Raw genomic sequence first — 47,451 nt, forward strand, 5'->3', positions numbered from 1 at the left:
TTCGATTTGAGTTTGCGTAAAAACATAGAAACCAAAGATATTCAATAAAATTAACACCCAAAATACCAAATCAAAAACACCTTAACCTCTGTATATCACTAACTTATGAAATTATTCAAAAATGAGTGCGGAAGTCAGGAGTGGTTAAACTTTTATAGCCTTTGACTGTCCTTTTGTTTTCTTTTTAATCTATTGTGGTTAATTTATATTGTGGTTATATTTTTTTAGAAAATAGACATCTCAGTATGGGTGGTAAATAATTCCAGAGCGTGCATACCTTTAGCCGAGTTTCCTTTTTCATTCAATTTAGGACTCCATACCGCTATACTGAATTCACCTGGCAAGACAGCTGCAATTCCTCCGCCAACGCCACTTTTCCCAGGTAAGCCCACGCGAAAAGCAAACTCACCTGACTCATCATAGAATCCGCAAGTCAACATAAGGGAATTAATTCTTTTGATTTGATTGGGTTCTAAGAATAAAGTACCATCTGGAGCGCACTTTCCATGTTGAGCAAATAACTGGAAAGACCAAGCCAATTCTACACAGCTCATATCTATAGAACAAGTGTAAAAGTAAAAATCAAGCACATCTTCTGGATTATTGTGGATGTTCCTAAAGCTTTTGATAAAGTTTGCCATGGCCACATTTCTATAGCCCATGCTTTTCTCTGATTTAAAGATCTCTTCATTGTATTGAATCTTGTCATTTCCTTGCAGGTCATGCATGAATTGTAAATATTCTTCCTTAGGGTTATCTAATTCGGAAAGTAAAATATCGCAAATTACGATCGCTCCTGAGTTGATAAATGGGTTTCTGGGAATACCTGCTTCATGCTCTAATTGCACTAATGAATTGAAAGGATCGCCTGAAGGCTCTACGTCTACTCGATCCCAAACTTTATCACCTATGCATTGAATAGCCATACTTAAAGTAAAGACTTTAGAAATACTTTGAATGGAAAAACGCTCATCATAATCCCCTGCATTGTATGTTTCACCATTTGCAAACTGTAATGATACTCCGAATTTATAAGGATCAATTTTTGCCAATTCAGGAATATAGGTGGCTACTTTTCCTGGAGTGTCAACCGAATTAACGGTATGTAAAATATCATCGAGTATTCTGTTATAGTCTTCCAAATTGTAGTTTTTGTTTCTACTCTATTACGGTAGGAATGAAAATGGGATACGAATATTAATTTTTCGCTTGAAAAGTTATTGTATGGCTACTGGAGAAAAAAGTAGTGAGTTATACATAGCATTATCTTGTTATTAATATGCGCTAACATCCTAAAGAGATATGATTTTAATTCAAAAATGAATCACTCCCTTGCTTATTTTTTTTATAAGTAGAAGGGGAAATACCTGCTTCTTTTTTAAAGGCACTAGTAAAATGCGAGAGATTTTCAAATCCTGAATTGAAACAAGCTTCAGAAATACTGCAGTTTGGTTTTTTTAACCACTTTTTAGCTAGCTTAATTCTTTCCGATAGTACATATTGCCCAGGTGTGTAGCCAAAAGCCTCTTTGAATTTTTTGAAGAAAGTAGCCCTGCTCATACAAGCGGCATTTGCTAATCTATCAAAATCAATTTTCTCGCCTATTTTATTTTGAATAATATGAATGGCATAAGCCAACGGATGGTGGGAAGCTAAAGCTTTAGGTGAGGAGGTGAAAACATGTCTGGCTTGTGTCTGCATTAATCGGATAATCATTTCCTTCATTGCTAAATCCACATATAAATCCTTAGTGGTGTTATCCTCGGTTCTGGAAATTTTGATGATCCGATCTACCGTATTAATCAACTCCTGATTATTAATGATATGATGAATGCTAGGATCAATTTTCCATTGCTCTTGTTCCATTACTTTCGGATGCTTTTCATTTAGCATCTCCAATGTGAAATCAATCAGTTGTTGTGAAATTGCTAATGCAATACATTGAGTAGGCTGTCCTTTTTTTGCTTCTGGGAAATCTATTTCCATCACTTCATTTGGGCCAACTATTACTGATTCCCCTGGTAGATAGTCAAATGCTTCTTTATTTTCCAGATGCATGACTTTTTTACCCCTCAACATAGAAGTGAATACAAAGTCGTTAAAAACCAATTTTACATCTTTTGCCTGTTGATGCGTTTCAAAAACATTCAATTCGCAACTGTCATAAGTATAAGCAGTTCGGTTCTCCACTAATGTGAAAAGCGAATTCTCATTTCCTACGGGTACTTGGTATGGTCGGATGGCATTGTTCATAGCTATTTATTTTCCTACTTTCTATTACCTATTTGTTAGGTTTCTAAATCCTGATAGAACTCCTTGCATAAAATGAAGAAAGCAGTCTTACAATTTAGTAATTTTTATGATATTCTAAAAATTAGATGGAAAGCAAAATGATTCATACGCTTAACAAAATAATTAAGAATTATAAGTATGAAATTACAACATATTAAAAATTAAAAAATCACTATGGAAACGTTAGAAAAAACTCACAAAACAGTAGATCGCCCTACTTTTAAGGCGCAATATGACCACTTTATCGGTGGGGAATGGGTTAAGCCCGCAAAAGGAGAATATTTTGATAATATCAGTCCTGTGGATGGAAAAGCTTTTACCAAAGCAGCCAGAGGAACAAAAGAGGATGTTGATAGAGCAATTGATGCAGCACACAAAGCTTTTGAAACCTGGTCAAAAACTTCTGCGGCAGCACGAGCAAATGTACTATTGAAGATTGCCGATATTATTGAGGAAAACTTAGAAATGCTTGCAAGAGTAGAAACCATTGACAATGGTAAAGCATTAAGAGAATGCAGAGCAGCAGATTTACCGCTATGCGTGGATCACTTCCGTTATTTTGCAGGAGCCATCAGAGCAGATGAAAGTAGTATTTCAGAGCATGATGAACATACTGTTAGTATTAACTTGCAAGAGCCTTTAGGAGTTGTAGGGCAAATTATTCCATGGAACTTCCCACTATTGATGGCAACTTGGAAAATTGCTCCTGCTTTGGCAGCTGGGTGCTGCACCGTAGTTAAGCCAGCTGAGCAAACCCCAACTTCTCTAATGGTTTTGATGGAATTGATTCAAGATGTAGTGCCGGCTGGTGTATTGAATGTAGTAACTGGTTTCGGTCCTGAAGCAGGTAAGCCATTGGCACAATCTGATAGAATTTCAAAAGTGGCTTTCACTGGTGAAACTACTACGGGGCGCCTTATCATGCAATATGCTTCCGAAAACCTTATACCAGTGACCATGGAATTAGGTGGTAAGTCACCAAACATCTTTATGAAATCTGTAATGGATAAGGATGATGAATTCCTAGATAAATGTATTGAAGGAGCTGTGATGTTTGCCTTAAATCAAGGAGAGGTTTGTACATGTCCTTCTAGAATTTTGGTACATGAAGACATCGCTGATGAATTTATGAAAAGAGTAGTAGAACGAACCAAAGCCATTAAAATGGGACATCCATTAGCGGAAGATACCATGATGGGAGCTCAGGCATCAAATGATCAATTTGAGAAAATTCTTTCTTATCTGGAAATAGGTAAGCAAGAAGGAGCAGAGGTGCTTTGCGGTGGTGTAAAAGCGGATCTAAATTCTGGTTTAGAAAATGGATACTATATTGAGCCTACAATTTTCAAAGGCCATAATAAAATGAGGGTATTCCAGGAAGAGATTTTCGGTCCTGTTACCTCGGTTTGTACATTTAAAACCACAGAAGAAGCTATAGAAATCGCCAATGATACCATGTATGGTTTAGGAGCCGGCTTCTGGAGTAGAGATGCACATGAATTGTATCAAGTGCCAAGAGCTGTGAAAGCAGGTCGTGTTTGGGTGAATAACTACCATGCATATCCTGCACATGCTCCATTTGGTGGCTATAAGAAATCAGGTTTCGGTAGAGAAAACCACAAAATGATGTTGGATCACTACAGACAAACCAAAAACATGTTGATTTCTTATGATAAGAATAAATTAGGTTTCTTTTAGTAGATTGTTTTAGGTAGTAAGTTATAGGTTGTAAGTAAGGAAACTCATTTACAACTTATAACTTTTTTTATTTATGACTTAGAACCTTAAACTTAAAACTGTAAAAAATGGAACGAGTAACAATAAGCGATCGAGCAATAGAAGTAATTGATGAATTAAGAGATAGATTTGGTGAATTGATGTTTCATCAAAGTGGAGGCTGTTGCGATGGTTCTTCGCCTATGTGTTTTGAAAAAGGAGATTTCAAAGTTGGGGGAGGAGACGTATGGTTAGGACAAGTTTACGGCTGTGATTTCTTTATGAGCAAAGACCAATTTGAATATTGGAAACACACCCATCTCACTCTAGATGTTACAGAAGGCCGAGGCTCAAGCTTCTCATTGGAAATTCCTATGGGCATACGTTTCATCATCCGCTCTAGAATTTTCACCATGGAAGAAATGGAGAATTTAGAACCAGTCATGACAGGAGAGGAATATTTAGAAGAAGATTCAACAAACTGAATTAGTAACATTTCCATTTTATATCGGTTATATTAAGTAAAATCGACAAAGAAATGGCTAAAAAGAATGACATACCAACCGTAAAAAATGAAGAGCAGTACGAAGCTTTAAGGGACAAAGGCGTGAGTAAGGAAAAAGCTGCTCGCATTGCCAATACACCAGATGCAGGTAAAAAAGGCGGACAAGCGCCACCTTACGAGGAATGGACTGTAGACGAACTACAAGATCAAGCTCAAAAAGTAGGGATAGATGGCCGTTCTAAAATGAAGAAAGCTGAACTGATTGAAGCACTACGGAGCAATTGAAAGTTGAAAATAGACTGTGGACAAAAATCTTCACAGAATAGATATTTACGATGATGTCGATTTCCGGTCTGAGCTGCGGTAATGGCCTAATTAGACTAAAGTATCTAGTAGCAAGTATCTAGAAAAAAGCGGCCACACTTCTTGGTACTGCTAACAGTCTTCTACCACTAACTTGCCAACCGGAAAACCCGTCAACGTGTCAACTTATAATAAACCAAAGGCACAAAATACAAAGCCGTAAAAGTTCCTATAGTCAAGCCGCCCATTACCGCTAGCACTAAAGGTTTTTGCAATTCAGCTCCCAAGCCGCCTGAAAGCAATACCGGACTTAAGGCCAAAAGGGTGGTGATAGAGGTCATCAGAATAGGTTTCAACCTGATTTTTCCAGCTGAAAAAATGGCTTCATAAACGCTATCTTTATCTCTTATCTCTAAGGCTTTTAAATTTCGGTTCATGGTATCTACTTTCAAAATAGCATCATTGACCATGATTCCAAGCATTACTACCATTCCTATTGCCGACATGATATTGATACTGCTTCCGCCTAGCCATAGCACAATCATAGCGCCCATAATTCCGAAAGGCAAAGTGAAAATCACGATTAGTGGTTGCCAGAAACTTTCAAACTGAGCCGAAAGGATAAAATATAATAGCACTACAGAAATCAACAATATAAAAGCCAGTTCTTTTAGATTCTCCTGATCTGAAAAATACCTACCTGATACCTTTTGAATCAAGCTGTTGTCACTCGCCCATTGATTAATTTCATTTGTTAGTTCTTCAGGATTATTTTCTAGAACTGCATCTTGATTTAAGTTTACCGAAAAATAAGTTCCCGATACATCAGCGGTAATTTTCTTTAATCTGTTACCCCATTCATAATCTACAAAATTTTCCAAAGCATAACTTTTGCCTTCACTGTTTTTTACCTTGGCGATTTTTAACAATTCAGCAAACGCTTTTTCATCCGTTTCTAAAACCACAGGCGTTATGATGGCAAATTGCTTTAATTCCGTAATTTTGTAATTACCCAAAATCCGTTGCAGTTGATTGATGATTTGCTCTGGAGCAATGCCATATTGCAGCAATTTTTTCTGCTTTATGGACATAATCATGCTGCTTTCTTCCTGTAATGAAGGTCCTGCAAGAAAATTATTGGTAGGGAAGCTTTCCAGTACAGACTTTACACTTTCTGGATTAGAATTTTTCAAATTGGGGTCCTGCCACTGCACCCTGAAATAAGGGTCCTCGCTGGCAAATAGCATATCAAAGGCATTTTTAGCATTTTCTTTTTCAAATGAAGCTTTTGGATAGGATTGCCTTACTCGATTTTCCAGCAAGTTCAATTGCTCATTTTTAGCTTCCTCATTTTCAAATTGCAAATATATCAAGCTTTCCTGCAACTCTGCATTTTCCAAGCTCAACAAATATTGAGGAATGCCAGCATCGGTTTCGCTAAATTCAAGTTGCTGATTTAAATTATTCAGTAATGCCTGACTACGGTTTGCATTTTCAATAACATCAATCGGTTCATTCCAATTGATTTTGACCACCGCATCGATTCTGGTGATTTTGGGTAAACCTTCCTGCTCCATATTCCAGAATGCCAAAATCCCAAGAGGGATTATCAAGAGAATAATAATAATACTTAAGCTTTTATTTCGGAATGACCAATGATGAGATTTTTCAAAACCTTTTAGAATATGTTTGAAAAAGCGACTATCTTCTTTCTTAAAATCCTTTTTGTTTTCAAAGAACAGGCGATATAGCAGAGGAAGCAAAACAAAGGAAACCAGTAAAGAAACCGTCAAAATAATTCCCACAGAAACGGCCTGGTCGAAGAATAACACTCCACTTACACCACTTAAGAAAATCAAAGGGATAAATACTGCTAAAGTAGTCAAAACCGAACTGATTAATGCTCCCTGAACTTCAGTCACTCCAGCTACGCAAGCATCTAGCAAATTAAGACCTTCCATGCGCTTTCGACTGATGTTTTCCAGTACGATAATGGCATTGTCAATTAGCATTCCTAATCCAAGTGCAAGACCACTAAGCGAAATAATATTGATGCTCAAACCAAATATTTCAAAGAATAGAAAGGATAAAATCAGAGATAGTGGCAAACTAAGCCCCATGATGACGGGCAAGCGAAACGAGCCCATAAAAAGAAATAGTACTCCAAAAGCAAATAACCCACCAAACAATAAACTGCCTTGCAGGTTGTTTATTCCTGCTTTCAGGAAAACGGATTGGTCTTGTGTGATGGCGATATCTAAAGTGGGATAATCCTTTTTAAATTGTGCTATGGATTTTTCAATTTCAGGCATTAATTCCGTCATCACCGCTTGCGGTTGCTTGTGAATATTCATCACTATGCCTCTGTTCTGATTGAAAAAATGAAAACCGCTGACTTTCTCTTCTGCAGTTTCTACTTTTGCTAACTGATGAATCGGGATATACTTCTCTTCATTAATTTTAACAGGTATTTCAGCAATGTCTGCTGCATCATTCAACCTACCTGCCATACGCATATAATATTGGTATTGCCCATCCTTCACTTCCACTCCGCCCAGTTCCTGATTAGCAGATTGAATGGCTTGAGAAATGGCTTCTATTTCCAATCCGGCTCTTTCTAAGGATTTTAAGTTGGGAATGATTTTGATTTGCTCATCTACCGTTCCGTTTAAATCGACCAATGAAATGCCTTCTATTTGCTCGATGCGCTTTTTAATTACATTTTCGGCCAGCTGGGAGCTTTCTACCATATTGGATGCATCCTTGGGAATCAACTGAATTTTTGCAATTGGTATATCGGTGTAGTTTACTCGAATCACCCTTGGGCGTGTCATATCAGCAGGAAATTGGTCTGTCAGCCGGTCAATTTTCTCATTGACTTCAACAAAAGCCAAATCCATTCTTTGTCCATAGTCAAACCGTAAGCGCAACAAACCATTTTCATTGGAAGCAGTGGACTGCAAATCGGACAATCCCTGCATGGTAGCCAAAGATTCCCTCATGGGTTTCAGGATGTTATTTTCAATGGCCTCGGGTGAGGCATTGGCATAATTCACTCGAATGGCCATTTCAGGCACATCAATATCGGGTAGGAGGGAAACAGGTCTATTTAACCATGCCAATACGCTCAAACCAATGAGCGCAACAAAAGTCATAATGACGGCTATGGGTCTCTGGATGAAATAGCGGGTCATTAGTTATCCGAATTTTGAATGCTGATAGGGGCATCATGTGCTAATTGCAAATTGTTGTTGGTAATCACCACCATTCCGGCTTCCAAACCATCGGTGATTTCCACCATTTTGCCATTATCATATCCTAATTCCACATAATTCCATTTTGCCAATTCTTTTTCTATAGAGAAAACCACAGGCTTGCCAGAACGCAAAACCAAACTACTTTTGGGCACTTGCAATCTTTCTCCTTTTGGAATTTTGATTTCCACATACACATTCATTCCGGGCCAAAGAGTATGTTCTCCTTTGATCAGAATATTCGTTTGCACCAATCCATTTTCATCCACTTTTGGGTTGATGCTGAAAACTTCCCCTGAAAAATTAGCATCCATAGCTGGGTTGCGAATTTCTGCTGGCATGCCTTCTTTTAAGTTTAAAGCTTCCGATTCCAATAAATTGACTTCCACCAAAAGACGATGGTTAAATTCAGAAAATAGTTCATCACCAGCTTTTACATTTTTGCCCATGAAAGCTTTTACATCATATAAAGTACCCGAAAATGGTGCTCTTATCACGGTTTTAGCAAGTGCTATTTTGGCTTCCTGCATTTGAATACTACTCTCTTGCAAACCACTTCCTATTTTTAACTTTTGATAAAGACTGTCCTGCTCTGGATTTTGCTGAGCAATCAATTTAGGGAATCCAATCAGACTGTTTTCAAATTCCAGTTTTGCTTTTTCATAATTGATTTCTGCAGACTGCAACTTCAATTGTGCTTCCTGAGGGTTTAATCGAACTAAAACCTCTCCCTCGGAAACTTTCTGTCCTGATTTAATATTGGCTTGCTGAACAGTGCCTGTAGTTTCTGCTAAAACCTGCACATCTTTATGCGCTTTCACCTTTCCAGAACTTTGAATTAATAAATAAAAAGGAGCGGTTACAGCCGTGTCCACTTTTACCAAAGTATTGGGCGGAGTGTTTTTAACATTCTCCGTTGCTGCTTTTTCATCTATTTTATCTTCTGAATCACAAGCCCAGAAAACAAACGGAATGAGGAGTAGAAATAATTTTTTTGACATATCGATTTTGGTTCAAACTTAAAACTACTACTTTGGTAGTTTAGAATCAAAGGAAATTGAATTAAAACTAATGATTTTTTTTTGAGGGTGTAATTAATAATTTAAGTATTTATTTTAATCCCGGTAGCAATGAATATAAATATCTGTATTGGACAGCTATATATTGCTCCCAAGTGTTTATGAATAGTTCAACATTATAATTTTATAAATATATCAGTCTTAAATAAATAGGTTAATTGAATATTAAATTGCAATATTGCATGATTAATATAAATATTCACTTAAGTTTTAAATTCTTGGTACAAAACTAATGTATTAAATTTTGATTATTTTTAAATTTTATCTAGGTTTAAAAATCAATTGAAATTATTAATGTTTATTTGTTTTTTTTCACCGCAAGTTAGCAACTGTTGAGATTCAAAAACACTTAATCAATATAAGAATTATGAATTTTATGATCTTATTAGGCCTTTGGTTGTAGGATTCATGAATTTTACACTTGATAATATTTGATTGATTATTGTTTTATTTTCAAATTTTAACTTTAAAAAGAAGTAAAATTATTCATTGCAGTTATGGCTATGTCATTATTCTCGATGTTATCAACTGGGTTTGCAAATGGTCAGATAATCAAGGAAGATGATTCATCTGGAGACAAAATTATATGTCATTGTACTATGTTTGGCAGTTGTAAAGCTTCTGGAAGTGGATCTAACTGTGCGCAAAGTGAAGCAGGTGGTAATATTCAGTGTAGCAATTATGATGGAAATTGTTAGAAAGGTATAAGGGCTATTTTTAATAGTCCTTATTTTAATTTGTTATGTGATGAAAAAAATTATTTACGTATTTATTATTTTTACGGTAATATCTTGTACGAGTAACCACAAGGAAAAATCCACAAAAGTAAGTTACTCAAAAAATATTAAAATTGATAGTATATATATTGAAGAAGTCATGCTTCCTAATATATCAACGTCATTTTCTGGTACATTTGAGATTTTTGATAATAAAATAAATTTTGTTGATCAAAGATTTGGTTGGGTATACGAATTTAATCCGAATGGAAAATTAGTTAATCGTCACTTAGGCCAAGGGGCAGGTCCTAATGAAATTAATACTGCATATTTAGACGGTTACGTGAATTTAAAATCTGGAAACCATTTATTTTTAGGTTCTACATTTGATGTACATGTTCATTCTGATTCAAGTTTTGAACGTATTAAAAGTTATACTTTTAGTTGGGAAGGTGCACAAGATGTTAACAAAGTCAGGACATCTTCATCACCTGATGTAAATCAGTTTGCTTTATATACTTTAGACTATCAGAATTTGATAATTCGTGAGGATCAAAATGGTAATGTTTACTTACCTATTTATGGAGAGACTCAATATTTTAATGGTATTAATTCTGACTTTTATTATGATAAGGGGCATATTTTGGCCCGCCTTAATTTGAAATCTGGCAGAATAGACAAATTATTAGGAAAACGTTCTCCTCAGTATTTGGAACAAAAATATTTACCACATCATTCATTTTTCTCCTATGATATTGATGAAAATAATTATTTTTATGTTAGTCATGAAATAGACTCTTTAATTTTTAAATATGATCAGAATTTCGATTTAGTTTCAGTTTTTGGGTCGAAGGGCAGAAATATGGCTACAGATTATATTACAATGAAACAATTTGACTCAAAATTGTTTAAGGATTTATACTTTAATAAACGACCGCAACTTGGATGGTATTCATATTTAGAATTCGTTGATGATGTAGGTCTTTTATTTAGAAGTTATACGAAAGGTAAACATTCTGATTATGATGGATTGCAAATTTTTGAAGATGAGACATTGATTGGTGATGTTCAGGTTCCCAAATCTTTTAGAGTTAAAGGATATATTGAACCTTATGTTTATGGAGAGTTGAAAACTAATGATGATAGTAAATTAAATTTGTATAGATTTAAATTAGAGAATTTATGAAAAGTATTCATTATATATTAATTTTCTATTTAATCTTTACAATTTCTTGCACCGAAAATAATTCTGAAAATAACCAGGATGTACAGAAAGAAAATAACCTACTTACTACTATAAGGTTTGATAATGAGATTATAGATTTTGGTGATGTAAAACAAGGTGATACCTTGACTGCAAGATATAGTTTTAAAAATTCAGGAGCTAATGATTTGATAATCGACTATGTGAATCCAGAATGCGGATGTACTTCATATACAATATCTCAAAAGAGAATTTTGGCATCTGATTCAGGATATATTAACCTTGTTATCGATACATATGATAAAATAGGTAACGTTAATATATATGCCATTGTAAAATCAAATACAAAAGATAAGTTTAATCGTTTACTTGTTAAAGCTAATATAAAATAAATTTAGAAACTAAATTAACCATTAAAGCTCCTAATTTTTGGAGCTTTTTTTATTAGTTAAAAATTAACCTAAAAACCTAGTTTACGCCTTTCACAATCCCTAATAATTCCTATCTTTACCGTATGACCCCATTTCGCATTATTATTTCATTTTTGGTCGTTAGTTTAATGGGACTGGCGCTTATTCCCAAACTGTCAGTTAACCTGAACCCTACCTATCAGACGCCTGAGATCAGTTTGCAATTTAGTGTGCGTAATGCTGATCCCACACAAGTAGAAAAGTTGGCGACTGCTCCGCTTGAAAATATTTTATCTCAACTCAGAGATTTAGACGAACTCAATTCTCAATCGCGCTATGGAAGCGGAAATATTACCTTGCGCTTTTCTAAAAATGCGGATTTGGCTTACAAACGCTTTGAAGTCGCTACTTTAATTCGCCAGGTTTATCCCCAATTAGATGAGAAGGTGGGCTATCCTATTTTGCAGAGCAGTGGGGGAAATGACGAAACCCAGAACAAAACCATTTTACGTTATACCGTACGCGGGCCTTTTGCATCCTACAGAATTAAAGAAATTGCCCAGGAATCTATCGTTAAACCATTACAGAATATTGCAGGGATTGAATCACTGCCAGTTTATGGAGCTAATAATTTACAAATCAGCATCAATTTTCACCCTAAGAAATTGGATGCTTACGGCTTAAATCCAGCTGATTTAAGAACTCTTTTACAGCAAAGCGGTCAGTTGCGTTATCCTGGTTTGGCGCAAAGTGCAGGCAATGAAAAATATGTTTTAGTGCTTGATCAACGGTTTACCGACATTCAGCAAATCGGGGAATTGAAAATTACGCAGCGCAAATCGGGCAAAAATTATCGTTTGAAAGATTTGGCGGATATCAATCTGGAAGAACAGGAAGCTAATAGTCACTATCGAATAAACGGGGAAAACTTTGTGACTTTGGTGGTGGAAGCGCGAGAAGGGGTAAACCGCATCAATTTGGCTCGTGATGTAAAAAGCAGATTAGGTGAAATTGAAAATAGCCTGGCGGAAGGCGTGGCACTTCGCCTGGTTTATGATGATACAGAATATTTAGAAAAGGAGCTAGACAAACTCTATGAGCGTTCCATTTTATCCATCAGCATTCTGATATTTTTCATATTTCTTATTAACCGAAACTGGCGCTATTTACTGGTGCTTTTTACGGGTATACTCGTCAATGTTTCCTTGGCCATCATTGGAGTATGGGCTCTGAATATTGAAATCCATCTCTATTCATTGGCTGGTTTAACGATTTCCTTTGGCTTGATAGTCGATAATGCCATTGTGATGATTGATCACATCCACAAATACAAAAACCGTCATTTGTTTTTAGCATTGCTAGCCGCTTCTTTAACTACCATTGCTGCTTTGCTTTTGGTTTTCTTATTACCGGAAGAACAAAAAATGAATTTGGTAGATTTCTCTAAAGTGGTAGCTTTGCTTCTGGGGGTATCTTTATTGGTAGCCTTATTTTTTACCCCTGCGCTTTACAGTCTATTGTTCAGTGCTCAAAACCGCAATAAAAAAGGAAATTCTATCCCGCAACTCCGCAGGAAAGTGAAGTGGTTTAATAGATATTATCGCGCAATTAATTGGTCGGCTAACTATCGAAAGAGCTTTTTTGTGGTTCTTTTGCTGGCTTTTGGTTTGCCCATTTTCATGCTTCCAGCCAAATGGGAGGATCACGAATGGTACAATAAAATCATTGGCTCGGATGTCTATCAAGATGATATTCGACCGATTTCTGATAAGTTGTTAGGCGGAAGTTTGCGCCTTTTTGTGCGAAATGTCTATGAGCGTTCCAGCTATAGGCAAAATGAAAAAACGCGGCTTTACATTACCGGGAGACTTCCTTACGGCAATACGCTAGAACAGATGAATACCATCATGAAGGATTTTGAGGAATTCCTACTTCAACAGGAAGGCATTGATATTTTCACTACGCAAATCTATTCGGGACAGTATGGAAGGATAGAAATTATCTTCAAGGAAGAATATGAAAAATCAGCCTTCCCTTATCAGCTCAAGGCCCGACTTTCTTCAAGAAGCACGAACTGGAGTGGCGTGGATTGGAGTGTTTATGGAGTAGGGCAGGGCTTTAGTACAGGTTCGGGAGATAGGATTCCGTCTTTTAGAGTGGCGTTAAAAGGCTATAATTATTTCGAATTGGAGAGTCAGGCAGATAAAGTAGCCGAAATGCTATTGGAACATCCGCGCATACAGGAAGTGAATACCAATGAAAGAATGAGCTGGCAAGACCAGAAAAGCAAAGAATATATCATTCGGCCTGATTTGAAGGAACTGGCTTTTCATAATATCAGCCTGTCAGATTTCACCAATGCCATTCGAACTTATGCTCCCGCAAATGGTGCATCTGCCTATTTGCCAATCGATGGAGAACAGTTTCCGGTAGTGCTGGCTTCAGCTAAGGCAGATGATTTCAATAAATTTGCTTTAGAGCAATACAGCTTAGATTATGCAGGCAAAAGAATCCCGACAGGCAACTTAAGCAAGCTGCAATTGGAGAGCACCGTCAATGCGATCTATAAAGAAAACAGAAGTTATATCAGAATCCTGAGTTTTGAATATTATGGTTCTTCTCGCTTTGGTAGTAAGTATTTGGAAGAAGTCTTGAATACCTATGATCAAACTAAACCACTTGGCTACACTGCTGAAAAGCAATCTTACAGCTGGGGCTCAGCAGATGCCAAAAAGCAGTATTCATTATTGCTTTTGCTTATAGTGGCGATATTCTTCATTTGCAGTATTTTGTTTGAGAGCTTCAAACTTCCATTCTATATTTTGCTGTTAATTCCGCTTTCATTTATCGGTTTGTTCTTAACGTTTGGTTGGTTTGAATTTTATTTCGACCAGGGCGGATATGCCGCTTTTGTAATGCTGGGAGGCTTAACTGTAAATGCAGGGATTTATATTTTATATGATTTTAAAAACAGAAAAGTCCAAAACAGCAGAGGATTCCTGAAATCAGTTACCACCAAAGCCGCACCGATTCTATTAACCATATTCTCGACCTGCTTTGGTTTAATTCCATTCGTCATGAGCGGACAGAATGAAGTTTTCTGGTTTTCGCTGGCCGTTGGCACTATAGGCGGTTTGATTTTCTCTATGATAGGCGTGTTTTTCTTTTTTCCGTTATTAGCTGTTAATGTGAAATCTAAGTTGACAAGTTAGCAGGTTGTTTTGTTGGCAAGTTGATGAAACAACAGAATAGGCCAGATCCTAGATAGAAATCTGTTTAAAATAAGCAGGAAATAAAGTTTAGATTAAATGCTTTACTAATCTATTGTCACCGTTTCAACTTATGCTTAGATAATCAAAATCGCTGAGAGTAATTCTTTCTCTACAGATTTTTTAGAAAATTGCTTATAAAATAAATTTTTTACCTATTTTAGCAGTTCATGAATTCGATCAAAACCTACAAACCCACCTATTGATGGATATCTGTTTTGAGAAGTTTTTGAATGAAAAATGATTGGAATAGTATCAATTTCATGGATTCTATTCAATTATCATGATTAATTAATTTTAAAATTATCTATATGTACAGAGTTTTATTTATGTTGATTGTCAGTCTCCTGACCTTTAGTACTTCTTATTCCCAATTCATCAAAATTACAGATGACCCAATAGTATCAAATGCCAGCGAAAGTCGGGGTGTGGCATGGGGAGATTACAACAACGATGGATTTGATGACCTTTTTGTTAACGTAACAACTGTTTTCGGAGGTAATCCTACCACTAATCAGCTATTCAAAAATAATGGTGATGGTACATTTAGTAATATTACAGACTTAGTTTTAATTGAAGATGGGGTGGGCAGAAACGCAACCTGGGGAGATTACGATAATGATGGATACCTTGATTTATATGTTACAAACTCAGGGTTAAATTATCTATATCGAAACTTAGGAAATGAGACATTTGAGAAAATAACCACCGGTGATATAGTTGATGGTACAGATATAGGAGCTTCTAATAGTTCTGCATGGGGGGACTATAATCATGATGGCTATTTAGATTTATTTGTCACAAATTACGGAAGTAATAATTTTTTATTTACTAACAATCAGAATGGTACGTTTACAAAAGAAACTGAGCTTTCACCTGTTAACGATAATGCGAATAGTAATTCAGCAAGTTGGATAGACTATAACAATGATGGAAGTCTAGATTTGATGGTATCCAATTATTATGAAAATGATTTGTTATACGCCAACGATGGTTTAGGTATGTTGGAGCTTGTTGAAAATTCTGGCTTAACTAGCACTCCCAATGAAACTGTGGGAGCTTCATGGGCGGACTTTGATAATGATGGCGATTTTGATGTATTTGTGACCAACAATGTCAATAGAGCTGATCAGTTTTTTGTTAACAATGGAGATGGCACATTTACAGAAGTTTTTAATGCAGTAACAGATGCTGATATCATGGCTAACAGTAGTGCTTGGGGCGATTTTGATAATGATGGGTTGATTGATTTAGCAATTGCTTCAACTACTGGTAATTATGTGTTTAGAAATACTGGAGCCGGATTTGAAAATGTTTCCACTGAATGGGGGATTACGGATGTTACTTATGCACAATCAGTAACAACTGTTGATTACGATAGGGATGGGTTCTTAGATTTATATTTTGCAAACTTAGAGGAAGGCGTACTGTCTAATGAGAATTTACTTTACAAAAATACGGAAAATGGCAATAATTGGATTAATATTAAACTTACTGGAACGATTTCTAACAATTCAGCCATTGGGTCAAATATTAGATTAAAAACAGTTGAAGGTTGGCAAAAAAGAACTATTCAATCTCAGACTGGAAATAAAGCCCAAAGTAGTTTAAATGCTCATTTTGGACTTGCTTCATCTGCATCGGTGGATACCATCTTAGTAGAATGGCCACTAAAAGGATACCAGGAATTTATAAACACGAATTCAAATCAATTTTTAGAAATTACCGAAATTGATTTTCCTACTAAGCCTACCAATTTAAATGTAGCTTATATAGAAAGTAGTTCGGCTAATTTAACCTGGTCTGATAATTCAGATACAGAGATAGGATTCAGAGTTGAGCGATCAACTGATTCCATAAATTTCGCTGTAGTTGCAGAAACGGATGCTAATTCGGTGGAATATATGGATATTAACCTGACCAATGGAACAAAATATTATTATCGAGTTTCAGCTATGACAGATGGGGGCTTTTCATATTACACTCAGGTGGTTGATGTATTTATTAAGGACTTCCAAATGATAGAATTTGACCCGATTAATGATTTATCAATTTTGGATACCGAATTAACATTGACCACTACAAATTCGTCCAACCTGGATGTTCTTTTCTTGGTTTCAGGTGGCGAAGATAAGGTATCGATTGAAAATAATATAGTCACCTTGTTGGATACAGGAAGGGTGGAAATAGGAGCTTACAGCTTAGGAACAGACCTTTATTTGGATTCAGATACTATATATCAAAGCTTTCAAATTTTAAGAAATGAGCAAATACTTGAATTTGAACCGATTAATGATCTGTCAATTATAGAATCCGAATTAACATTGACCGTTACAAATTCTTCAAATTTGGATGTTCTTTATTTAATTTCAGAAGGAGAAGATAAAGTATCGATTGAAAACAATATAGTCACCTTGTTGGATACAGGAAGGGTGGAAATAGGAGCTTACAGCTTAGAAACGGATATTTATTTGGCTTCTGATACGGTATATCAATCATTTTCTATATTTGATGAGTCCTTCTTAGCCATTAACGAAGAACAGCAAAAGTTTATAAAGGCATACCCAGTCCCTTTTACGAAGGCTTTAACGATTTCAATTCCAGAAAGTATTTTAAATGAAAAACGAGATATTCATGTATCCACCTTGGAAGGTAAATCAGTTTATACTCAATTTTTAAAAAGAGAGCTAACAAAAGTTGACTTAAGCCACTTACCAAGTGGAATTTATATTATTCGAATCGATAATTGGTCTAAAAGAGTTATAAAAACTGACAGTAAAAACAGATAAAACAAACTTTGTCTTTGAAAAACAGCGATTAAACTTAAAAAATGGTTTTGATGGGTAGTTGAATTTCCGTCTTTAAAAACTGATTTCTCACTTACTTTATCAGTTTAAATATTCAATTAAAAACTTTGAGCCTACCAGCTGATGGTTTTCTGTTTTAAAGAATTTAAGATTTTTAGATGCTAAGTTCTAAATCATTGTTCAATTTTAGAAACTATTTTAAGATGATCATAATCACAACCAAAAAGTTGAAAAGATGAAGAAAATTTTAGCAGTTGTTGGGATGCTTTCCATAATCGTTCTTGGGGGCTATGTAGTAAAATATTACCATGACCTTTCTTTTGATGGAAATGAATCCATAATTATCCTTAAAGATTATGATGAAATTTCATCTCTTTCGGATTTGGTCGGTAGAAAGGAATTTGAGAATAAGGTGCTGTATGTTGATATGTGGGGAGTGTATTGTAGACCCTGCATAGAAGAGTTTAAGAATCTTAACGAAATAAAAGAGAGATATAAAGATAAGGAAGTTGAGTTTGTTTATTTAGCATCCCCGTATAATCATATTGATGATGTTCAAAAGTGGAAGGCGGCCATTAAAAATTATAATCTAGAAGGAAATCACATGCTTATGAACTTAGATTTTTATAAGGGTATTTGGGACGAAGTACCAGAAATGGAGGAGCCTTTTGTTATACCGCATTACTTACTAATTGATAAAAATAAAATGGTGATTGATGCAAATGCACCCAGACCAAGTCAAAAGGAAAAACTTTATTCTGCTATAGATAATTTATTATAAAGTGAATTTTAAGTGTATGAAAGTCAGATATTTAATCGAAATAATATTATTGGCACTAGTTTATCTCTTCTTAGTGTCCTATAATATTTACCATGGAATGATGTTCAGTCGCACACTTCCATGGGTCCATGTTCATACGGTTACATCCGGAGTAATAGTGGGTTTATTATTTTTTGTTAACGTTTTCTACCTCTTTCCTCAATATCTTTCAAAGTCAAAAAAAGCTTATGCGGTTAAGATATTGGTTATGGTAATCGTATGCTATTTTCTGGAATCAATTATCCATGCTTACAAAGCCTCTTCTCTCATAAAAGATCAACGCGGATTGGATTTTGATCCAATTGATTTGATTTTCCAGCAATTTAATATTCAAGAATCAGCTTTACTAATTGGAACAACTTTAGCGCTAAGTTTAATTTATTTCTATTTTAGAAAAGTTTTTATCCGTAAAGGTGCCCTAAAATCCATTGCATCGTGAGTTAATTTTATTTGAAATTGTGAATGAAGCATTAAAAAGCTTCATCATGACATTTATTTAATAATCAAGATTCTCGAAAAATTCACGCGAACTTTTGGACTACTTTTACAAAGACCATACCCAACCTTGTAAAGCAAATGAGTGTCCTAGTAAAACAATAATTTTATGAATGAGAATCGGAATAATAATAATTTCAATAGGGGTACTTTTAATTTCTTGTAATAGAAATGAGGTTCAACCTTCTATGATAGCTGACGGAACATATACTGGAGAATTTCACCGATCTAGTCCAATCGCAGATTATCAACCAGCAAGAGTGACTTTAGTCTTTAAAGGAAATAAATTTGAGGGCGAAAGTAGCATTGTGAAATATCCAGCAATCTGTAGAGGTACTTACAATGGAGAGGGTACGCAAATTGAATTTGAAAATCTATGTATATGGACGGCAGAATTTGATTGGTCTTTTATTTTATCAGGGAAATTTGACATATCGACCACAGGTGACCTAATAACTATTAAGAGAAGTTATGGTGAGGGAATTTATGATACCTACACTTTAAGGAAAAATTAGATAGTTAAGATGTAATTGGCCCTCTTTTCACCATTTCATAACTTCTAACGCCAAACTTCTCCCTTCTTCCGCCCTTTCCCCCTATATTTGCCCTGTGACTAACGACTACAAAAAATGAAAATATATACTAAAGGGGGAGATAAAGGAAAAACTTCCTTATTGGGTGGTTCAAGGGTATCGAAAGCGCATTTGCGCATAGATGCTTATGGCAATGTGGACGAGCTGAATTCTTGGATGGGCGTATTGCGTGACCATAAAGAAAATACTTCCCGCAATCTGCTTTTTATTGAAATTCAGGACAGATTATTCACCATAGGTTCGCAGTTGGCAAAAGAGCCAGGAGGGAGCAAATTTCCTATTCCAGATATTTCCGAATCGGATGTAGAGCGATTGGAAAAAAACATAGATGAAATGAATGATAGCCTTCCGGAAATGAAAAATTTCATATTGCCGGGCGGTCATCAGCTAGTTTCTTTCACGCATGTGGCGCGTACCGTTTGCAGGCGAGCAGAAAGGGGAGTGGTGGCCTTGAAAGAACACGAAGAAGTCAATGATTTGATAATCACATATTTAAATCGATTGTCTGATTACTTATTCATGCTTAGCCGTAAATTAACCCAAGAATTGAATGCTAGTGAAGTGCCTTGGGTACCTAAAAAGTAATTGGAATTTCACCCTTTTTTTTGTACTTTCGTGGAATTTTAAATTAAACCGACCATCATGTTAGATACTTTAGATATTTCTATTAATAAAGTTCAAAATTCACGCATTAATGAGGTGGATTTTAACAATATCCCTTTCGGGAAAGTGTATTCTGACCATATGTTTATTGCGGACTATGAAGGTGGTCAATGGAGCGATTTAAGAATTGTGCCATATGAAAACCTTTCCATGGCCCCAGCATCTAGTGTCATTCATTATGGACAGTCAATTTTTGAAGGGTTAAAAGCCTACAAAAATAAAAATGGAGAAGCTGTAGTTTTTCGTCCGGATGCTAATGCTAAAAGATTGAACAAATCTGCGGAAAGAATGTGCATTCCTGAAGTGCCAGAAGAGCTTTTCATGCAAGCCATGACTGAATTACTGAATTTAGATAAAGACTGGATTCCAAGTAAAGAGCATACGGCTTTATACATTCGTCCTTTTGTTTTTGCGATGGATAACTACATCGGTATAAAGCCATCCGAAAAATATAGATTTATGATTATAACTTGTCCTGTGGGCGCTTATTATAGCGAACCAGTGAAAGTGAAAATCGAAACAGAATTTACCAGAGCTGCCAAAGGGGGAACTGGTTATGCGAAAGCAGCGGGTAACTATGCAGGTTCTTTATATCCGGCAAGATTAGCACAAAAGCAAGGTTATCACCAATTGGTTTGGACAGATGCTACAGAGCATAAGTATATTGAAGAGTCAGGTACTATGAACATTATGTTTGTCATTAACGATACGCTCATTACTCCTGAAGTCAGTACAACCATTTTGAAAGGAATTACAAGAGATTCTGTTTTGACCTTAGCAAGAGAGTGGGGAATGAAAGTGGAGGAAAGAAAAATTAGCATTAAAGAAGTAATTGATGCGGCTAAAAATGGCACTTTACAAGATGCTTTCGGAGCTGGAACTGCCGCAACTATAGCTCATATTGCTTTAATCGGTTATGATGGGGCGGATTATACCTTACCTCCAATTGCAGAAAGAGCATTTTCCAATAAAGTATTAAAAGCAATGGATGCCATTAAATTAGGCGAGTCAGAAGATAAATTTGACTGGATTTTTAAGCTTTAACGGATAGCAAAAATATTGAATTTGCCGTATGATGAACGATTGTACGGCTTTTTTTATGGGGGTTATTTAATTTGAATTATTATCTCTTCAAGGTTTATGGAGACACAAACCAAAGTTTCATAATGATGAAGTTTGCTCATAGAGAGCAGGAGGGAGAACAAAAAGGCGGAGTGAGGGAAGATTGTAGGGTTGGAGCATCTTTTTGTCTTGAATTTTTGTTTCTTTTTGTTCAAGCAAAAAGAAAGGCAAAAAGCATTAAAGAAAATTTAGGTTTGTGTATTGTTAAATGAAAATAGATACATAAACACTTTTAACGGTTTGTGGAGACACAAACCGAAGCATATATATAATTTGATGTTTCATAATTAGACCTAATAGGTCTTAATTAATCATATTTTTTAAACAACATCCTAATGACTAGTGACGATTTAAAAGACTTAAAGGCCCGAGTGAAAGCACTTCGGGGGTATCTTTGACTACGATAAAAAAGTAGAAGAAATAAAAGAACTGGAATTGGTATCAGCCCAACCTGATTTCTGGAATGATTCAGATGAGGCCGAAAAAACCATGAAAGTAATTCAAGGCTTAAAGGAATGGACGAAACATTTTGAAGAGCTGCATGAATTATATGGTGAGGTTGAAACCTATTATGAATTCTTCGAAATGGGAGAATCTACCGAAGCAGAAGTTGCCAAAGCCTATAAAAAAGCTTTGACTAAAACTGAAGAGTTGGAACTTAAAAAGATGCTTTCTTCTGAAGAAGACCAACTTTCGGCCATGTTACAAATCACTCCTGGTGCGGGTGGCACTGAAAGTAACGACTGGGCAGGTATCTTAATGAGGATGTATATCATGTGGGGTGAGGCCAACGGCTATAAAGTCCGTGAAGTAGATTATCAAGAAGGTGATGTTGCAGGAGTAAAATCCGTAACCTTAGAATTTGATGGTCCGCAGGCTTACGGTTTCTTAAAATCTGAAAATGGCGTTCACCGGTTGGTAAGGATATCACCTTTTGATAGTGGTGGGAGAAGACATACGTCTTTTGCTTCTGTTTATGTATATCCTGTAGTAGATGATACCATTGAGATTGACATTCATCCTAACGATGTAGAATTGCATACTTCTCGCTCTGGTGGTGCTGGTGGTCAGAACGTAAACAAAGTGGAAACCAAGGTGCAGCTAACACACAAGCCAACAGGTATAGTGGTGATTTGTCAGGCTAATAGGACACAGCTAGGTAATAGGGAAGAAGCTATGAAAATGCTGAAATCTCAGTTATATCAAATAGAGGTAGAGAAAAGAAGTGCTGAACGAAATGTGGTGGAAGCAGGCAAAAAGAAAATTGACTTTGGTTCTCAGATTCGAAACTACGTATTGCATCCTTATAAATTGATTAAAGATGCCAGAACAGGTGTGGAAAGAACTGATGTTCAGAACGTATTGGATGGAGATTTGAATGATTATATCAAAGCTTATTTAATGGGTAATGATGAGCCTGTTGATTGATTTTTGGTTTGAGAATCAAGATTTAAGAGTCAAGAATCAAGATGGTTTATGCCCATATTGAATTTTGAGACAAATTATGCTATTACAATTCTAAGAGGGGAGTTTTTCGCTAGTTCCACCTTAAAGAAAATCTGTGAGTCATCCCTGCGGAGGCAGGGATCTTATATTATTGAAATGAAGTTTCAATAAATAAACCATTGCCTTCATGAATAGAAATTCAGAATCCTGATTTATTCAGTTCATCTACCTCTTCAACATAATCTTTAAAGTTCTTAGTTGATTTCCATTTCTGATTTTGACTAGGTATAAGCCGTTATTTAAGATATTGATGTCTATTTCATTTTGCTCTGTATGATTATCAAATTGAAGCTTTTGTTGGCCTTGCAAATTGTATATTATTATTTCATCCCAGCTATCGGAGAGTTTTAATATGCCTTGATTTGGGTTGGGAAATGCTCTAATATCCCATTCAGTATTAACAGCTTTCTTATTAGAGACTGTTACTCTGGATTCATCAAAAACTGGACGTATCATCACGCTTCCTTCGAGGATGGTATTCGGTTCCCAGGCTCCACTTTGATTATAAAAAAGATTTGTAGCACTATTGGTATTTTTATCGAAACCAATTGAAACTGGTTCGTCATTTTCCTCTCGATATCCAATGAAAAATTCTCCATTTAGTAGAACTGGCCTATCCAATGAAAATCTTTGAAATTCGTTAATTCCTGCACTTTCATTAATTAACACATTTTGTGCGCCTATAATATCGTCAGTATCTACCGTTAATTCATTCCAAACCAGAAACGTGATGTTTTGCGTGGACGAGTTCTGCCCTATATTAGGAGCATAGACTTCAATACCTGTTAAGTATTTTTCGCCAATTAACTCAAATCCCTGTGCTAATAGGAAATTACGGGAATTTAGTTGCACTCTTGATTCGGCAGTTCCGTCATCATATGCATAAAAGTCATGAAGGGGAATAACGGTTGAAATCGTATCATTTTGTCTGAAACTTAGGTCTGGATAGTAGGTGGCTACTCCGTTGATAGTTTCGAAAAACAGACTATCATTCGTCCCTAAATTAAATTGAAATTTCAAGTAGACGGAATCTTCCGTTTCTTTTTCAGCCAATAGGTAATTGATGAAATTTGATTTGTTTTCAACCTGGTAGGTAAATAATGCGGTGTCCTGTAGATCAGTTAAAAACAGACCATCTACCTCTAAAGAATCAATTATATTTTCTGGTTTTAAGGTATCATAAACTATACTGAAAAACTCAGTCCCAAATGAGAAATTATTAGCATTTCCTGCCCAAAGATTATTATATATAAAATCAGACGATTGCAGATTTTCTTCTAACCATTCTAATTCCAGATGTTTTAATGGTAGCGCATAATAATCGCCAAAAGGTGTTCCAGGATTGCGGGTGAAAGTTCTATCTTCATAAGAATCGTATGAATTATTCTGTGTATTCACTGGGGTGTTTCCTGCATTTAAATAGATATAATCAATATTCCAAACATCAAAATCTCCTGCTAAATTCCCAGTAACTTCAAACTTAAATTGAAAACCTTCATGTAAAAAATTTTCATCATTCACTCTCTCAAAATGTTGGGAAAAAAGTTTCGCTTCGGTGTTCCCATTTCCACCAAAGCTTTGAACTCGAATCCAATTCCCATCTCTATTCTTAAAGCTTAATTTTAAAGAATCTTGCTGATCGGGTGCATTTCCACCAAAGCCTTCTTGCCAAAAGAAGCTTAAATTAATATTGGAGAGTATGGAAAAATCCGATAGATCGATTGGTTTTGATACTAAACTATCACCTATTCCATTATTTCCAGGGTCATTGTCGTATGGAATTCCTTGACCATCAAAACCATCAAATGAAGCCACATTATAAGAAGGTGGGAGATAAGCATAACTGTTATTGACAAATACATTTTCTCCATAAAGCCAAATGCTAGTATCAGGAACTTGACTATTGTAGGAAAAATCATCCCAGATGGGTAGTGAAATAGTATCTTTAAGATTTATAATTCTAGATAATTCAGTGTTTTCTGAACTCAATTTATGGGCAATAGCTGTTTCAGTTATTTGTCCTTTTGCACTAAAAAAGAAAATATAAAAGCAACCGATAAGATTGAGTTTTAGAAGCCAACTGAATTTCATATCTCACCTGGAGTCAATATTTCATCTTTATTTTTTGGTGCTACCACCCAAATGTCTACATTAGTTCCAGTTCGAACAGAGGTGCCTGCCTCGGGATACTGCTGTAAAACAATGCCCGCAGCTTTCTCATCATCAACTCGCGTTCTCACTTTACCGATTTGAAGACCACTCCCAACAATAATAAATTCTGCTTCTTCTTGATTATTATCTACTACATCAGGCATAGCGAATGGTCTTCCGTTGCCATTGCCTACGACCAAATCAATGGATGAGCCCTTGGCTACATCTGCCCCAGCTTCAATAATTTCGCCATCCAGTTTTTGTTTTAATACTGCATTTTGGAATTCATGAGGTTCGTAGCTAATCTCACCTAATAATAGGCCATAACTCTCCAATACCATTTGAGCATTTTTCAAAGAGCCATCCACCAACTTTGGCATTTTTACATTTGGGGGACTTGTAGCATTTAGTGAAACGTAAATCTTTCTGTTTTCCTTTACTTTCTTTCCTGCCTTCGGATCTTGATTTAGTACAGTTAAAGCTGGGTATTCGGCAGAATATCCAGAATCTTCTGTTACCTCAAATCGTAAGTCTCTTTCAAGTAAAAATTCGTCTAATTCGTTTAAATGAACGCCTTCTAGTTGAGGAACTGTAATACTTTCCCCATGATGGGTTGAAACGGGTAGATAGATGTAGAAAAAGGTGAGTACAATTATAAGTCCTATTCCTATTATAATACTTAGGTGGATAAATAAATCTTTTAAAGAATTAGCTTTTAGCTTCATTTTGAAATCGTTTGATTTTTCATTTTTTCTGTTCCGAAAGAAAGTATTTTATCAATAAAATCGTAAGGCTTATAGCCATTGATTGCTGTTTGATGAAAAATACAAGTTGCTGGGGTCATCCCCGGCAATGAGTTTACTTCAATGATAATAGTTTCTGCTCTTAAATCCTCATATATCCGTACAAAAGCATCAATTCTGGCATAACCTGTGATGTTCAATACCTCGGCAGTCTTTTTTAATATCGCTTTTACTTGTTCAGCCACTTTTGTATAATTTTCATTATTCAGAGTATATCTGGCTGGTGTGATATTTTGTCCTTCCCCGGCCAGAAATTTCTCTTCCAAACTTAAAACTTCACCACCTGCTAACGCTTCTGAAGGTTCAAATATTTCATACTCGATTTCTCCATTCTCTTTGAAGTGAGTTAAAAGTCCGCCTGTAATTTCCAGAAAATGATGAGCATCTTTTTTCTCAATCAATTCCTCCAATAAGAAAAAGGTTTTCTGAGGGAATTCTTCATTCTTTTTTAGCTTGAGAATAGTAGCTAAATTCTCAATAAATTCTGGTTGCGGACGAAACATCATGCCTGCAAAAGCTTCAAGTTCTGTTCTGTTTTTTATCTTTTTTACAGCGGAACTGCAACCATCATCAGCTGGCTTTGCAATTAGCGGATATTTCAATTGTTTTTCAATAGATGCAATTTCAGCTTCTTTATTGCTTTGCCATTTATCTTCGAAAATCAAGCAATGGTCAGCTACAAGGATGCCAGCATTTTTCAGGATTTCATTCGTGTCATATTTATTGATGGTAATCCTTGAGCTTTCAACATCTGAACCATTGTATGGAATATTTAATTTCTCAAGTTCAGATTGAACTGCTCCGTCTTCTCCAGGCCTCCCGTGAAGTGCGATAAAAGCAATATCAATTAACTTAGGTAGGTCTTGGTAGCCAATCTTATGCAGTTCTGTATTGGCTATGCTGGTATATTTATCCGTGATATCACTACATTCAAATTTGATTTGGGATATAATAGGGTGAACTTGATAATTTTGTATTTTATCTTTTATATCATCCGCATTGTCTTTCAACATAATGTTGATAGGTAAAACATACAGATCGTGCTTTTCTTCATTTCCACTTAAAAAGATCGGAATTGGGAAATACTTTTCTGAAGAAGCCAGCTTTTCATAAATGTTTCTGCCGCTTTCCACTGATATATGTCTTTCAGTAGAAAATCCTCCCATGATAACTCCAACATTGATTTTTTGCTGAGCTTCGGTTTTAAGTCCTAATAAGGCATTATCCAATTGGGCGATCATTTTTTGCAGCTCAAAATGATGCTTACCCGTTTTTAATCTCGCTTTTAGAGAAGTCCTGATGATATAACTCAAAAATTGAGATGGATTTAGCCCTATTTCAGCTGCCTGATGAAAGAAAAAGGAAGATGGCAACATTCCAGATGTTGTATTTGGATCGTTCAGGAATACTTTTCCTGCTTTTGTGATAAATCCATCTATTCTGGCATAGACGTCAATTTGTAAGGCTTTAAATAAATCTGAACATTGAGTTCTTATTTTCTCAATAATATCTTGAGATGCATCAATAGGGGTTATTTTTCTGCTTATACCGGGAAGATATTTGGAGCGATAATCAAATACATCTTTTCCTTTTCTGATTTCAGTTGGAGGTAAAGCGATTGGTCTTTCGTTCTCATCCTGAATGACAATGCAAGAGAATTCTTTTCCTTCTATAAACGATTCAATCAAAAGTGAATTTTCTGAATCGATTGCTTTCAATTTTATTTCCTTTTTTTGAGAAAACTCAGTATTCAGATAGCTAAGCAATTCATCCGGTGTATAGATAATTTCTTGTTCAACAATTACAGGTAATCCAATGCCTTCTCTTATATCTACTAATTTTGCTAAAAAAGCAGTTTTCTCACTCTGATTGTAATTCTGCCATTCAGCTTTGATGATGGATAATTCGAAAAAACTTTTTTGAATAAGCCGCTCAAATTCAGATAGATTATCTTCGTTTAAAATACTAACACCAATAGAAGAACCCTGATGTGGAGCTTTAATGACCAAAGGCAAGCCTAATTCTTTTTTTAAGCTTTCGTAGATGATTTCATGTGGCTGCGTATTCCAATCAGATTTATTTAGAATATGGCTTTTGGGGCTATCAAATCCAGCTTGTTGTAAAAATTGTCTTTGTGCTATTTTGCTAATTCCTATCGATGAAGGTAAAATGCCTGCTCCGCTAAAAGGAATACCATACCATTCTAATATGCCTTGTATATTGCCGTCTTCACCATAAGGGCCATGAAGGGAAAGAAAAGCAAAATCAATGTGTTTTTTAAAATCAGCAGGGTTTAATTTTTGACCAACTTCAGTAATTAAATGATCCCATTCTGCATCGCTTAAGTTTTGCAGTGATTCCGCATAAATTTGAACAGGAAGTTGAGATTTCGGTAAGAAATTGACAGGAGGATAAAAATCACGAATGGTTCCCTTGTAGATATACTGCCAATCCAATAAAATGAAATGTCCTTTGCTATCTATAAAAATAGGTACAGCTTCAAATATTGATTTATTGAGGTTGTCATAGACTGTTCTACCACCCGCAAAAGAAATTTCCCGCTCTCTAGACTGTCCTCCAAAAAATATTCCAATTTTCATTTATTCGGTTTAAATGTATTTCAACTTTAATTATTCTATAGCGATTCGTTGAACACAAAATCTGACCCATTTATTAATTATTTTCTACCTCAACTAGTAGAAAACCTCACAGCTTTAGGTCGAAATAGTGTCAAACGAAATGTAAAATTAACATATCCATTAAGAATTCAATCCAAAGATGGTAATTTGTAAATCTAAAAAGAGGAAAAATTCAGTTATGATTTATTTTAGGATAATAAATCGTTCAGCGGCATTAATTCTATTGGTATTAAGCCTTAAAATATACATTCCTTCCACTAAGCGAGAAACATCGAATGTAATAAATTGATTGAGGATTTTGGGTTCTCTAAATTCTAATATGACATTCCCTCTCATATCTAAAATCTGAAAGAACCCTTCTTCAGCAATTTCTAAGTTTAAATGTAAATTTAAGTCATTTTGGGCTGGGTTTGGATATATAACAAATGGTTTTCTAGTATCAGGATAAGCAGGAGGTGGGGATTGTCCTACAAAAAATGTTATGTTCCGCACATAAATATTTTGCCCATTATCATGCAGTGCCTTAAATGCTAATCTTATTTTGTCTCGAAAAACATAAGGTGATAAATCAATAAATTCATTTCTCCAGACTAATTCAGTATTTTCATTATTACTAAAAGCAGTAGCCAGCGAATCACCAGATTTCCTGTAGATTAAGGTATTAAAATTTCTTCCGTCATCTTCAGAAATATAGATTTCAAAAGTTTCAGATTGTCTATATGCTTTTGTATACGCAATATCAAAAATTAATCCTAGATAGTTGGTGTTGCTGACATCCATTAGCGGGCTAATCAGCCAATCTTCTGAACCTTCTTCTGTGATATCAGATGAATTGCTGTTGACAGCCATTTCAATATTACTATAAGTCCAACCTTGTTCTAGGTTAGGGTTGAAATTAAACCAATTGTCGTCTTGCGAATCTCCAAAAGATAGTCTCAATGGAGGTAGTTCTTCTAAGCAATTTTCTTCGAACGGGAGATAAAAAACATCTGCATTGATGATAACACCATTAGAGGTAATAGCTTTAATTTCAAATTCACCTGCATTTTTGTCAGGAGAATTTAATGATAAGTCAATTTCTTTTGTTTGACCAACGGTTAATATTTCATCATTAATTAAAAATTGATCAATAATAATTCCATCTTCTAATACTTGAATTTCAAAACTACTGATGGTTTCCCAACCTGTGTTTTTGACTCTAAGCTGGCCTTCTATTTTTTCATCGCAAAAAAGTGGATTAACGTCTTCCCAGTTTAAGATGCTTATTTCTTTTTGCGCCCTGTCTGATTCCCTCAGATTAAATTCGCTAATATAAAAATTATTGGCGAGGCGATTTTCTGCAACTATATTAAAAACCACTGATTCTTCATTTCTGATTCTGTTTAAATCAACTGTTACAGTGTCCCAATCTAATCGAAATTGAGGTGTGAAAATTGAATCTACTTTATATGCGGTTGTTAAATCGGTGATAGCATTCGTGAAAATTAAATCATCAAAAGTTCGTCCACAGTCATAAGAGGCATAAATGCTAATTCTGTTTGGAATAGAATCCGCAGCTTGGGCAAATACAAAGCTTAATTCAGGTATTTCAATTGTTGTGAAATCAAAAATAGGTGAAATGATTTCTTCTGTTTCTCCGAAATTTTGTCGGTTATTGAAAAATGGAACTCCTAAGCCAACATCGTAAATTTGCCAGGTTTCTTCTTTATCTTTATTCCTAATTAACCAAGGTTGAATCTGATTGAATTCTTTTTTGTATGGTAAATTAGCTTGCGCCAATTTTTGATAATATTCTATTCTTTGATTGTTTTCCAGTCTTTCATCAGCGAAGCTGCCATTTAAATTGACGTTATATGAAATTTCATATTCGCCAAATTCAGCAAAATTTAATAAACTGAAATAGATGTCTTTGGTCTCACCTGAGTTTAGGTCTTCATTGACTGTTCGTTCTTCTATTAGTTCCCCATTTAGAAAAAGTTGTATTTCATAGTCGTTGATTGGGAAGAGTCCTTGATTTTTCACAGTAATTTGAGGTGTAAAATTGCCGCTGCAACTTCCAGTAAATTGTCGGTTCATTTCAGCTAAACCTAAATCTCGATTATAAACGGGAGGTGCTTCCAACCCTGGCGAGTTCATTAAACTTTCTCGTCTCGGACTGTTTTGCAGCACTGTCCTCACTCTTGTTTTTTGGTCTAGAGTAAAAATATTCATGCATGCATCATTCGTATAATCCATGAAATTTTGCACCATATCCAAGCTTTCGCAAGTTGTTTTGGAAAGGTTGCAACCTAAGCTAGCCCGACTAGCACTGGGTGTATCTTCACAATAATCATCAACAGAACATCCTCCATCACCCCATATATGTCGTAGTCCGAAAAAATGTCCCATTTCATGTGTGGCTGTTCGTCCTTTACTTTCAAAACTTGGGCTGCTTGGATTATCACCAAAATAAGCGTAGTCAATCGTTACTCCATCAATCAATCTGTTATTGCTGGCAGAACTTAATCCTGCTAGATTTGAAACTGGAAATTCAGCCCAACCCAGACTTTCTTGAGATAAATCAGCTACCCAAATATTAAGGTAATCTTCTGCTGGCCAGTAACTTTCGGCACTTAAAACTGCGCGCTCGTCAAGACTATAACTGCTCTGGCTTCCCGGAATTCTTACTATCCCATCAGTTTCAAATCCATCAGGGTCTTGTCTAGCATAAACAAATTCTATTTCGAATGAGGCAGCAAATTCTTTGAACTGATCTAAAGTCTCCACAGCATCTGCATTCATCCGATTGAAATCTTCATTTAAGGTTTCTAGTTGACGGTCAATTCTACTTTTAAGTAAGTTTCCGCCAACACCCACTGGCTCACCATTGTGGATAATGTGAATAACCACAGGAACTTGGACAAGATTAGATTTAGAATTGCGGGTGCTTAATTTCTGTAATTGGGAGTTAAAGGCTATCCACTTCTCGAACTTTTCGGTGCTTAGTTCAGGATATTTATTTTGCCGTTCTTCCAATATTTGTGGAACAGCACATCGTTCTTGAGCCAAAAGCTGATTGAAATTGAGGAAAGAGATAAAAATAAAAAGACCACTCCTTATGATTAATTTCAATAAAGAGTGGTCTGTTTTTATCATTTGGTTCTGAATGTTTGTCTAAATTTAAATAGACTCTACAATAAAACCAAGCATTAAGTTCAAACTGATTAGATGTCAAAATTATCTTTTGAAAACATAGTCAGATAAAAGTGAATTTTATCTCATCGTTTGTGGCATTTCAGCATTCGGATCGTCAGCTGAAGTGATGTTAATTGCTTCCACAGCAGTTATTTCAGGCACTGCTTTTTTAACAGCTTCTTCCACTCCTGCTTTTAATGTCATCGTAGACATTGGGCAATTACCACAAGCCCCCAGTAGTTCTAAACGTAAAAGACCATTGTTAATATCTAAAACTCGAACATTTCCACCATCTGCTTCTAAATAAGGTCTGATGGAATCTAATGCTTTCTCTACTCTTTCTAAAATATCCATAATTTAATTATTTCAACTTGTCATTTCAACTGTTTTTGTTCCCGCCATACTTGCATTTCGAATTGCAACCTGACGAGCTAATTTTCGGGCTAAATCTTTGAATGCATCAGCAGAAGGGCCATCTTTCATAGCTGTAGGATAACCGGAATCTCCGCTTTCACGAATGGATTGCACCAAAGGCATTTGACCTAAGAAAGGAATGCCATATTCCTCGCTCATTTTAAAACCTCCACCTTCTCCAAAAATAAAGTATTTGTTGTCCGGTAGTTCTGCAGGAGTGAAATAAGCCATGTTTTCCACTAACCCCAGAATTGGAACGTTAATTTGTGGTTGTTTAAACATACCTATTGCTTTTTTAGCATCTGCTAAAGCCACTTTTTGAGGAGTTGTAACAACCACAGCACCTGTTACCGGGATGGTTTGTACTAAAGTTAAATGAATATCACTGGTTCCTGGGGGTAAGTCAATTAATAAATAATCTAATTCACCCCAATCTGTATCTCCTATAAATTGCTTTAAAGCAGAACTTGCCATTGGGCCTCTCCACACTACAGCATTATCTGGCGGGGTTAGGAATCCAATAGAGATTAATTTTATTCCGTATTGTTCAATAGGAACAATTACATTTTTACCATTTACCTGTTTCACTTCTGGTTGCTCGGCTTCACAATTAAACATTGTGGGAATAGAGGGACCAGAAATATCCGCATCGATTAAACCAACTTTTGCACCTTCTTGTGCTAAAGCAACAGCCAAATTAGCTGTTACAGTAGATTTTCCTACTCCACCCTTACCAGAACCTATTGCAATAATGTTTTTCACATTTGGTAATAAAGGTGCACTACTTCTGGTTGAAGTGACATCAGAAGTCATAGTAGGAAATACTTGCAAATCTTTATCTACATGCTGATGGATAGCATTAATACAATCATTTTTGATGATTTCTTTGAGTGGACATGCCGGAGTAGTTAAAACAACTGTGAAATAAACGGCATTGCCATCAATGCTCACATCTTTAATCATATTAAGAGTCACCAAATCTTTTTTGAAATCCGGATCATCAACAGTACTTAATGCTTTAATAATGCTATCTTTAGTAACAGCCATAAATATTTTTTATAATTAAATAATCGTAGTTTTGCTTAGAAATTGCTGCAAGTTAATCTTTATCGATTTAGCTAACAATTGATATGGAAAATTAGTTGGAATTAGTTTAAATAAAATTAAAAATTTTGACGAATAGGTGGGTTTAAGTCCAAAAACGATACAGGAAGTCCAAGATAGAGCCGAAATTGAAGAGGTGGTGGGAGATTATGTGCCGCTCAAAAAGAAAGGGCAAAACATGTGGGCTTGTTGTCCTTTTCATGAGGAGAAAACACCTTCCTTTTCGGTGGCTCCTAACAAAGGAATTTATAAGTGCTTTGGTTGCGGAAAAGCGGGAGACTCCATTCAGTTTATCATGGATTTGGAAGGACTTAATTTCCCAGAAGCCATACGTCAATTAGCTGATAAATATGGCATTGAAATAGAAGAAACTGAATCTTCGCCTGAGCAGCAAGAGGCATTTAATGAAAGAGAAAGTCTTTATATTGTTTTGAATTTCGCTGCGGAATATTTCAAAGATCTATTGCATAATCATCCGCAAGGAAAATCGATTGGGTTAAGTTATTTTAAAGAGAGAGGTTTTTCAACTGCTACCATTGACAAGTTTGATTTGGGCTTTACCTTAGATCAATGGGATGGATTATTAAAAGCGGCCACCAAGGCTGGTCATTCCGAGGATTTACTTGAAAAAGCTGGCCTTATTATAAAGAAAGAAGATAAAACCTACGATAGATTTCGAAATCGGGTAATCTTTCCAATCCATTCCATTTCTGGAAAACCAATTGCTTTTGGTGCCAGGATTTTAATTAATGATAAAAAGCAACCGAAATATATAAACTCACCAGAAACGGATGTTTATCATAAAAGTGAGGTGCTTTATGGAATTGCTCAAGCCAAAAAGAGCATTAGAGATGAAGAAAATTGCTATCTGGTGGAAGGCTATACAGATGTGATTTCTTTGCACCAATCTGGCGTTGAAAATGTGGTGGCCAGTTCAGGTACTTCATTAACCACCCAGCAAATCAAACTGATTGGAAGATATGCCCAAAACGTAACGGTTCTGTTTGATGGAGATGCTGCTGGATTAAAGGCCGCCATGCGCGGAATTGATTTGATTTTGGAAGGTGGGCTAAATGTGAAAGTTGTCATTTTTCCAGATGGAGAAGATCCGGATAGCTATTCTCAAAAAATGGGAGACGAAGCGTTCAAACATTTCCTTAAAGAAAATGCTAAAGATTTCATTCGTTTCAAGTCGGACCTGTTATTAGAAGAAACCAAAAAGGACCCAATAAAAAAAGCGGAAACCATTCAAGATATTGTCCGATCCATTTCTAAAATTCCTGATCCGGTTAAAAGAGCTATCTACATTAAAGAATGTAGTGATATTCTGGAAATCGATGAAGCACTTTTAATTGCTGAACAGAATAAAATTATTCTTCGCGAAAAGCAGAGTAAGGGAGATATTACAAAACGGCAGGCTAATTATTTAAGCGAGAGTTATAATCAGGCACCAGAGCAAATTCAAAAGCAATATTCTCCTTTTGAAGTGGCCGCCTTGCAGGAGCGAGAAAGTATTCGACTTTTGCTTACTTATGCAGAATTGCCTCTGGGTGATGATAAATTAGTGATAGATTATTTGTTACAAGAGTTAGCTGATACTGAATTTATACACCCTGTTTATGCTGAAATACTGCAAAACTTTGTTTCTCATCTGAAGAAAGGAGAAATACTAAATGAATCTTTTTTTATTAAGAATGGCTCAGAAGAAGTTCGAAAAGTTATATTTTCATTATATACTGACCGCTATGAATTGAGTGAAAACTGGGAGAAGAAATTTGAAATTTATACTCCCCACGAACGCCACATTTTAAATGATTCCATTTATATTCATGTGCTTCGTCTTAAACATCGCTCTATTTTACATTTATTGGAAAAAAACGCAGAAGAATTAAAGAACAAAAATTCTCAAGAAGATGAGGAAATTATTTTACAATATTTAATGCAGCTCAATCAAGCGAAGTTGGAGATCGGTAATTTATTGGGGATGGTAGTAGTTAAGTAACACAATCTTTAAACACTTACAGTACGCATTCGTTTGTTTTTTGTCAGGTAATCATGAAATAATGGCTACCTTTGTGATTTATTATTTTTCAAAGATTTATGTCGTCAGAAAGAATTCAATTAGATACTATAGAGTCCGCTATTGAGGCTATTAGAAATGGTGAAATCATCATAGTGGTGGATGATGAGGATAGAGAAAATGAAGGCGATTTCATTTGCGCTGCCGAAAAAGTAACACCAGAAATTATAAACTTCATGTCAAAGCATGGCAGAGGTTTGATTTGCGCATCTCTACCAGAAGACAGATGTAATGAGTTAGGACTTGAATTAATGGTAGGAAAAAATACTGCTCAATTTGAGACCCCTTTCACAGTTTCGGTCGATTTAATTGGTGAAGGCACCACAACAGGGATTTCTGCAAGTGATCGTTCTAAAACCATTCAAGCTCTGGTAAACCCTAATACTAAACCGGAAATATTGGGTAAACCAGGTCATATATTTCCTCTAAAGGCAAGGCAAGGTGGCGTATTAAGGAGAACTGGCCATACGGAAGCGGCAGTTGATTTCTCGAAATTAGCAGGCTTAACACCAGGTGGCGTTTTGGTAGAAATTATGAATGAAGATGGTACGATGGCTCGCCTACCTGATTTAAGAATTGTAGCAGATAAATTCAACTTGAAATTAGTAGCCATTAAAGATTTAATTGAATACCGATTAAATAATGAGTCTCTTGTTGAAGAAAAAGTTGACGTTGAAATGCCAACTGATTATGGTGATTTTAAACTGGTAGCTTTTGAACAAACTACTACAAAAGATAATCATTTAGCACTGATAAAAGGCGAGTGGAAAGAAGATGAGCCAGTTATGGTTCGGGTTCACTCTTCATGTCTAACAGGTGATGTTTTTGGATCTTGTCGTTGCGATTGTGGACCTCAATTACACCAAGCCATGGAAATGATTGAGAAAGAAGGCAAAGGTGTAATTGTTTATATGAACCAAGAAGGAAGAGGTATTGGTTTAATGAATAAACTGAAGGCCTACAAATTGCAGGAGCAAGGCATGGATACCGTTGAAGCAAATGTTGCTTTAGGTTTTAAAATGGACCAACGTGATTACGGTGTTGGAGCTCAGATTTTACGAAAATTAGGTGTTAGAAAAATTAAATTAGTTTCAAATAATCCTACAAAAAGAGCTGGATTACTTGGTTATGGCTTAGAAATTGTAGAGAATGTTGCTTTAGAGATTCCACCAAATAAGCATAATGAAAACTATTTACGAACTAAGCGTGATAAAATGGGACATAGCATTCTTAAAGACAGCTAATGTGAAAGGTATTTTTTTGTCTATATTTTTATTTATTCTATTGACTTTTAATGGGGTCTCTCAAAATCTTCCGCAGGAAATGTGGCATCCTGCGTATTTGGTGTTGGAATCAGAAGATACTTTGAGAGGAAATATTCAATATGATTTTGAATCAAATTTGGTTCAATATTCTAAAGGCAAAAAAATCCAAACATTTACTTCTCAAAATTTACTTTTTTTCAGCTTTGATTGTCAATTCTTCGAAAGAGTACGTGAGGTTTATTCATTACCATTTCAGTTAAAGGGTAAAATGAAAGTCCCTGTATTTTTTGAAATTCTTGATGAAGGTGCCATTACGTTGATGGCAAGAGAATATGTTGTCATAGAAAACAGCAATCGCTTTGCAAATCCAATGTATGGCGGTGGAGGATTTAGAAGTAGAGAAATTTTAACCTATGATTATTTTCTGTTAACTGCAGATGGCACAATTCATAGATTTTCAGAGAGAAGACGTGATTTATTACCCTTTTTTGGGAGCCACCAAGAAATTATGAGTGATTACATAAAAGAAAATAGATTAAAACCAGATAGACAAAAAGATTTGGTATCAATTATAAAATATTACAATAGTTTAGTTAGCTCCAAATAGGAAATAGATTCATGGAAAGACCTTTAATTTTAGTCAGTAATGATGATGGTGTAACCAGCAAAGGTATACGCCATTTGGTAGAATGTATGAAGGAATTAGGAGAGGTAGTGGTGGTCGCGCCTAACAGCCCACAATCCGGAATGGGGCATGCTATCACCATTGGAAATACATTGAGGTTGGATAGAACGGATATTTTTGGAGATGAAGTAACCGCTTACGAAAGCTCTGGTACACCAGCCGATTGTGTGAAATTAGCCAAACATCATGTTTTAAAAGATAGAACCCCCGATTTGATTGTAAGCGGCATAAACCATGGTAGTAATACATCTATTAGTGTTCTGTATTCTGGAACAATGTCTGCAGCAATAGAAGGTGCTATCGAAGGCTGCCCTTCCATAGGCTTTTCATTATGTGATTATGCACAGGATGCCGAATTTGGACATACACTAGATTATGTGAAAGCCATTGCCAAGCAGGTTTTAGATACTGGTTTGCCAAAGCACACGACTCTAAACGTTAATTTTCCACCGAAAAGAAATGAGCGCATAAAAGGAATTAAAATTTGCAGACAGGCCAGAGCCAAATGGGAAGAAGAATTTGACCAGCGTTTTGATCCTAATGGAAGAAGATATTTCTGGATGGCAGGAAATTTTGTGAATTTTGATAAAGGGGAGGATAATGACGAGTGGGCAATCGCCAATAATTATGTCTCCATTGTGCCTTGCCAATTTGATTTAACCGCGCATCATACGATTAGCGTGCTTAACGATGAATGGGATATTAGAGTAGATTAATTATGGCAAAGAAAAAACAATTGGGATACGAGGAATCACTTCACAAATTGGAAGAGATTTTGAATAAAGTGGAACATGAGGAAATCCCTATTGACCAACTGACCGAATTAGTCAATGAATCAATGGAATTATTGAAAAATTGCAAATCCATGTTGAAGGGAGCGGAGAAAAAAGTAGAAAATGCTTTTAATGAGATGGAAGATTAGTTTAGGATTCCCTGACAGTTTTCTCGGATATACTTTTGAGCGGCTTCAGGATTCATAGCTGCTAATTTTTTATAATCCTGGCAGGCTAACTCTGATTCTTTTAAGTATAAATAACTTTCTGCTCTTTTAGTAAAAATACTTTCGTTTTTATAACCCAGCTCAATAGCTTTTGTGAAATCGCGAACTGCCCAGTCGTGGTTATTATTATATTGATATACTATTCCTCTGTTGTAGTGAGCGTTTTTCAAGAATTTTTTATTTCTAATTAAATTACTGAAGTCACTTAAAGCAAATAATGTATTGGCTTGAATGGCGTATAAAACTCCTCTATTAAATCTTGCTTTATAATGGTCAGGATTTAGTTCTAGTAATGTTGTAAAGGCATCTTGAGATTTATAATAAATAGAATCTTTCATATAGCTCAATGCGCCATAATAGAGCGCATCTTCATTATTTTTATCGATCATAAGTGTATTTTTAAAATCAATCACTGCACTTTTATAATCATCTTTTTTATAATAACTTCTGCCTCGCCCCAGATAAGAAATGATTAAATCATTTTGGCTTTCAAGGCTTTTGTCATAATGCAGAATTGCTTCGTCATAACTTCCTAATTCCTCATAGCACCGAGCTGCATTATAGTGCATCATGGCATTTCTCGGTTCTAAATTTAAAACTTTCTCAAAATGAAACAGTGCCTTTTCGTATTGTCCAGATTCGAAAAGTTCACTTCCTTCTTTTTTATGGTCGGTACATCCTACTAAAAGGAAGATAATACCTATGTATAATAGATTTTTCATGGTAATTTTAAGCATTGATGCTCTAAACTAATTAATTAGGTTTAAAAAAATAAGAAATTTTTGAATTTTTTTAAATCCATAGCTTGAGTTGATTTTTGAACAATAATTTTGATTTCATTTTATGCTGAAATTTACCGAATCCCAATCTTTAAAAAATTACAATACTTTTGGATTTAATGTTGTAGCTAAACTTTTTATTGAAATTAATACAAAATCTGAGCTACAAGAATTACTAAAGTCCAAGGAATGGGCTGAAAATAAGCATCTTATTTTAGGCGGAGGTAGCAATATTTTGCTTACAAAAAATTTCGAGGGTTTAGTCGTTCTTAATAGAATTTCAGGAATAGAAATCCTGGAAGAAGCTCATAATTCTGTCTTATTAAAGGTAGGAGCGGGGGAAAACTGGCATCAATTTGTATTGCATACGCTTAAGGAAAATTATGGTGGTTTAGAAAATTTATCCTTAATTCCGGGAACTGTTGGTGCTGCACCCATGCAGAATATTGGAGCTTATGGTGTGGAGATTAAAGATTCTTTTCATTCGTTGGAAGCTATTAATTTGAAAAATGGTAAAATTGAGATTTTTAAAAATGAAGAATGCCAGTTTGGATATCGAGAAAGTGTTTTTAAACATGATGTAAAAGGACAATATATCATCTGTTCAGTTTCTTTCTTACTGGATAAGCCTAGCTTTCATCGGATAAATCTTGATTACGGAGTTATTAAAAATGTATTAACAGATAAGAATATTGACAATCCAAGTATACAAGATGTAAGTAATGCCGTGATAGAAATTAGGCAGTCAAAGCTCCCTGATCCTGCTAAAATTGGAAATTCGGGTAGTTTTTTTAAAAATCCTATTATTGATGCTCCTCATTTCGAAAAGTTGAAAAAGAGCTTTCCTAATATGCCTTTTTATGAATTGGAGGAAGGAATGATAAAGCTAGCTGCAGGCTGGTTAATTGAAAATGCTGGATGGAAAGGACATCAGGAAAATGGTGTTGGGGTACATCCTAAGCAAGCTTTAGTTTTAGTGAACTATGGAAATGGAAACGGGAAGGACATTATAAACTTGGCCAAAAATATTCAGGACTCAATTCAATCTAAATTTGGAGTTGAATTAAATCCTGAAGTGAATTTTCTTTGAAATACTATTAGCTTTTATTTGGTCAAGGTTATATGTCCAACTATTAGTAATTCTTGTTCAATATCAATTTGGAATAATTCTGCTAGAGCTGTTAAATCCTCTTCAAATTTTATTTTAAGTTGATTTGAAGCTGCAGATACAATTTTGTATTCATATGGTTCACCATTTTCTGGCTCAAAGAAAATTATATTTCCTTCAGAGTTTAAAGACCATATTCCAGTGCTTACATCGATGGTTCCATCATTTGAGGTATAGGTATCATCTTCTCTAAATTCTATGTTTTCCTGCCCGACCTCAAATAAGGTAGTAATGGATTCATTTTCAGTCATTTGACCATCTACAATAACATCAATTTCAATTTCTGATGTTGTCCATAAGCCAATTAAATCTGCTTTTGAGGCAGAAGCACCAGCTTCATCATCATTGTTACAACTTTGAAATAGGAATGCAATTGAAGCTAGAAGTACTAGTGATTTTAAATTTTTCATCATGGGTATTGGTTAAAAATTTCTGCATGAAAATAGTTAATACTTTTCTCAAGGAAAATTAAAACAAAATAATTACTGCAAATTTAGTTTATTTAAATTGAAGTGTTTTTTCTAATGAAACTATTTTAAAATTCTCTAAATATGTTAAATCATGTGGGTCACATTTTCTAAATTCCCCTCATAATGTTCAACTTCCACTCCAAATTTTGCTAAAAAATCCAAGCCTTCATCTCTATCTAGGCCTTTGTAGTGTGCATAGGAATTAAGATAAATCACCTTTTTAATACCCATACTAAAAATAATTCTAGCACATGACAAGCAAGGCGAGAGCGTTACATAAAGTGTAGTATTTTCAACAGAAGCATTATTTTTAACGGCATACATTATTGCATTTTGTTCTGCATGTATGGCTAGCATACAACTGCCTTTTGAATCTAAGCCACATCCCTTGCCAGGAAATTCCTCATCGCAATTATGCGTACCTGCAGGCGGACCATTGTAACCTATTGAAATAATTCGAGTTTCTTTAGTTAATACAGCGCCAACATGTCTTTTTATACAATGCGAACGTTTGGCCAAATTCACAGCCAGTTCCATGAAAATATCATCAAATTGTGGTTTTTTCATAAAACAAATATAATGGTTTATAGTACTAGGTTTAATAAAATTGTAAATTGCTTTAAAAATAAAAACAGGAAATCATGAAAAAATTCATCACATCTATTTTTGCCTGCTTTGCATTAATTGCTTTCATTAATTTTGATGCTAAAGCGCAGGAAGCATTAAAACAGAAGCCTAGTCCATTAGGTATGGTTACCTTTACATTTGAGGATACTTATGCGAAGGTTACGTATGGAAGACCTCATTTGAGAGGAAGAGAAGCTTTTGGAGAAAATTCAGAATTGGCTCCCTTAGGGAAAGTTTGGAGAACAGGTGCCAATGAAGCCACTGAAATTACGGTAACTGATACTGTAGAAATGGCTGGAAAAATGGTGGTTCCGGGTACTTATTCTCTTTTTACTATACCGGACGCGAAAAGCTGGACGATTATCTTGAATAAAGATGTAGGCCAATGGGGCGCTTATGAATATAATGAAGAACAAGACTTGGTGAGATTTGAAGTTCCAGTAAATAAATCAGAAGAAATGTATGAACCATTTACAGTACGATTTGATCAGGCAAATGGAGATGTGAGCTTACAGTTGATCTGGGCAAACACTTTAATTAGTATCCCTATTGAGTTTATGGAAAACTAATAGTAAAAGCCATATTATTATTTGAATACTACATATTAAAGATTTGATTTATTCAATATCTTAACAAATACTTCAAATGAAAGCTACAAGAGATTAAATCTTGTAGCTTTTTCTGTTTTATGCTAATTTGGAACGTAGTAGTCAACTAATGTCAATTATTGACTGTAGTTATGAAATCTAACCTTATAATTTTATAGTATGACTTTTTTTAAAGAGTTTAAAGAATTCGCCATTAAAGGAAATGTATTCGATATGGCAGTGGGTATCATTGTCGGGTCAGCATTTACAAAAGTGGTAAATTCTATAGTTGCTGATTTAATAATGCCAGTTTTGAGCATCTTTATAGGTGAAATTAATTTTAAAGATTTAGCTTATGTTTTTAAGGAAGCAGAATTAGATCCACAAGGAAACGTCATTAATGCTGCAATTTCTATTAATTACGGTAATCTAATTCAGAACACTATAGACTTTCTAATCATAGCATTTTGTATTTATTTAGTGGTTAGGATGTTTAATAAACTGCGAAAGAAATCTGAAAATGAACAGGATGGGACAGTAATAACGCCTAAGAATATTGAATTGCTAGCAGAGATAAGAGATTTACTGAAGGAAAAAAGGAACTGATTTTTTCTAATCTTATTTCTCGATAAGTTTAAAAAATCACTAAATTCCTATATCAAAATACCAACGATATGAATAGGCGCAAATTTCTAAAAAATGCAAGTATAGCCTCCGCTCTTACATTTATCAGTCCTTCATTTATTTCATCTTGCAATGGTGCTGCTTATGGTGTTGCGAAAGAAGCAGGGTTGCAGCTTTATACCCTAAGAGAAGCCTTAGAAAAAGACTTTAAGGGAACAATCGAAAAAGTGGCTAAAATTGGCTTTAAATATCTTGAATTTTTCAATTATAGTAACGGTAAATATTTCGGAAATAGCATTACAGAAGTAAAGTCAATATTGGATGAATCTGGCTTGCAAGCAGTCAGTAGCCATGTTTTGACTGGCTGGGCGATGCCTAAAAGTATTGGAACTATGACCAATGATTGGGAACGAACTGTTGCTGATGCGGCTGAATTGGGTCAGAGTCATCTTGCCTGTGCTTACCTTTTTGATTCTGAACGTAAAAGTTTAGATCATTATAGGAAATTATCAGAGTTACTGAATTCTTGTGGTGAAACAGCGAAAGAATACGGAATTCAAATGACATATCACAACCATGATTTTGAATTTCAGACTTTAGAAGGCGAAATTCCTTACGAAATTTTATTATCTCAATCGGATATTAATTTAGTGAAATTTGAATTGGATTTATATTGGACGGCCAGAGCAGGTGTAGATCCAATTCAATATTTTAAAAATCATCAAGGTCGATTCCCCTTGTGGCATGTAAAAGATATGGGAGCAGGAAAAGAACAATTCTTTTCGGCAGTAGGAGAGGGTGTAATCGATTGGCAAAATATATTTGATCATGCTTCTCAAGCTGGTTTAAAGCAATTTTTTGTAGAGCAAGATGACACTAAGAGTGGAAAGCCTTTTGAAGAAATTTCGAAAAGTTATGAGTATTTGAAGGGTATTAAAAAGAGTTAGAAGTATGAAGTCAGAAGTTTGAAGTTAATTCGAGCTCCCAACTTCTGACTTCATACTTTACTTCATTTCCTTAATTTTAATATTTCTATACCAGACGTCATCACCATGGTCCTGAAGGGCAATGTAACCTTTAGAGGCAATATTTCCCCAATCATCATTTCCTATATCAGCCCATTTACTATTAGCTATCAAATTTGCCATCCGGTCAGATCCAATGGTGTATTGAACAACAGTATCTCCGTTTTGAATATGAACAATGTCATTTCCTTTGGCAATAATTTCAGCTTGATTCCAGGTGCCATGCCCTTTGAAATTTTGTGGGTCTGCAGCAATAAGGTCATATAATGAGCCAGCTTGTCGGTTTCCATCCTTTCCTAATTTCGCATCAGGATGATGCTTATTATCTAGAACCTGCATTTCTGGAGCAGTTTTCCAGATGTAATCATATTCCTCTTTACCACGATATAAAATGCCTGAATTTGCTGCGCTATCTACCATCCATTCTACTTTAAGGTGGAAATCTGCAAATTCTTGGTCATAAACAATATCTCCTCCATCTTGAGCACCCGCCTCACCTCGACCGGAACCTTGAATGTGAAGCGCATCATTTTCAATATTCCATGCAACAGGAAAGCTTTCTTTTTGATATCCGCGCCAGCCTTCGGTAGACTTTCCATCGAATAATAATTTCCATCCGTCCTTTTCTTCTTGAGTAGTTAAAGTGTTGTGGGCATTATCCTTGGTTTCAGTAATTTCTTCCACTGATTCTCCTATAGCTTCATCAGATTCTTCCGTGTTCTCTTTTTTACTGCTGTCGCAGGCATAAATACCTACTATGGCTATAAAGCCTATTAATATTGATTTTTTCATTGTTCTCTTTATTTAAAGTTTTAAAAATTTTCTTGCTAAAACCTGTTGGCATTAATTACTAATTAAAAAAATCCAAATTCGTAATTAGTAACTCCATCCGTCACGATAGGTCCTTTTGATATATTCTTCAGCTGCCTGTTTCGCGTTGATGGTTTTGTATTGAGTATCGAATTTTGGATCGCCATCAATAACTGTAAAACTATCTGAAGATACCACTCTGATTTCCTCATCAGGACCTATGTTGGTTATTTCCATATTTTCAGCATCCCAATCGAATTTTCTTTTGAGGTCTTGTAACCTAACGGCTAAGTTTCCTGCTACCACTACCTCATTTAATGGTCCTGCATAAGCAAAATTAGAACTAGGTTCAACTCTGGATTTCTTATTTTCTTTTGCAGCTCTAACCCAGTCCATTTCATGACCACCTTTCATGGCATTAGGAATTCTTCTTAATTCGTTAGTTACTGGTGGTGGATTGTCCTCTCTTCCGATAATAAATGGATTCATGGCGTAAGTACCACAAATTAAGGTACCTTTCGTTCCATAGAAAATGGCGCCACCCCAACCCATTTGGTCACCAGGATACATTCCTGGTTTTAGTCCTTCTGGTCTGTCTGGTTTTAGTCCTCCATCATACCAGGTGAATTCTACCGCAGGCATATTGATTTTACCTTTTTTAGGTCTTTCTCCAAAGTAGTAAGTTACTTTTTCTGCGACAGGTGCGCTTTCAGTATTAACTTGAGAAGAACTCGCTTCAAATGCATACGGATAACCTAATTCTAATGCTTTATAAACGGGGTCCATAATATGGCAAGCCATATCACCGAGCGCGCCTGTTCCAAAATCCCACCACGCTCTCCAGTTCCAAGGAGTATAAGCTTCGTGGTATGGTCTTTCAGCTGCAGGGCCTAAGAATAAATCCCAATCTAAAGTGCTAGGTACAGCCATTTTTTCTTTTGGTCTTTCAAGTCCTTGTGGCCAGATTGGTCTGTCAGTCCAAGCGTCCACTTTAGTTATTTCACCTATTTCTCCATTCCAAATCCATTCGCAAACTTTGCGCATATCATCCGATGAATTTCCTTGATTACCCATTTGTGTTGCAACACCCGTTTTATCAGCTAGTTCTCTGAGTTTTCTGGATTCATACACCGAGTGAGTTAAAGGTTTTTGCAGGTAAATATGCTTGCCTGCATTCATGGAATCTTTTGCTGTAACATAATGGGTATGATCTGGGGTACTAATCATCACAGCATCAATGTCTTTATCCATTTCATCTAGCATTACGCGGTAGTCCTTGTATTGCTTGGCTTTTGGATAATCATCGAAACATCTTTTGGCATATTTCCAATCCACATCTGCCAGTGCCACAATGTTTTGAGAATTCATATTGCGCAAATTCGATCGGCCCATTCCACCAACACCAATACCTGCAATATTCAATTTGTCACTTGGTGCGGTATGTCCTAATCCTGCTATTACATTGCTAGGTACGATGGTGATACCAGCTGCGGCCAGGCCCATATTGCGCAAAAATTTACGCCTGTTTAGATGATTGTTTTTAGTCGAGTCGTCCATATTTAATGATTTTGTAGTGGTTTATACGGAATGAAATTAGGAAATCTATCCTATAAAACATAAAATAATTGGGTGAAAGGTTTAGATTTCGAATTTATAGATAGGGTAAGTATCTGAAATACAGGAGTTAATTCGTTAAAAATGATAGTGTATTTTTTACACTTAGGTTAAAGTGTACTTGATTAGTTATACTGATTTGTAATAGATGTTTGGTTATGTAATGTTTTGACATTTAAATGATATATAATATGTTTTTCACAATTTGTAAAGAATTAATAATCAGTATTATAAATAACCATTTTAGTATTTAAATATGATTTTAATTGAAAATATTAAAGTATTAATTTGGATTTTTAATATTTAATTTATTGATTTGAAAATCTACATGGTTAAGTAAATATTTATTCTACAAGTTATAAGTGCACAATGTAGCTTGGTAAAACTTACAAGTGAATTGATTTGAATCTGCCTTTAAGGAAGCCTCTTCAATCTTTTGTGTGTTAGAACCTGTTGATTAGGTTCAATATTTTAAAACAAAAAGAATGAGAGAACTATCCAAAAACCTATTGAATGCAATTATATTGATAGTAGAAGAATAATGGTGGGATGAAGAAGTAAATCTGTAAAAGGAATTTTTGTGAAACTATAAATTATTGACCCTTAAAGAGAATTAGTAAGTAACCCATTTCAGGATTCCTTTCTTAAAATCTAGTTTAAATGTAATGAAATACGTTTTTCTAATCCTAAACTTTCTTTGTTTTGAAGTTTTCTCACAAGATACCTCAAGAAATGAAGGTGTTTATTTCACTGCTAACCCCAAACTTAATTTCCATTTAAAATCATATTTTAGGTTTGAACAGGGGAATTCGTCTTACTTGGTGGATACTTCAGAGGAACCGACTTTTTCTTATGGTTTTAGTTTGGAAGCAGGTTATTTTATTATTCCCAAAAGCTTATCGTTAGGACTAGGAGTAGGGATTGAAGAAAATGATTCTTTTATGGCAACTTATTGGCCAGTCTATTTAGATGCAAAGTATTATTTTTTGAAGGAAAGGAACACCAATTTCATTCAGATGAATGTTGGTAGGGTTTTATCTACAAGATATAATGAGGTAAATGGGGGTAATTTACTTATTGGGTTTGGTAGGAAGTTGTTTTTTACTGAAAAATTAGCGGCATTAATGAGTGTTAATTATAATTACTTAAATATAGATTATGCAAATACCGGAATTGTTAATTTCGGATTTAGTGCAGATAGGTATAAATTACTAACACATGGTCTTGAATTTCGAATTGGTTTAATATTTTAAAAATGGCACGATATATATTATTGACGACTTTATTTTTATTTTTTTCTAAAAGTTTATACGCTCAGGAAAGAACAAAGGAAAAGAAAGAGTTTTATTTTAATGTTCATGCCAACTATTCCATTTCAAATGATTATCAAGTATCAATGAATCGGAGTTTATTGTCAAACACAGATGGCGAAGTTCAAACTTTAGATTTAAGTTATATGGCTTTTTATCCGTTAATACGTAACTATTTGTCCTTAGGCGGAGGTGGAATGCTTTCTCGTTCGTTTGGCCCTAATTTCAATGGATCAATCTGAAAATCTGGGGAGAAGTATTTTTCAAGCATATATTTTAGAGAGTCTGTAAAGGAAAAAGGATACGTTTTTCACACCTCTGAATTGGGAGCGAAAAGCTTTTATCTTGGCATTGAATGATTCAGCTGC

The 47,451-nt window shown here is 35.3% G+C and carries 40 protein-coding genes; 25 read left to right on the forward strand and 15 right to left on the reverse strand.

The features are described 5' to 3' along the window. Positions 1-224 precede the first annotated feature (224 nt). The gene (locus VFM92_RS09255; protein WP_325121931.1) at positions 225-1,142 is read right to left on the reverse strand and encodes a glutaminase; all 918 of its coding nucleotides are present in this window, start codon (positions 1,140-1,142) and stop codon (positions 225-227) included. A gap of 166 nt (positions 1,143-1,308) precedes the next feature. After that, on the reverse strand, positions 1,309-2,253 hold the full coding sequence (locus VFM92_RS09260) for an AraC family transcriptional regulator (protein WP_325121932.1): 945 nt from the start codon (positions 2,251-2,253) through the stop codon (positions 1,309-1,311). A 213-nt stretch (positions 2,254-2,466) separates the two neighbouring features. Between VFM92_RS09260 and VFM92_RS09265 the strand changes: the two genes are divergently transcribed. The 3 genes from VFM92_RS09265 (at position 2,467) to VFM92_RS09275 (ending at position 4,798) form a co-directional block, all read left to right on the forward strand. Beyond that, on the forward strand, positions 2,467-3,990 hold the full coding sequence (locus VFM92_RS09265; protein WP_325121933.1) for an aldehyde dehydrogenase family protein: 1,524 nt from the start codon (positions 2,467-2,469) through the stop codon (positions 3,988-3,990). 107 nt (positions 3,991-4,097) lie between these two features. Beyond that, entirely contained in the window at positions 4,098-4,493 is a 396-nt protein-coding gene (locus VFM92_RS09270) for a DUF779 domain-containing protein (RefSeq protein ID WP_325121934.1), read from the forward strand. 53 nt (positions 4,494-4,546) lie between these two features. Beyond that, entirely contained in the window at positions 4,547-4,798 is a 252-nt protein-coding gene (locus tag VFM92_RS09275; RefSeq protein WP_325121935.1) for a Rho termination factor N-terminal domain-containing protein, read from the forward strand. 191 nt (positions 4,799-4,989) lie between these two features. Here VFM92_RS09275 and VFM92_RS09280 read toward each other — a convergent pair whose 3' ends face one another. Continuing rightward, the gene (locus VFM92_RS09280; protein WP_325121936.1) at positions 4,990-8,010 is read right to left on the reverse strand and encodes an efflux RND transporter permease subunit; all 3,021 of its coding nucleotides are present in this window, start codon (positions 8,008-8,010) and stop codon (positions 4,990-4,992) included. Continuing rightward, positions 8,010-9,071 carry an efflux RND transporter periplasmic adaptor subunit gene (locus tag VFM92_RS09285; RefSeq protein ID WP_325121937.1) on the reverse strand — a complete coding sequence of 354 codons (1,062 nt, stop codon included), beginning with the start codon at positions 9,069-9,071 and terminating at the stop codon, positions 8,010-8,012. Before VFM92_RS09285 ends, VFM92_RS09280 begins: the two co-directional genes overlap by 1 nt. A gap of 575 nt (positions 9,072-9,646) precedes the next feature. Between VFM92_RS09285 and VFM92_RS09290 the strand changes: the two genes are divergently transcribed. The 11 genes from VFM92_RS09290 to prfB all read left to right on the forward strand — a co-directional run bounded on the left by VFM92_RS09290 (position 9,647) and on the right by prfB (position 22,676). Further along, positions 9,647-9,847 carry a hypothetical protein gene (locus VFM92_RS09290; protein WP_325121938.1) on the forward strand — a complete coding sequence of 67 codons (201 nt, stop codon included), beginning with the start codon at positions 9,647-9,649 and terminating at the stop codon, positions 9,845-9,847. A gap of 49 nt (positions 9,848-9,896) precedes the next feature. Then, positions 9,897-11,051 (forward strand): hypothetical protein, encoded by a 1,155-nt coding sequence (locus tag VFM92_RS09295; RefSeq protein ID WP_325121939.1) that lies wholly within the window; start codon positions 9,897-9,899, stop codon positions 11,049-11,051. Then, positions 11,048-11,461, forward strand: a complete 414-nt coding sequence (locus VFM92_RS09300; protein WP_325121940.1) for a DUF1573 domain-containing protein — start codon at positions 11,048-11,050, stop codon at positions 11,459-11,461. The genes VFM92_RS09295 and VFM92_RS09300 overlap by 4 nt, the downstream gene beginning before the upstream one ends. Positions 11,462-11,583: 122 nt before the next feature. Further along, positions 11,584-14,691, forward strand: coding sequence for an efflux RND transporter permease subunit (locus VFM92_RS09305; RefSeq protein ID WP_325121941.1), 3,108 nt, complete (start codon positions 11,584-11,586; stop codon positions 14,689-14,691). Positions 14,692-15,059: 368 nt separating this feature from the next. Beyond that, positions 15,060-17,537 (forward strand): FG-GAP-like repeat-containing protein, encoded by a 2,478-nt coding sequence (locus tag VFM92_RS09310; protein ID WP_325121942.1) that lies wholly within the window; start codon positions 15,060-15,062, stop codon positions 17,535-17,537. Positions 17,538-17,790: 253 nt separating this feature from the next. Beyond that, complete coding sequence (locus tag VFM92_RS09315; protein ID WP_325121943.1) at positions 17,791-18,336, forward strand: TlpA disulfide reductase family protein; 546 nt, start codon at positions 17,791-17,793, stop codon at positions 18,334-18,336. A 16-nt stretch (positions 18,337-18,352) separates the two neighbouring features. Then, positions 18,353-18,814, forward strand: a complete 462-nt coding sequence (locus tag VFM92_RS09320; RefSeq protein ID WP_325121944.1) for a hypothetical protein — start codon at positions 18,353-18,355, stop codon at positions 18,812-18,814. Positions 18,815-18,983: 169 nt separating this feature from the next. Beyond that, the gene (locus VFM92_RS09325; protein WP_325121945.1) at positions 18,984-19,385 is read left to right on the forward strand and encodes a hypothetical protein; all 402 of its coding nucleotides are present in this window, start codon (positions 18,984-18,986) and stop codon (positions 19,383-19,385) included. A gap of 114 nt (positions 19,386-19,499) precedes the next feature. Then, positions 19,500-20,048: a cob(I)yrinic acid a,c-diamide adenosyltransferase gene (locus tag VFM92_RS09330; protein ID WP_325121946.1), complete on the forward strand. Its 549-nt coding sequence runs from the start codon at positions 19,500-19,502 to the stop codon at positions 20,046-20,048. 57 nt (positions 20,049-20,105) lie between these two features. Continuing rightward, entirely contained in the window at positions 20,106-21,170 is a 1,065-nt protein-coding gene (locus VFM92_RS09335; protein WP_325121947.1) for a branched-chain amino acid aminotransferase, read from the forward strand. 413 nt (positions 21,171-21,583) lie between these two features. Then, a protein-coding gene (gene prfB, locus VFM92_RS09340) for a peptide chain release factor 2 (protein ID WP_325121948.1) occupies positions 21,584-22,676 on the forward strand; the annotation gives its coding sequence in 2 pieces (ribosomal slippage) (positions 21,584-21,643 and positions 21,645-22,676; 1,092 coding nt in all). Between the two features lie 243 nt (positions 22,677-22,919). Here prfB and VFM92_RS09345 read toward each other — a convergent pair. From VFM92_RS09345 to VFM92_RS09370, 6 genes are all read right to left on the reverse strand, one after another. Next, on the reverse strand, positions 22,920-24,845 hold the full coding sequence (locus tag VFM92_RS09345) for a T9SS type A sorting domain-containing protein (RefSeq protein ID WP_325121949.1): 1,926 nt from the start codon (positions 24,843-24,845) through the stop codon (positions 22,920-22,922). Beyond that, entirely contained in the window at positions 24,842-25,630 is a 789-nt protein-coding gene (locus VFM92_RS09350; protein ID WP_325121950.1) for a PASTA domain-containing protein, read from the reverse strand. Before VFM92_RS09350 ends, VFM92_RS09345 begins: the two co-directional genes overlap by 4 nt. Then, entirely contained in the window at positions 25,627-28,308 is a 2,682-nt protein-coding gene (locus VFM92_RS09355; protein WP_325121951.1) for a D-alanine--D-alanine ligase, read from the reverse strand. The genes VFM92_RS09350 and VFM92_RS09355 overlap by 4 nt, the downstream gene beginning before the upstream one ends. 222 nt (positions 28,309-28,530) lie before the next feature. After that, on the reverse strand, positions 28,531-31,482 hold the full coding sequence (locus tag VFM92_RS09360; protein WP_325121952.1) for a M43 family zinc metalloprotease: 2,952 nt from the start codon (positions 31,480-31,482) through the stop codon (positions 28,531-28,533). A 117-nt stretch (positions 31,483-31,599) separates the two neighbouring features. Continuing rightward, positions 31,600-31,875, reverse strand: coding sequence for a NifU family protein (locus tag VFM92_RS09365; RefSeq protein WP_325121953.1), 276 nt, complete (start codon positions 31,873-31,875; stop codon positions 31,600-31,602). Between the two features lie 12 nt (positions 31,876-31,887). After that, on the reverse strand, positions 31,888-32,982 hold the full coding sequence (locus VFM92_RS09370) for an Mrp/NBP35 family ATP-binding protein (protein ID WP_325121954.1): 1,095 nt from the start codon (positions 32,980-32,982) through the stop codon (positions 31,888-31,890). 136 nt (positions 32,983-33,118) lie between these two features. On the opposite strand from VFM92_RS09370, the gene dnaG reads away from it, so the two are divergent. The 5 genes from dnaG (at position 33,119) to xseB (ending at position 37,991) form a co-directional block, all read left to right on the forward strand. Further along, the gene (dnaG, locus tag VFM92_RS09375) at positions 33,119-35,041 is read left to right on the forward strand and encodes a DNA primase (RefSeq protein ID WP_325121955.1); all 1,923 of its coding nucleotides are present in this window, start codon (positions 33,119-33,121) and stop codon (positions 35,039-35,041) included. Between the two features lie 98 nt (positions 35,042-35,139). After that, on the forward strand, positions 35,140-36,363 hold the full coding sequence (locus VFM92_RS09380) for a bifunctional 3,4-dihydroxy-2-butanone-4-phosphate synthase/GTP cyclohydrolase II (RefSeq protein ID WP_325121956.1): 1,224 nt from the start codon (positions 35,140-35,142) through the stop codon (positions 36,361-36,363). Continuing rightward, positions 36,302-36,991 carry a hypothetical protein gene (locus VFM92_RS09385; protein ID WP_325121957.1) on the forward strand — a complete coding sequence of 230 codons (690 nt, stop codon included), beginning with the start codon at positions 36,302-36,304 and terminating at the stop codon, positions 36,989-36,991. The genes VFM92_RS09380 and VFM92_RS09385 overlap by 62 nt, the downstream gene beginning before the upstream one ends. Before the next feature lie 11 nt (positions 36,992-37,002). Beyond that, the gene (gene surE / locus VFM92_RS09390) at positions 37,003-37,785 is read left to right on the forward strand and encodes a 5'/3'-nucleotidase SurE (protein WP_325121958.1); all 783 of its coding nucleotides are present in this window, start codon (positions 37,003-37,005) and stop codon (positions 37,783-37,785) included. A gap of 2 nt (positions 37,786-37,787) precedes the next feature. Continuing rightward, positions 37,788-37,991 carry an exodeoxyribonuclease VII small subunit gene (xseB, locus tag VFM92_RS09395; protein WP_325121959.1) on the forward strand — a complete coding sequence of 68 codons (204 nt, stop codon included), beginning with the start codon at positions 37,788-37,790 and terminating at the stop codon, positions 37,989-37,991. Here xseB and VFM92_RS09400 read toward each other — a convergent pair. Continuing rightward, positions 37,988-38,791 (reverse strand): tetratricopeptide repeat protein, encoded by an 804-nt coding sequence (locus tag VFM92_RS09400; protein WP_325121960.1) that lies wholly within the window; start codon positions 38,789-38,791, stop codon positions 37,988-37,990. The genes xseB and VFM92_RS09400 overlap by 4 nt on opposite strands. Positions 38,792-38,912: 121 nt before the next feature. Here VFM92_RS09400 and murB point away from each other — a divergent pair, with 121 nt between their 5' ends. After that, entirely contained in the window at positions 38,913-39,938 is a 1,026-nt protein-coding gene (murB, locus tag VFM92_RS09405) for a UDP-N-acetylmuramate dehydrogenase (RefSeq protein ID WP_325121961.1), read from the forward strand. Positions 39,939-39,952: 14 nt separating this feature from the next. On the opposite strand, the gene VFM92_RS09410 is transcribed toward murB, so the two are convergent. Both VFM92_RS09410 and VFM92_RS09415 read right to left on the reverse strand, forming a co-directional pair. After that, complete coding sequence (locus VFM92_RS09410; protein WP_325121962.1) at positions 39,953-40,429, reverse strand: hypothetical protein; 477 nt, start codon at positions 40,427-40,429, stop codon at positions 39,953-39,955. 141 nt (positions 40,430-40,570) lie between these two features. Further along, positions 40,571-41,053 carry a dCMP deaminase family protein gene (locus VFM92_RS09415; RefSeq protein ID WP_325121963.1) on the reverse strand — a complete coding sequence of 161 codons (483 nt, stop codon included), beginning with the start codon at positions 41,051-41,053 and terminating at the stop codon, positions 40,571-40,573. 74 nt (positions 41,054-41,127) lie between these two features. Here VFM92_RS09415 and VFM92_RS09420 point away from each other — a divergent pair, with 74 nt between their 5' ends. From VFM92_RS09420 to VFM92_RS09430, 3 genes are all read left to right on the forward strand, one after another. Continuing rightward, positions 41,128-41,682 (forward strand): DUF2911 domain-containing protein, encoded by a 555-nt coding sequence (locus VFM92_RS09420; RefSeq protein ID WP_325121964.1) that lies wholly within the window; start codon positions 41,128-41,130, stop codon positions 41,680-41,682. A gap of 198 nt (positions 41,683-41,880) precedes the next feature. Next, positions 41,881-42,306 (forward strand): large-conductance mechanosensitive channel protein MscL, encoded by a 426-nt coding sequence (gene mscL, locus VFM92_RS09425; RefSeq protein ID WP_325121965.1) that lies wholly within the window; start codon positions 41,881-41,883, stop codon positions 42,304-42,306. A 68-nt stretch (positions 42,307-42,374) separates the two neighbouring features. After that, on the forward strand, positions 42,375-43,271 hold the full coding sequence (locus VFM92_RS09430; protein ID WP_325121966.1) for a sugar phosphate isomerase/epimerase: 897 nt from the start codon (positions 42,375-42,377) through the stop codon (positions 43,269-43,271). 57 nt (positions 43,272-43,328) lie between these two features. On the opposite strand, the gene VFM92_RS09435 is transcribed toward VFM92_RS09430, so the two are convergent. Together VFM92_RS09435 and VFM92_RS09440 are read right to left on the reverse strand one after the other, a co-directional pair. Then, on the reverse strand, positions 43,329-44,141 hold the full coding sequence (locus VFM92_RS09435; RefSeq protein ID WP_325121967.1) for a DUF1080 domain-containing protein: 813 nt from the start codon (positions 44,139-44,141) through the stop codon (positions 43,329-43,331). Positions 44,142-44,225: 84 nt separating this feature from the next. Next, positions 44,226-45,662, reverse strand: a complete 1,437-nt coding sequence (locus tag VFM92_RS09440) for a Gfo/Idh/MocA family oxidoreductase (RefSeq protein WP_325121968.1) — start codon at positions 45,660-45,662, stop codon at positions 44,226-44,228. Between the two features lie 776 nt (positions 45,663-46,438). Between VFM92_RS09440 and VFM92_RS09445 the strand changes: the two genes are divergently transcribed. Further along, the gene (locus VFM92_RS09445) at positions 46,439-47,026 is read left to right on the forward strand and encodes a hypothetical protein (protein ID WP_325121969.1); all 588 of its coding nucleotides are present in this window, start codon (positions 46,439-46,441) and stop codon (positions 47,024-47,026) included. A gap of 2 nt (positions 47,027-47,028) precedes the next feature. Beyond that, positions 47,029-47,325 carry a hypothetical protein gene (locus tag VFM92_RS09450; RefSeq protein WP_325121970.1) on the forward strand — a complete coding sequence of 99 codons (297 nt, stop codon included), beginning with the start codon at positions 47,029-47,031 and terminating at the stop codon, positions 47,323-47,325. The last annotated feature ends 126 nt before the right edge of the window (positions 47,326-47,451 follow it).

It is taken from the genome of Marivirga sp. (assembly GCF_035704835.1).
Lineage (GTDB): Bacteria > Bacteroidota > Bacteroidia > Cytophagales > Cyclobacteriaceae > Marivirga.

Coding starts and splice junctions, on each gene's coding strand:
- mscL (WP_325121965.1), top strand. CDS start 41,881: ATGACTTTTTTTAAAGAGTTTAAAGAATTCGCCATTAAAGGAAATGTA.
- VFM92_RS09295 (WP_325121939.1), top strand. CDS start 9,897: ATGAAAAAAATTATTTACGTATTTATTATTTTTACGGTAATATCTTGT.
- xseB (WP_325121959.1), top strand. CDS start 37,788: ATGGCAAAGAAAAAACAATTGGGATACGAGGAATCACTTCACAAATTG.
- VFM92_RS09285 (WP_325121937.1), bottom strand. CDS start 9,071: ATGTCAAAAAAATTATTTCTACTCCTCATTCCGTTTGTTTTCTGGGCT.
- VFM92_RS09440 (WP_325121968.1), bottom strand. CDS start 45,662: ATGGGCCTGGCCGCAGCTGGTATCACCATCGTACCTAGCAATGTAATA.
- VFM92_RS09290 (WP_325121938.1), top strand. CDS start 9,647: ATGGCTATGTCATTATTCTCGATGTTATCAACTGGGTTTGCAAATGGT.
- VFM92_RS09315 (WP_325121943.1), top strand. CDS start 17,791: ATGAAGAAAATTTTAGCAGTTGTTGGGATGCTTTCCATAATCGTTCTT.
- VFM92_RS09280 (WP_325121936.1), bottom strand. CDS start 8,010: ATGACCCGCTATTTCATCCAGAGACCCATAGCCGTCATTATGACTTTT.
- VFM92_RS09355 (WP_325121951.1), bottom strand. CDS start 28,308: ATGAAAATTGGAATATTTTTTGGAGGACAGTCTAGAGAGCGGGAAATT.
- VFM92_RS09410 (WP_325121962.1), bottom strand. CDS start 40,429: ATGATGAAAAATTTAAAATCACTAGTACTTCTAGCTTCAATTGCATTC.
- VFM92_RS09310 (WP_325121942.1), top strand. CDS start 15,060: ATGTACAGAGTTTTATTTATGTTGATTGTCAGTCTCCTGACCTTTAGT.
- VFM92_RS09325 (WP_325121945.1), top strand. CDS start 18,984: ATGAGAATCGGAATAATAATAATTTCAATAGGGGTACTTTTAATTTCT.
- surE (WP_325121958.1), top strand. CDS start 37,003: ATGGAAAGACCTTTAATTTTAGTCAGTAATGATGATGGTGTAACCAGC.
- VFM92_RS09345 (WP_325121949.1), bottom strand. CDS start 24,845: ATGAAATTCAGTTGGCTTCTAAAACTCAATCTTATCGGTTGCTTTTAT.
- VFM92_RS09275 (WP_325121935.1), top strand. CDS start 4,547: ATGGCTAAAAAGAATGACATACCAACCGTAAAAAATGAAGAGCAGTAC.
- VFM92_RS09300 (WP_325121940.1), top strand. CDS start 11,048: ATGAAAAGTATTCATTATATATTAATTTTCTATTTAATCTTTACAATT.
- VFM92_RS09305 (WP_325121941.1), top strand. CDS start 11,584: ATGACCCCATTTCGCATTATTATTTCATTTTTGGTCGTTAGTTTAATG.
- VFM92_RS09430 (WP_325121966.1), top strand. CDS start 42,375: ATGAATAGGCGCAAATTTCTAAAAAATGCAAGTATAGCCTCCGCTCTT.
- VFM92_RS09415 (WP_325121963.1), bottom strand. CDS start 41,053: ATGAAAAAACCACAATTTGATGATATTTTCATGGAACTGGCTGTGAAT.
- VFM92_RS09385 (WP_325121957.1), top strand. CDS start 36,302: ATGAAAACTATTTACGAACTAAGCGTGATAAAATGGGACATAGCATTC.
- VFM92_RS09450 (WP_325121970.1), top strand. CDS start 47,029: ATGGCACGATATATATTATTGACGACTTTATTTTTATTTTTTTCTAAA.
- VFM92_RS09445 (WP_325121969.1), top strand. CDS start 46,439: ATGAAATACGTTTTTCTAATCCTAAACTTTCTTTGTTTTGAAGTTTTC.
- VFM92_RS09420 (WP_325121964.1), top strand. CDS start 41,128: ATGAAAAAATTCATCACATCTATTTTTGCCTGCTTTGCATTAATTGCT.
- VFM92_RS09320 (WP_325121944.1), top strand. CDS start 18,353: ATGAAAGTCAGATATTTAATCGAAATAATATTATTGGCACTAGTTTAT.
- VFM92_RS09260 (WP_325121932.1), bottom strand. CDS start 2,253: ATGAACAATGCCATCCGACCATACCAAGTACCCGTAGGAAATGAGAAT.
- VFM92_RS09435 (WP_325121967.1), bottom strand. CDS start 44,141: ATGAAAAAATCAATATTAATAGGCTTTATAGCCATAGTAGGTATTTAT.
- murB (WP_325121961.1), top strand. CDS start 38,913: ATGCTGAAATTTACCGAATCCCAATCTTTAAAAAATTACAATACTTTT.
- VFM92_RS09370 (WP_325121954.1), bottom strand. CDS start 32,982: ATGGCTGTTACTAAAGATAGCATTATTAAAGCATTAAGTACTGTTGAT.
- VFM92_RS09350 (WP_325121950.1), bottom strand. CDS start 25,630: ATGAAGCTAAAAGCTAATTCTTTAAAAGATTTATTTATCCACCTAAGT.
- VFM92_RS09335 (WP_325121947.1), top strand. CDS start 20,106: ATGTTAGATACTTTAGATATTTCTATTAATAAAGTTCAAAATTCACGC.
- VFM92_RS09265 (WP_325121933.1), top strand. CDS start 2,467: ATGGAAACGTTAGAAAAAACTCACAAAACAGTAGATCGCCCTACTTTT.
- VFM92_RS09400 (WP_325121960.1), bottom strand. CDS start 38,791: ATGAAAAATCTATTATACATAGGTATTATCTTCCTTTTAGTAGGATGT.
- VFM92_RS09330 (WP_325121946.1), top strand. CDS start 19,500: ATGAAAATATATACTAAAGGGGGAGATAAAGGAAAAACTTCCTTATTG.
- VFM92_RS09270 (WP_325121934.1), top strand. CDS start 4,098: ATGGAACGAGTAACAATAAGCGATCGAGCAATAGAAGTAATTGATGAA.
- VFM92_RS09380 (WP_325121956.1), top strand. CDS start 35,140: ATGTCGTCAGAAAGAATTCAATTAGATACTATAGAGTCCGCTATTGAG.
- VFM92_RS09365 (WP_325121953.1), bottom strand. CDS start 31,875: ATGGATATTTTAGAAAGAGTAGAGAAAGCATTAGATTCCATCAGACCT.
- VFM92_RS09360 (WP_325121952.1), bottom strand. CDS start 31,482: ATGATAAAAACAGACCACTCTTTATTGAAATTAATCATAAGGAGTGGT.